Here is a 57,671-nt window from a genome sequence, read left to right as displayed (position 1 = left end):
CTTGCTTGGCGAACAAATCTGAGAAAACACCGCCCAGCGTGCGGGCAAATATATTCATCAGGCCAAACAGACCGGCGATTAGCCCAGCGGTTGCCAAGCTTAAGTTGAACTGGTCAAAAAAGTAGATAGCCGCAATATTGTTGATCGTAAGTTCAACGCCAAAGCACAGCCCATAAACGACAAACAGCGCCCACACGCGGATATCTTTTGCCGCGGTGAGAAAGCTTTGCAGCGCGCCATATTCCTTGGTGGCTTCCGGCAGCTCACCCCGCGCGCGCAGGTCGCTAAAGTTACCGTCCGGTGCATCCTGGGTGAGAAACCAGTAGCCAATGCCGGTGATAAACAGCACCACACCCGGCACTACCATGGCAAGGCGCCAGCCGAGCGCCTCATTAACGCCGAGCATTAACATCCCGGAGAATATAAGCGGCATCAGGATTTGCGTGGTGCCGCCACCTAAATTGCCCCAGCCCGCACTGGTCGCATTGGCCGTGCCCACCACATTAGGCGCAAACATCATGGTGGTGTGGTACTGGGTGATGACAAATGAGGCGCCAATTGCGCCAATTGCCAGGCGCGCCAGGAAAAAGCTTTCAAAACTGTCGGCAAAGCCGATACTCATAACGGGAATGGAGCCTAACACCAGTAGGCCAGTGTAGGTTTTACGCGGCCCTAGCCGGTCACACAGTAGCCCTATTAATAGCCGCACGATAACGGTAATCGCGACGGAGGCGATAATTGTATTACCGATTTGAGTCTGGGTCAGAGAAAGGTCTTCACGCACGATCGCCATCAGCGGCGCGATGCCGAACCAGCCAAAAAAACAGATATGAAAAGCAAACCACGACAGATGAAAGGCACGCATCTGAGGGGTTGAGAAATTGAGTAGGCGAATACGATTGGCTTTATTGCGTATGTCCATGGGATGGCCTCACGGGATCTTGAACCAGTTGAGCATCACGCAACGCCGAGTCGCTCTATCGCGTCGCGTATTTACGAGAACATGCCTTCGCCATTGAAGGTCAGGCTCGACGCACTCGTACCCCGCTGGGCCTGGTCTACGCCTACCACCACAAAGCCTTGTTAAGCAATTAGTTTGCCATATAGGGTTTTAATTAAACCTATCAGTTAGTTGATGTGTTGAATAAAAGGGTGGGCAGGGAGGGATAAGAGATTGGGCGGGGAAGGAAAATAGGCGGTGCGCCATTGGCGAGCATGCCAGGAGCGGCATGCGTCACCATAGTGCCGTTTATTCGTGCAGGTAAACCGAATCGATATCCAGTGTTGAGTGATTGCCTATCGCTTCAAAATGCTCATCGAGCCAGCGCTGTGCAGCTGCCCGCCCTTGCTCAAAAAGATAGGAAAGAAACGCCCATTCAGAGTTCAGCTTGCTGGAGACGGAAAGCTCTTCCAGCGCCTGCTCACCGCTAATACGATGGAAAAGCGCCTGCTGATAGCAATTTGTAATGCCCTGTTCTTCAAGTGCGTGCTGTAACAGCGCAATCATGCGTATTTCTTTAATCAATGCCGCGTTAAAGGTAATTTCGTTTAAGCGGTTCAGAATCGACGAGGCAGAGGTAGGCACCGTATCCCGGCTGATAGGATTGATTTGTACCAGCAGGATATCCCGCGAGCTGCATTCTTCCATGAGCGGGAAAAGCGCCGGGTTGCCCATATAGCCCCCGTCCCAGTAAGCCTCACCGTCAATTTCTACGGCTTGGAACATTAGGGGTAAACAGGCAGAAGCCATTACCGCATCCAGGCTCATTTCCTCACGGCGAAAAACGCGCTGTTTGCCGGTGCGTACATTGGTGGCCGCTACAAACAGCTTGAGCTGATCGCACTGACGCACGCGCTCAAAATCGATGTGTTCAGCGACGATCTCACGCAGTGGGTTAACGTTAAGCGGATTGAATTGATAAGGCGATACCAGGCGCGTCATGATATCCATCGCGATATAGCCCGGCGAGTGATCAAGGCTCCAGTTGCCGGTCCAGATATCCATGGGAGATCTGCGTACCGGACTTGCCATGCCGGCGCGACTGACGGCCTGCCAAAAATCTGTAAGTGCTTGCCTGGCCAACAGCTTGTCACCCCGGGTGAGGGCATCCGCCATGACTACACCATTCATCGCGCCAGCACTGGTGCCGCTAATGCCTTCTATTTCGATCCGATCATCTTCAAGCAGCCGGTCGATCACGCCCCATGAATAAGCACCGTGAGCGCCACCGCCCTGTAGAGCTAGGTCTAGCTTCTTTACTTGAGTCATAAGGCCTCATGCGTTAGTAAGCTTATGCCATGCTGCATTGCCACTTGGTTAGCATGGCATAACAACGCCTGCTTGGCCTAAGAACCTGTCAACGTTGCGCCAAGTGGGTGGAATTTAACGTGTTGCAGCGCAGGAAGTTGGAGGTGGCGAGCCACTCCTTATCCGGGTAATAGGCAAACACATACTGATCTTCGCGCAAGCTATCGATGAGTGGATAAGTAATATCCTGACGCACCGCCGGGCAGCCATGGCTGCGGCCCAGGCGACCGGTTTGAGCAATAAAGTCATCACTGACGTAATCCGCCCCATGAATCACAATCGCGCGCTCATAGGCCAGATCATTCACATCGGGCTCAAGCCCATTGAGCCTCAGCGAATAGCCGTTGCGCCCATAGTAGCTATTCATGGTGCGAAACAGGCCTAGGCTGGACTGATGGCTCTCGGGGGTATTGGAGAACGCTTCGGCGTAAGCATCACCCGACCCTTGGCCGTGGGAGACCAGCTCTTCGAACAGCAGTTTATGCTGGCGCAGATCAAACACCCACATCCGCGGCTCGGTTGATGGAAGAGAGTAGTCAATAACCGCGAACCGCTCGGCATTGGGATTCGCACAGTTAAGCGCCTGGGCGGCAAGACGCAGAGCTTCCGGTGTGGCGGAAGGGGCGAGCTGCAGAAGTTGGTGCTGAAGCGATGACACGCCGGGAGGAGGTGTAGACGCTACGCTTGCAAAGAAACTGTTGGCTTGAAGAGGTAGGCTAATTAACGCGAAAGGTAAGCAACATAATAAAGAAAGAGAGCGTAAACGGGTTACCATATGGAGCAGTCCTGCAGACGATATCGATGACGAAAATAAGTAAACGGCTATGATAAAAGTAAGCATGCCGCGAATGGGAACTTATAGTAACGCAAGGAGAGGGTGATGAACGAGATGCAGTCACTAAGACAATGGGCGATAGGGGCCGCTCTAGGTCTGGCGCTGTCCCAAATCCCCTTCGGAATAATGCCAGCGCACGCGGCTAATGAGCTGCTTCAACAAGCACTTACTCAGCAGGGCCAGATCGGCAGCCAAGGGCAGTTGCCGGTTGAAGAATTTTATCAATTGCGCAACGAAACGTTGGCTTGGCAGAGTGAATCAGCAGTAGAAGCATTGGTTGCTGCACTTAATACTCTTGAAAGCGATGGTTTGAATCCTGCGGACTACCGTGCTGACAGATTGATGAGCGCTTTTCAAAATAGCCAGAATGCTGGGGAGTCTGCTCAGGCAGCTTTCGACATTCAGGCAACCCAGGCGCTGCTGCTGGCGCTTGATCATCTGGAACGTGGCAAGGTTAACCCCCGAGACGTTGAACCCAGCTGGGACGTTGCGCGCCCTGAGCGGCACTACTCGCTCTTGAGAGTCACTCACGCGGTTGATGATCAGGATTTAGAGCGTGCGTTTAGCTTGGCGCGGCCAGCCTCCAGCGAGTATCAGCAGCTGCGTGAGGCGTTAAGCCAGTATCGGCACATCGCTACCTTGGGCAGTGCGCCCTACCTTGGTGCGCGGGAGGAGTCGCTGCGTCCGGGAGATGTCGACGATGACGTGACCACACTGCGCCAGCGCCTGACACTTTGGGGGGAAACCGGCCTGCTCACAGCGGATAGCAGTGCCTACCCGATGATCGGTGTGCAGGTGGCTGGGGGCGATAAGCGCACTTTTGATGCCGAGCTTGAAGCGGCGGTAAAACGTTTTCAGCGCCGCCACCAGCTTAAAGAGGACGGCGTCGTGGGTGAGCAAACGCGCCTGGCGCTTAATGCGACCGCTACCTCTCGGGTGGATCAGTTGCGGGTCAATCTGGAGCGTGCCCGCTGGATAGGCCCCATGCAGTCTAGTGAGCCGCGTGTCTGGGTAGATATTGCAGGCTACCAGCTGCACTATATCCGGCCAAACGGCCAGCAGTGGAATGCTCGGGTGGTCGTCGGGTCTTCGCGTCGTGAAACGCCCATTATCCATTCATCTATCAGCCATCTGACGATCAATCCCAGCTGGACGATTCCGCCCACCATCATGCGAGAAGATGTCCTGCCCCGGGTACGTCAGAACGCCGACTATTTGGCCCAGCATAATATGCAGGTGATTAATATGTCCGGCGCACAGCTAGACCCCGCCGAAGTGGATTGGCAGCGCCCTGGTGGCATTATGCTGCGTCAGGTCGCAGGTAACAGCAATCCTTTAGGGCGGGTGGTAGTGCGCTTTCCCAATAATGACATGATCTATCTGCACGACACGCCGGCACAGGGGCTCTTTCGACGTAATCAGCGCGCGTTAAGCTCAGGCTGCGTACGCGTGGAAGGAGTACGTGAATTCGCCCAGATGTTGCTACAGGATAGTGGCAGCCGCTATCAGCTCAGTACGCTTTTAAATAGCGGCGGTAGCGACCGTAACGTGAATCTGCCTCAACGCATTCCTGTGGCGCTGCATTACTTAACCGCCTGGCCTAATGCTCAGGGGGAAGTAGAGTTCCGCTCGGATATCTACCGCCGCGATGCCTCGCTATTGGCTGCACTGCAACGCGCTGTGTAAATTGATCCGCACGCGCCAGCGTATATAGGAGATGCTCAGGTTTGCGCTTCTCCATGTGGTAGAAGTATTACGTAAGGTAGAAACATTAACGCCGCCCAAAATTGGGCGGCGTTAATGGGTATGGCTTAAGTAGACATCTGGTTACTCAGCATCTTGCTCTGGCTGATAATTTGCAACGCTGATGGTACCCGTTTGGCCGCTTTCAAGCGCCGCAAGCATCGGCTCGGCCTGACGCTGGAAGGCAACCAGCGTATCGCCGTTTAATCCCATGTCTTCAGGCAAATCTATCGACATGGCGTTTACCGGTGAGTTGTTGACGATGACTTCATAATGCAGGTGAGGGCCGGTGCTGCGGCCGGTATTGCCAGAAAGCGCGATACGTTCGCCCATGGTTACCCGATCGCCTTGACTCACCAGCGGCTGGGAAAGGTGTAGGTAGCGCGTGCGGTAGCCGTTATCATGGCGTACAACGATGTAGCGCCCTGCTGCCGGATGATTGGCCACCCGCTCGACGCGGCCGTTAGCCGGGGCAATAACGGAGGTGCCAATCGGCATGGCAAAATCGGTACCATTATGTGGGCTTATGCGGCCAGTGACCGGATGCTTACGCTGAGGGTTAAAGTTCGAGCTCAAGCGGTAGCTGCCCTCAAACGGGTAGCGCGCAAACGAGGGGTCGAGGCTATTGCCATCAGGTGTATAGAAGTGGTCGTCGGTAGCATTGCGAACTACGGTCAGGTCCATGCGCTCGCCGTTGTATTTCACCGCCAGAACGCGTGAGTCGAGCGCTTCGCCTTCAATCATGTCGGATTCGACCAGAACCTGAAATTGATCGCCACGGCGGCTGTCACGACGGAAATCCAGCTTTTTCTCCAGCAGTTTGGTCAGCTCGGTGACTGAGCCGCTACTTAGGCCGGTGGCTTGAGCGGAGCGGGCAAAACTACCGCTAACGCTACCTGCATATAAGCGCTGAACCGGTTCTCCCTGACGCTCAATGGCAGTTACGGCAAACTGGTTATCCTCACTTTCGACCAACACCCCGTCGCGGGTGTTTTTCATCATACGAAGTGATAACAGGCGACCGCTCTCGTCGAGCATATAGTCGAAACTATGGCCTGCGCGCCAATTAGTCAGCATTCTCGGTTCGGGCAAATCATCAAGCAGGGTTAATACTTCGCTATAACCTAAACCCAGCTCATTTTGTGCCAGCACTGCGAAGGTTTCACCGGATTCAACAATATGTGTTTTCCATTCCGGTACAAACGGCTCTTCCGCAGCAAGTTCAAGCTCCAGAAACGAGACATCGCCAAACAGATCGATTCCGTAATCTTCATAAGAAGTGGCATCGGCGATTTCGACAGAAGAGCTAGGGTCGATATCGAGCATGCCGCTCGTCAGCGTACCGACAACGATGGCCATGTGCAGTGCGCCGTTATCGATGGGGCTGTTGTGTAATGTTGGAGTGCTAGGCGAACGATGATCTGCTAGAGAGGCTTCTGCGCTTGAGATAACGTCCAGATCAACAATTTCTTTAACCGTTAAATCGCTTAGTGGAATGTGTTCGCGGGTGGCATCAATCGCGCGGGTGGCTCGATTGATGGCATCAGCGACAGGCGTTCGCTCTTGATTAAGAGAAGGAATGCCCGGCGCTGAATCGCTGGGAAGCGGTACTAAAACGCTTTCCAGCGGAGTGTGGGGCTGATTTAAATCTTGATATGTAGTGATTAACTTTTGTGCGCCCAGCACTGTGACCATAGTCGCCACAGGTAACAGTAACAATTTATGCGTGCGGGGCAGCGAATGGAGGATTCGCAACATGGGTAAATAGACCGCCAAGTTCGTGATCAAAAAGTAACATGAAAGTAGACGGAACCATACCCCATGAGGAAGGGGGTTCATAGACTGTATATCCATACATAAAGGATACTTCTGCTAAAAAGCAGAAAAAGCTAACTAACATTACTATTTTTGAACACTGTTTGCTAATAAAGGTAAACGATTCGACCCAAAAACCATTTTCTGAGGGTTTACTCTCTTGCCCATGCCAAGCTTAAACTGGCGCTAATTAATGACCTAATCATAGACAAGCACAGCGCGATGTAAAGGTTGTATGACGATTAGTTGGTTTTAAAAAATTTAGAATAAATTTAATGTATATTTTTATACTATAAATCAATGGTTTATTTTTTATTTAAAATAAATTAAGCAATTTCTTGACCTTCGGAAAACTTAATCTGAAGCTTATCAACGGTCTGGTAGAAATCGAATGCACAAGTGGAAATCATTTTTTTTGTAACAAAAAGTTAACTAGGGGCTTTTCGGGGCAATTTGTTCCCCCCACGTTACTCAGCGTGGACATTATTAATAGGGGCACTGAGAAGGCTAATCAAGCCCCCCTTGATACTGCTTCACGCATCAAGGCGCGAAACGGCTTTGATTAATGTGCATAAGGCTTTTTAAGCATTATTTTTGCTGGATTAATTCTAAATTAGCAGTACTTATTAATGATTATTGGCATTATAGACATGGTTTTTCGAATATTAAGCGGATGGTTTCGCGATTTAGCATCGAGGGAGTCGAAATGTCCCGGGTGACACTTGCACAATGGCAAATGCTGGCAGCCGTCGTTGACCATGGGGGGTTTGCGCGTGCGGCAGAAGTAGTACATAAAAGCCCCTCCACTCTGAATCATGCGGTTCATAAGCTTGAGGAGCAATTAGGTGTTCAGGTGCTTGAACCCATTGGGCGGCAGGTTCGCTTAACCGAAGCGGGGGAGTTATTGCTTCGCCGTGCGCGTCAGCTCATTGAAAGTGCGGCTTCACTTGAAGATGTTGCCTCACGGCTGGCGGAGGGCTTGGAGGCTGAAATCGTGTTGGCGATTGACCAGGTGTTTCCCGCCGCAGCACAGGCCAAGGCCATGGAACGCTTTTCCGAAATGTACCCCCAGGTACGCGTTCAGTTGCATGAAAGCGTACTCAATGGTGGCACGGAAATGCTTTACGATGGGCGCGCCGATTTAGTGATATCGGGGATGGAGGCACAAGGCTTTTTAGGCGAACCGTTGGTTAGCGTGCGTTTTATTGCGGTGGCCCATCCTGATCATGCGCTACATCAGTTGGGCCGAGCACTTGATTTACGTGACCTGGCGCAGTATCGCCAGCTTGTCGTGCGCGATTCAGCGTTGCGTCAGTCGACCGACGCTGGATGGTTAAAAGCCGAGCAGCGCTGGACAGTGGGACACTTAAACACGTCGCTCGATATGTTGAAGCGTGGCCTGGGGTTTGCCTGGATGCCGGAAACGCGTATTGCTGATGAAATTTTTCATGGCAAGTTAAAGCCGCTGCCATTAACCGCAGGCAGTATCCGTGAAGTGCCTATTCAGATAATTTTTCGTGACCGGGACCGTGCGGGGCCCGCGGCGCATGCGATGGCCGCCGCGTTAAAGCAAGCTGTCGAGGAGCTATGTCCTGAACGGTTCGATTCTCTCGAATGAAACGCGTTAAAACATCCGCTTGAGCATCTGCTCGACAGGATTATGCTTAATGCATACTGGCCTATAGCTGGCTTTTAATCACCCTGTCAGGAGATGCTTTATGGGTCTGCTTGTTAATGGCGAATGGCATGATCAGTGGTACGACACCAAAAAGAGCGGTGGCGAATTTGTGCGTGAATCGGCTCAGCTGCGTGACTGGGTTGGCAATCAGCCAGAAACTGGCGGTGCTTGCTTTCCCGCTGAAAAAGATCGCTACCATTTATACGTTTCTTTGGCCTGCCCCTGGGCTCACCGCACATTGATATTACGTAAGCTGAAAGAGCTTGAATCCCTAATAGGCGTATCGCATGTAAGCCCTCTGATGCTTGATAAAGGCTGGACCTACAAGCAGGATGAAGGCTCAAGTGGCGATGTGGTTAACGGCGTTGATTACCACTATCAGCTCTATACCATGACTAATCCTACCTATACTGGACGCGTCACGGTGCCGGCACTGTGGGATAAGCAGCGCAATGCCATTATCAATAATGAGTCTGCGGACTTGTTACGTATTTTTAATCGCGCCTTTAATGAGCTCACTGATAATCATTTGGATTTTTACCCAGACGATCTGCGCGAAGAAATTGATTCGGTAAACGCGGATGTCTACGACCATATCAACAATGGCGTATATAAAACGGGTTTTGCCACTGAGCAGGAGGTTTACGAAAAGCACGTAAAAGCGTTGTTCGAAGCGTTGGAGCGCATGGAAAAGCGTCTGGATACACAGCGCTATTTGGTGGGTGAATGGCTAACGGAAGCCGATATTCGTCTGTTTACCACGCTTATCCGTTTTGACGCAGTGTACTACAGCCATTTCAAATGCAATTTCAAGCGCATAGAAGACTTCCCCAATTTGGCTAACTACGTGCGTGAGATCTATCAGTGGCCGGGCGTTGCCGAAACGGTGGATATGAATCATATAAAGCGTCACTACTATTATAGCCACGACACGATTAATCCAACCCGCATCGTACCCGCCGGGCCGCAGCTTGATTTTGAACGTCCTCATGATCGTAACCGGCTGCCGGGGCAGGGCGTACGGTCCAGTCAGTAGACAAAAAAGAGCAGCGAGTATGGTGATAATGCTGCATGAAAAAGGGCTGCCCAGTGGGCAGCCCTTTTAATCATAAGCTTCGCTTCATTAACAGTCATCGCGACTGCTCGTTACGAAAGACGGTACTACTCGTTAGTGGATACGGCTTCACGGGTTGATTGCCAAGCGCTTTGCGCGCCATCCCGGGTGGTTTCCCAGGCGTCACGTGCATTAGCCTTAGTTTGTTCCCACCAGTCACGATCATAGGCTGGGAAGCCTTCCACTTCTTCAGCAGTGGCATTAAGCATAATGCGATGTTCAGTGTCACCATCACTTTCAGTATGCGTTTCAAGTGAGAAGTAGTCGGTGCCTACCACGATTTCGCGGCCACCCAGACCTAATACCGCTCCACTTTCAATAACTAGCGCATTAATACGCATTTCTTCATCGAACAGGATGTTTTCAACTTCCCCAATCTCATCATCCGAACCATTGGCGAAATAAACTTCGGCATCAAGGATGTCTTCTGCAGAGTACATACCCTGAGGCTCTTGGGACGCCTGCACACCGAATGCCAAGCTGCCTAAAAGTGCAGTTCCGATAGCGGTCGTTAGCATTGATTTACGCATAGCATCTCTCCATGTAGCTAATAGCATCAGCAGGTGCCAAGTAAGGGAAGGATCCGTTTGCTCAGCACCTAAAAATCGATTTACCCAAAAATAGCTATGTAGTAACTATGTAGTAACTACGTAATAACTACAGACCGTTGGCCCAATCATCAGCACGTTTCTCAGCCTCTTCACGCTCAAGACCATACTTTTGCTGAAGCTTACCAACTAGTTGATCTTTTTTACCGCCGATTTGATCAAGGTCGTCGTCGGTAAATTCACCCCAGCTGGAACGGGCCTTGCCTTTCATTTCCGTCCATTTGCCTTCGATTTGATCCCAGTTCATATATCGCTCCTTGAATAATTGCTGAACATGTTTAGGCACTTATTAAGTTAGACGATATTTAAACAAGTGCAAGTGAAGTTGTTTGATTTGGGTGAAGTAAAAAAACTAGCCATTCGTCTATTGCGGTGTTAGGATGCGCGCTCCTCGCATGTGTTGACCCCTCCATCACGACGATAAGCGTTTGACTACGTGATTTTATATTTGGATACGTAGCAAGGCTTGCGGGAACATCTCGATAATGCAGATGTTCATTGCTGTGAAGATGGCGCGCCTCCAGCATTTCACCAAACGGGTGAAATCGGCGCAGAAGGTCGCCACAGCGGTTGGCCCGTAATGACGGTATTGCCAACCGGATGCTAGGTGCGACCGGCGTCTCCGACTCCACTGATGACATTAATCCGTTTAACGGAACCTGTTTTTCGATGCTGCCTTGTTTAGCGCGTCGATGTCAGAGTCAGAGACGCTTATGATGTTTTTTGCCGGTACGACCGGCCTACCAAGGTGTGATTAATGACCTCGACTTCTGTCGCCTCGCCGAGCTTCGGCGATCTGGCTCTATTGCCTGCCGTTCTGTCTGCTGTTGAAGCACAGGGCTATGTAACCCCTTCGCCAATCCAGGCGCAAACTATTCCTGCGCTGCTGGAAGGCCGCGATATGTTGGGCCAGGCACAAACGGGTACCGGTAAAACCGCTGCGTTTGCACTGCCATTATTGTCGCGTTTAGAACTGACACGTCGTGAACCACAAGTGTTAGTTATGGCACCAACCCGCGAGCTTGCTCAGCAGGTTGCAGCCTCCTTTAGTAAGTACGGTCAAAACCTGCAGGGTCTTGAAGTTGCGACCCTGTGCGGTGGTCAAGAGTATCGTGAGCAGTTAGGCGCGCTGAAGCGCGGTGCCCAGGTCATCGTTGGCACCCCTGGCCGTATTATCGATCACCTGGACCGTGGCAGCTTGAAGCTGGATGGTTTGTCAGCCCTCGTGTTAGACGAAGCTGACGAAATGCTGCGCATGGGCTTTATCGACGACGTTAAACGTGTGGTCGCCGATACCCCGAAAGATGCTCAGCGTGTGTTCTTCTCGGCAACCCTGCCGACTGAAATTGAACGCATTGTTAATCGTTATCTGGTTGATCCGGTAAAAGTGGCGATTGAGTCGCGCACGACGACTGGCGAAAACATTGAGCAGCGCATTGTACGTGTTGATGGTGGTGCCAAGCTTGAAGCGCTGTCGCGCATTCTTGAAGTCGAAGCGGTTGATGCGGCGATCGTATTCGTTCGCACCCGTGCGGCGTGTACTACGCTGGTTGAGCAGTTAACCGCACGTGGCGTTAACGCTGCAGGCCTTTCTGGTGATCTTGACCAGAGCCTGCGTGAGCGCACCATTACGCGCTTGAAGCGTGGCAAGGTTGACGTGCTGATTGCAACCGACGTTGCCGCTCGTGGTCTTGACGTGCCGCGCATTACGCACGTTATCAACTATGACCTGCCGCAAGACGCAGAAGCCTACACGCACCGTATTGGCCGTACCGGCCGTGCTGGCCGTAGCGGTATCGCGATTACGTTTGCCGGTTTCCGTGAAGGTCGTAAAGTAGGCTGGATGGAACAGGCAACCGGTCAGAAAATGACCGAAATGCCGCTCCCTGACGAAGCCGCTATTCGCGCTCACCGTGATGAAGTCTTCCACCATCGTGTGGTTGCCGCGTTGACCAAAGGTGCCGAAGAGCAGCTGGCACTGGTTGAGCGTCTAGTGGCCGAGGGTCATGACCCGATCGTGCTGGCCTGTGCATTTGGCGCAATGGCGCGTGCTGATGAAGCACCGATCGGTCGCCTGCAGGCGCCGCGTAAAGAGCGTGCACCGCGTGAAGGCGGCAGCAGTGCCAAGCCAGGTGCTCGTCGTGAGCGTGGCGCAGAACGTGGTGGTGAGCGTTCTCGCACACCCAGCGAAGGCATGACCCGCTACCGTGTATCCGTTGGCCATAAAGATGGTGTCAAGCCAGGCCAGCTGGTAGGCGCGCTGGCCAATGAAGGCGGTATTGAAGGTGCACGTATCGGTCGTATCGATATTCGTAACGCTTTCTCTGTCGTTGAGTTACCTAGCGGTCTGCCCGCTACTATCCTGACCAAGATGGCCCGTGCGCGTGTCGCCGGTCGCCCGCTTGAAATCAGTGAAGACAGCGCGCCGGATCGCGCTCCGCGCCGTCGTCGTGATGATGGTGACGCGCCGGTCCGTCGTCGCGAAGCGTAATCGCTTAAGCGGTTACTAGCGGTCAACGCCGCGTCTAAAATGCCCTCGCCCGGAAACGGTGCGGGGGCATTTTTTTGCTACCCTTAAAGAGGTTGAAGGTAGAAATGCATCAAGGATACACGCGACAGGGAGTCGATAATGAACGCGCCGCTTCACGAGTGGAATTTGTTACCCAAGGACGCCATCGCGCTGCAAAAGCAGCTTGCTAAACAGTTGGAGCTTGCAGATCGTATTGACCCGGTCGCACATATTGCTGGAATGGATATTGGCTTTGAAGACGATGGAGCGACCACGCGGGCGGCCGTGGTGTTATTGAAATGGGATCCGGCACCAGCACCTGACCTAACCGTCGTTGAGCAGATCGTTCATCGCGAGCCAACGCGGATGCCCTATGTGCCGGGGTTGCTTTCCTTTCGGGAAATTCCGGCAGCGCTTGGGGCGTTTGAAAAACTCAGCATCATGCCTGAATTGATTATGGTGGACGGGCAGGGTATCGCCCATCCGCGTCGATTGGGTATTGCTGCGCATTTAGGCCTGTGGCTGGATTTACCCACCATCGGAATCGCTAAATCACGCCTGTATGGAAAATACGCTGAGGTCGGGGAGGCGCGAGGAGACTGGGTGCCGCTGCGGGCAGGTAACGACACGATCGGCGCCGTGCTGCGCTCGCGGGCCAAGGTAAAGCCCGTGTTTGTGTCACCTGGGCATCGTATCAGCCTTGAAACATCACTTGACTGGGTAATGCGTTGCCTGGGGCGCACCAAGCTGCCAGAGCCTACTCGCCTGGCAGATAGGCTCGCCTCGCGACGTGGTCAGCGTACAAAGCAGCTTCAGGATTCCTTGTTTTAAAGTATCTAAATTAAGCTGTCTAAATTTAAACTATCTGAATGTAAACCAGCTAAAACGGTAAGACGTTATGGCGCTAGAAGCGCTACAAAACGTTTTAACAGGCTCGTCGCGTCCGGCGTTTCGGCCACCTGAGCGGCAATTGCCTCAGGGTCTTTTTCTTGATCAATTAAAATCCCACGCTGGGCATCTATATAAGCGCGCATCACAGGCATCGTGAATTCTGGGTGGAACTGCACGCTCCACTGGCGTGGGCCGTAGCGCAACGCCTGATGCGCGTCATGTGAATTGCAGGCTAACACTTCAGTGCCTTCGGGCAGCGATAACACGGACTGAGCATGGGTCAGATGGGCCTTGAAGCGCTCGGGTAGCTGACCAAACAGCGGGTCGTTAAGACCGGCATTCGTCAGAGCCACGCTATGGGTGCCCAACTCGCGCCCATTGGGGTGATAGTCGCTAGTACCTCCTAAGGCCGCCGCCATCAGCTGATGGCCATAACATACTCCTAGCATGGGTATATCTGCTTCAAGGGCATCCTGCAGCCAGGGTTTTAGCCGTTCACTCCAAGGCTCTTTATCGCTAACCATGCTGTGTGAACCGGTAATCATGATGCCTGCCAGCTGTTTCAGCGGCACGGGCGTGGGGTCTCGTTTGGCATCCCACACGTGAAGTGTCAAAGATTCGGGCAGCGACTCGCGCAGTTGTTTTTCAAAAAGCGTTTCAAAATCACCGTGCTGTTCGACGACATTAGGAAACGCATCACCGGTTTTAACGATTACGACACAAGCCATGTTGATTCTCGGTTAGCCAGATAAATAGACGAAACAAACCCTTCCGCGCATTATAAGGTCACATCATAAAGTGCCCATTAGCCTACCACGAGCATGACACGTAACGGGTATTAATGGGGTCAAACATGGGATGATGCGAGTGCCAACATGAGCAGGGAATCCCTTCTCAAATCAGTCTGATAGAGGAAGTGCAATGCAACAGATTATGCGTGCCGGTGAACCGATGGATGTGGCTGGGGTTATTCCTGCTGCCGAGCAAACCGCACCAACCATGGTGCTCACCAACAGCGACCTTCAAGACGTAACGCTGGATACCTATGCGGGTAAGCGCAAGGTCCTCAATATTATTCCCAGCGTCGATACGCCGACGTGTGCCATGTCCACACGGCGCTTTAATGAGCTGGCCTCTAATCTTACCGACACTGTTGTGCTGGTCGTGTCGGCAGACTTGCCGTTTGCCGCCAAGCGGTTTTGCGGCGCGGAAGGGCTGGATAATGTCAAAACGCTGTCTACTTTCCGTCACCCGGAATTTTTAGAAGCCTGGGGCGTTGCTCTGCGCAATAGTCCCATGGAGGGCTTGTGCGCGCGAGCCGTCGTGGTGTTGGATATGGATAACCGCGTGCTGCATAGCGAGCTGGTCAGTGAAATTAAAAACGAGCCTGACTATGAGGCGGCATTAGCAGTACTTAAGGCGTAGCGCTTTTCTGACACTTTCTGGCAGCCTCCAGCAGCGCGCGAATCAGACGCTGCTGGGGGCGATTAAAAATCAGCCACTCCGGGTGCCACTGAACACCAATCAAAAAGTCATGCTCACGCGATTCGATGCCTTGCACAAGCCCGTCGCGGTCACGAGCGACAATCGCAATCCCTTGGCCTGCCTCGTTAACTGCCTGATGGTGGAGGCTATTTACACGGCACCAAGTAACGCCCAGTAGTTGGTAGAGCTGGCTTGCGCCTACAATGTCGACCGTTTTACGGGGCAGTACCGTGCGCCTGCGCTTTAAGCCTTCGTGGGTTGTGTAGATGTCAGGATCCAGCGTGCCGCCTAAATGTACGTTGATTAACTGCGCGCCCCGGCAGATCCCCAGGACAGGCGTGTTCAACGGAATAAAGCGCTCAAGCAGGGCAAGCTCTAATTCATCACGGGCAGGGTCCAGGCGTACATCAAGCTGTAACTCGCCACCATAAAGTGATGCCTGGATATCGTCGCCACCCCCAATAATCAAACCATCCAGATACGCCGGTAGTGGGCGTGAAGGGGAAAGGCGTAAGGGTCTTCCGCCATGGCGCCATACGGCAAACCAGTCAAAACACCAGGCAAGCTGGCTTTTATAATCTGAGGTGGTAATTCCAATAAGCGGCCGGGACATTCAGATTGATTCTCTTGAGTCGTCAATAAGTAGCGTGCTGCCCAAAAACTGCTCTAGCGGCGGCGAACCAGTTTCATCAGTTTATCTTTTAAGCGCGTTAGAAACGGTCGGCTGTGCTCGGCGATATATTCATCACAGCGCGCACGAAGTGCCACGCTATCGGCGGCAAGCTTTTCTACTTCAGCCCAGCGGTTCCATTCAGCCACGGCGCCCCAGCCCGGTTGAGAAAGCTGAGCATTGGGCAGCCGGTAGTGAAAGGTAGGCCGGGGTTTTATAAGCTTGGTATGCAGCAACTCATGGGGGTGGTCGGGGCGCAGGTGAGCAAATAATGGAAGTAGATCAAGCTCGCGATTACGCGTGGCGTTATGCACCAGATAGTCGTCGATAAAGGTATCAAGATCTGGGGCATAGCGGCTATCGAGTAGTTTTAAAGCGTACTCTTTGGGAAGCGGGTTCGCGTGAGGCAGCATTTCCCGCGTGATATCCACTTTAATTTCATCACGCAGCCAGTGGGCCAGTAACAAATAGGCGCGCATCATCGCCAGCAGGTAGCTAGCGCTTGTACACTCCACCTCAATATTAAGGTGCAAGCCGAAGCCATACAGCAGGCTGGCATCGGTGCCTTTGGCACCCTGGTCTCGCAATGCCTGAAAAATAGCATCCAGGTCTTCAAGCTCATTCCAGGGAACCGGCGGGCAGACGAGCTCGGTGGGTACAAAGCCTGCTACCATATCACCGATCAGCTCGCGGGTTTTTTGATGAAACTCGACACGGCGTTGCTGCTGGTGACGCTGCCATTCGCTATCGGAGTCGCGATGCTCATCCAGTAATGCCTGGTCGGGATGGGCATACTGAGTATCCAGTTCAATCCCAAATACGCCCCAGCGAGTATTTTCAACCAGTAGCCGATGAGGGCTGACCACGTTAAGCTCACCCCCAAACAGATCGCGAACGACGAGGGCCGTGTCGCGCGGCGGCAGGCCGGCAAATTCAATCTCAACGCCTATGTGGCGTATTTTGCCGTCACTATTTAGCCGGTTCGGTGGAGCTTGTAGCGTCATCTCGGCATCCTGTGAGGTGAACGTTTAAACTACCAGCCTATCATAGTCATTCATGAACACGGTCACTCATGAGTATTGTCTCTCATGATTACAAGCACGCAGTAAGGCTGAGCGTATGCCGTGAAGTGAGTATTAGCAAACACGGTGTCATCTACTAATCCATTTTGGGAGCAAGACGTGCGACAGCACTGGATAATCAACACTGTCATCAGCGTCGTTTTGACGGTACTGGTTAGCGTAATGGCGACCCAGGCTCAGGCGCAGAGCGTCTCACTACCCAGCTTAGCGGGAGAACCCAGTGATGAAGTGAATGTTAGCAGCGAGGAGTTTCAAAGCTCCCTCAATGACGTCATTTCCATGCTTGAAAACGAAGAGCGGCGTACCGAGCTCTTGGGTTCTCTGCGTGAGCTACAGGTAACGGCCGATGCCGCTGAAGAAGACACCGGGACGCGTCAGGGGCTTTTAGGAGCGCTTGCCGACACGCTGACCGATATCGGTGAGCAGGCCCAGGCTGGCGACTCGCCTATCGACGAGTGGTCGCGGCAGCTAGTGCAGGGGGCGGCCGATCTACGCGCCCTTAACGATGGCGCAGGCCAAGGGGCGGCGCTGCGTGCGGTGATCGATAGCACTATTTTGGCCATTATTTGGATCACACTGTTGGTCGTGATGATTGCTTTCGGGCGGCTGGTGGCGAACCGCCGAAACTGGCCGCTGGATTTGCCCCGTGACCCCAAGGCATGGCTACTTGCGGCGCACTTTTTACGCCGTATGCTGCCTTGGGCGCTAGCCTTTGCGATTACGCTTGGCATCGGTCAGCTACTGCCTTACAGCCCCGGCAGGACGCTGGTGCTGGTGGTTGCCTATATTTGTCTGTGCGGGCGTGCACTCTCGGTGGTATTTGAAACAGTCATCGCCTTCTTTAGCCGTGGCCATCGCTTTACCGCGGTTCAGGTGCTACAGCAGCGCGCCTTGCGCGGGCTGTTTGTGATAGGTGCTTTGATTGCGCTGGGTGATGCGGTTAACTCCACCCGTTTGGTGGAGCTATTGGGCGGTGAACTTGCAGGCTTGGTGTCGGTGCTCGCCAACATGCTGGCCGCGCTGCTGTCGGCGCGCTTTATTATTAAGTTTAAGCGTCCTGTGCGTCATCTCATTTGTAACCGCCCCTATAAACAGCGTCGCGATGCCAACGGGGCGGTAGAAATGATTCGCGCCCTGGGTGGGCTTTGGCATATACCGGCGTTGCTGTTAGTCGGTGGCTCGTTGCTGGCTATCTTTATTACCGTGGGCGATGTGGGCACCGCGCTTGCTCGTTCGATTATTTCCGCCAGCCTGCTGGTATTAACGCTGGTAATAACGGGGCTACTAAGACGTCAGGCGGCTCGTATGTACAAGCGGCGCCATCGCCACCGCTATAGCCAATACCGTAAACGTCTGGAGCGGTTTGGTTTTGTGTTGGCGCATATCTGCTCATGGATGGTGTTTGCCGAGCTTTCCATGCAGGTCTGGGGAGGTTCGCTGTTTGGTATTGGCCAGCAGGCTGTTGCCAGCTCGCGTATTGGTCAGGCACTGGTTAGTTTGGGCGCGACCGTCCTGCTTGCCTGGCTGGTGTGGATATTTGCCGATACGGCGATTCAGCGTGCGCTGACCTCTTCCGTTCGCGCACGTGGACGGCGGGTGAATCAGGCGCGTGCGCAGACCATCACGCCGATGATTCGCAACGTGATTTTTGTGACCATATTGATCATCGCATTCATTGCCGGGCTTGCCAATTTAGGGGTTAACGTTACGCCGCTGTTGGCGGGTGCCGGTGTGATCGGTCTGGCAATTGGTTTCGGCGCCCAGACCCTGGTTCAGGATTTGATTACCGGTATTTTTATTCTGATTGAAGATTCGCTGGCGGTAGATGATTTCGTACGTATCAACAACCACATGGGCACGGTAGAAGGCCTTACGCTGCGCACCGTGCGGCTACGCGACTTAGACGGCGTCGTGCATATCATTACCTTCAGCCGTATTGAGTCGATCCATAACATGTCGCGCCAGTTCGGTATCGCTCTGATGCGGATCCGTATTCCGTATGATATGAAAATTGATGATGCGATTACGCTGATGCAGGAAACCGCGCAGGAATTGCGCAAAGATCCGATGATGCGCCATTACATCTGGTCGCCGCTGGAAATGCAGGGCGTGCAGGGATTTGAAGAAGGCTGCCCGGTATTGCGGATGCGTTTTCGCACCGCGCCAGAGATGCAGTGGGATGTTTCACGGGCGTTTAATCTGCTGCTAAAACAGCGGATGGAAGAGCAGTCAATCGATCTGGGCGTGCCGCGTCTCAGTGTCAGTATGGAAGCACGCTCAGAAGACCGCATGGAGCCTACTGAAGGCACTGATCTCTCGTTTGGCGATGCGCAAACGTCAGATGCTGAGGATCAATCCAAGAAAAAGCCCGAGCCGCCTAAACCGGCTCCACGGCCTACCCAGGCAGAAGTAAAGCGCGATGAGCGTGAGCGTAACGTGCCTGCCTCACGTACCTAGCGTTTGGCTCAGGGCGATCCCCACGGCAATGCCGACGCCTGTGCCAATGATGAAAGTGGCGATGAGTAATCCCGCGCCACGCAGGCCACGCCAGCGGTTGTGGAGCCCTACGGCGTGGCTGACACGGTCGACCAGCTCATCATGACGGGAGGCTGTTTGATCCGGTAAACGCGAAAAATCATTGGCGACATCGCCTTGCCAGTGTGCGCCGTGGGTTAGCCCCAGCCGGGCGCGCAGCTGGCCGATATCGTTAAGCGTCGCGTGGGCCTGATCGTAATCTTTGCGCCTTTTCTCCACCGCAAAAACGGCCTCTGCATCCTGGCGTAGGGCGCTGTTGGGGCAGCGGGCCACGGCTTGCTGTAGCTCTTCATCACTTGCCTGCGGCGAGACGCTAAGGCGTTGGTACAAATCACGCATAGAGAGATCGGTTCTTGTAGATAGTTTTTATGGATAGTGTTTAAAGATAGTGTTTACAGATAGTTGTTACAGATAGTTTTTAAGGAAAGTATTTATAGACCATTTTTATAGGTCATTTTTATAGATAATTTTGCATTAAGTAATCATAGGCGCTTTTGATCCGTTGAAAACGCGCCGAAGCGAGCGCAATTTGTTGCTCACTCCCAGTATAGAAACGGTCAGGGTGATTGAGCTGTGCCATACGCCGGTAGGCGCGGCGTATTTCAGTTTGGCTAACCCCGGGAGTTAATCCCAAGACAGCAAGCGCACGAGTGGTGCGATCAGGTGGGGGCGCTGTCCGCTGCTGACCATACTGCGAGCTGCGCTGTTGCCTTGCCCGCTCATACTGTCTTTGACGCTGAGCAGACTCTTGGTGTTGACGGGCTTTTTCGCGTTCGGCTTTTTCCTGGGCTTGCGCATGCGCCCGCTGAGCCTCTTCCTGCTGGCGCTTTTTTTCTTTTTCCTGCTGCGCGGCATGAGCCTCGGCTTCGCGGGCCTGCTGGGCATAGTACTCGGCGTCGTGTACTCGCCAGTAGGCATCGCGACTGGGGTCCTCTGGCCTGGCCAACGGCTGCCCTGTCAGCTCCTGAAACAGCGTACTTAGCGTGGTGGGGGCAACGTTGAGTAAGTCCGCCAGAAAACGCAAGATGTAATGATTGGCCAGCGAAAGTTCGCCACTGTCTGTTGCGAGCGTAATAGCCTGATGCATCACACTCACGCTATGCTCTTGAGAGCACTCTTTGCGAATGACTTCAGCGGCCAGTTGAATTGCTAGCAAATCCTGCTGCTGAGCGATATGCATAACAGGTCCCAGCTCATGCCCATGGCGAAACTGTGCGGATATCTGGGCTAAACGGCGCCGCCGCTGGCCCTCCGACACGTGTTGACGGTGTGCCAATACCCAAGCTAATACCAGTAGCTTTGCCGTATCCACTTGGCTGCGGCTTTTTAAAAGCAGCAGCTCAAAGGGAGAAAAACGGGCAATGGACATTCCCTGGCTCCAAAGGCGAAGAGGTGAATCATAACCGCAAAGAGCGGATCATCATGATGATGGGTGTCATGGTATATCATCGCGATAGGCAATGACGTAGGAGATTGTTCAGGTGATCAGCGTTGAGCGTAAAAACAGCTACCAGCTGCGCCTCACCCGGCGGCTCAAGGAAGAGACATCGCATAGGCTTGACGTCTATCTTTTTGTACCCGGCGAGTTGGGCCTAAACACGCATGTTATCTCTGAAGAGGCATTTTATCACGCTTCGATTAGCGTCTCTCGGACTTACTATAGTGACGCCCACCACTTGCCGCTTGTGCAGAGTCGGCTTGCCAGCCGTAATCAGTTGGGCAGCGAGCCTTATCGATTAAGCTTGAGCCTGTATGCCTACCAGTATGTGGTGGCGATGGAGCGCACCACTCAGAAAATGCTGGTAAGTGAACGCAAGCTGCGTGAAGAAAGGCAAAAAGAGTCCAAGGATGTTCAAGAGCTTAGCGACGAGCTGTGCGCGCAGCTATACGAAACACAGGATTTGAGTGAAGGGATCCTAAAAAGGATGCGGCGTAACCAACCCACCGATGAGAGCCTTTATAAGTATTTTGCCAATATCGACAATTACCTATCGTGGTTTACCGAGCAGCAGCTGCTCGCGTTGGTTGCTCATATGCCGCGCGGTGGGGAGTTCAGTGAGATAAAGCGGCGCTATATCAGCGTATGCGAAGGCGAAAGCGAGTACCGGCGTGAACAGCAGTACAACGCCGAGCGCGTTATGGCGGACCCCACCCGCATGTCAAACAAGATGCGCCTGCTGCGGCGGTTGATCGAATACCCGATTACGCTGAAACAGACATCCCTTGAGCTGGGCAGCGGTGAGCAAAAGGCGGTCAAAGCCATTGCTACCGCCGTCGTGATGGCCTGCGTAACGCTTGGGGTCTTGCGGGTGCGTGAAGTGGTGGGCGATATCACCGCACTGTTCGTACTGGCCATGGCGTTACTCTATGCCATGCGCGAGGTGTTTAAAGACGACTTGCGCAATACGCTCTGGCGCTTGTTACGGCGCGGTCGGCCAAAGTGGCGTCGCCAATACGAAGATCCTACGCGTAATTCGGTCGTCGGTCGTCAGCTTGAGTGGTTTGACTACAAGCGCTATGCCGCGTTGGATGCAGATGTTCAGCAGATGCGCAGGCGCACGGTCGCTCAGCGTGAGGAAATTGTGCTGCACTATCGCTCCAGCTCGCGGATGTCGCCCACCCGGTTTTTAAGTGGCTACGAGCACACCCGAGAAACGCTGCATATTGATCTTTTGATGTTGACGCGTTTGATGAGCAAAGAGAAGCACCATATCTATCGCTTAAAAGATGGGCAATCAGTGCGCGAAAGCGTCGAACGGCGTCACTTATTTAATCTGATTGTGCGCGAGACGGGAAGCGAAGACACGCCGTATTTAGCGCGCTGGAAAGTCGTCGTCGGCCGCTCGGGCATTGTTGACGTTGAAAAGGTAGCGGAGAGCAGTACTGCTATAGACCCAGCGCATTGAGTCGAGCGGGATACCCTAAAACCGCCTGCAAGCGGCGGTTTTAGGGTGGCCTATAGGGCCGATCAAGCGTATGACTAGCTTAGTGAATTGATCGCCTGTTCCAGGTTATCCACACTGCGTTGCGTGTGGTGAAGCTTATCCAAGCCGAAAAGGCCGATGCGGAAGGTCTGGAAGTTATCGCCTTCATCCACCATAAGCGGTACGCCGCCCGCTACCTGAATACCCGCCTGGGCAAACTTGCCCACAAGCCCGGCATCACTGGTGTAACTTACTACGACCCCCGGGGCTTCATAACCTTCGGCGGCAACGCTGATAAACCCGTGGCGTGCAAGCATGTCCCGAACGCCCTGACCAATGGCCTGCTGTTCTTGCTTCACTTTGGCAAAGCCGTATTCACGAGTCTCCTGCATGATATCGCGTAGCTGGCGCAAGGCATCCGTTGGCATGGTGGCGTGGTAGGCGTGGCCACCGTTTTCGTAGGCCTGCATGATGGCGTGCCATTTGGCCAAGTCACACGCGAAACTATTGCTTTGCGTTTCGCTCAAGCGCTGTGTGGCGCGCTCGGAAAGCATGACCATGGCGCAGCATGGTGAGCCGCTCCAACCTTTTTGCGGAGCGCTGACCACCACGTCGATGCCCAAATCCTGCATATCCACCCACAGCGTGCCTGCGGCAATGGCGTCCAGTACAAAAAGACCGCCCGCTTCGCGCGTCGCTTGCGCCACGGTGCGAATGTAGTCATCGGGCAGCAGTAAACCCGCAGACGTTTCGACCTGCGGGGCAAACACCACGGCGGGTTTTTCCTGGCGGATACGCTCGGCGGCTTCTTCAGCGGGTACGGGCATAAACGGCGACTGCGGATCATCGTCAGTCACGCGGCGCGCTTTGAGCACCGTGTGCTGGTCGGTTAAACGGCCCATTTCGATAATCTGCGTCCAGCGATAGCTAAACCAGCCGTTACGAATCACCAGAGTGTTCTGGTCCAGGGCGAACTGACGTGCGACCGCTTCCATGCCAAACGTCCCACTGCCCGGAACAATGGCCGTCGAGTGCGCGTTATAGACTTCTTTCAGCGTGGCCGAAATATCGCGCATCACGCCTTGGAACTGTTGCGACATATGGTTGAGCGAACGGTCGGTATAAACCACTGAGTATTCGAGTAGTCCAGTGGGGTCGACGTTGGGTAGTAGAGCCGCCATTACGTTCTCCTTGATGAGTAGGCATACAGTTCACGCGAAATGAAGTGGCTTACAGGGTACGAGGAATTGTTAGGCGAGGCCAGCGCCGCAGATATGGTTCTCAAGGCAATAAAAAAACCGCTGTCATGAAGACGGCGGTTTAGGTGATAGCCAGCCTGGTGCAACCGAAGGCTGTTTAGCGCTGAGGCAGTTGCTCGGGGCCAAAGGCGTCTGGAAGCAGAGTTTCCATGGTGTAGGTCTTGAGCACCTCGCCCTGGCGGGAGATGACCATGATTTGCGTATCGGGAGTGGCGAACTCACGAATACGCTGACGGCAGTCGCCACAGGGCGTGCACAGGTGCTCGCCCGGGCCCATCACATACACCTTGGCAAGCTCGCGCTGGCCAGCGGTGACCATCGCGCTAATGGCCGATGCTTCCGCACACAGCCCTTTGTAATGGGCGACTTCGACGTTAGCGCCTACGAACTGCTGGCCGTCCGGGCACTCCATGATGGATGCCACCGGGTGGTCGGAGTACGGAACGTAGGCATTATTCAATGCATCAAGCAGCGTGTTGACCAGAGCAGAGTCTGCTTGGCTCATAGATGATTCCTCGGTTTAACCCACTTAAGCATTGTTGACCCACTTAGGCGTTGGCGGCGTCATCACGCAGGACCGTATCCAGCGCGATGATCATCATATCGTTGAAGGTGGTTTGACGATCGGCGCTGGAGAGCGCTTCACCTTTCAAAATATGATCCGATACGGTGCAGATGGTCAGCGCGCGGGCACCGAACTCGGCGGCAACGCCGTAAAGGCCGGCAGCTTCCATCTCGACACCTACAATGCCGTAGCGCTTCATCAGCTCGGCCATGTCGGTCTGCGGGTTGTAGAACAGGTCAGCGGAGAAGATGTTACCTACTTTCACCGGCACGTTTTGCGCCTTGGCGGCGGCCACGGCGTGGCTTGTCAGCTCAAAATCCGCAATCGCGGCAAAGTCGTGGTCGTTAAAGCGCATGCGATTCACCTTGGAATCGGTGCACGCGCCCATGCCGATCACCACATCGCGAACGTTAACGTCGTCGCGTACCGCGCCGCAGGAGCCTACGCGAATAATCGACTTCACGCCGTAATCGGTAATCAGCTCTTTGGCATAGATGGACACTGACGGAATGCCCATGCCGTGGCCCATCACGGAAATTTTGCGACCTTTATAGGTGCCGGTATAGCCCAGCATGCCGCGCACGTCATTCACCTGACGCACGTCGTCAAGGTAGGTCTCGGCAATGTACTTGGCGCGCAGCGGGTCGCCGGGCATCAATACCGTATCCGCGAAATCACCCTGTTCAGCATTAATGTGCGGAGTAGCCATGTGGTTTCCTTATGTCTTTTTAAATGGCGCCATCAGGCAGCATAAGATAGAAAGCTTTTACCATCGTCCATCGCCGGGAGGGCGAAGTAATCCGCCAGCGTCTGGCCAATATCGGCAAACGTATCGCGTGCGCCCATCGGCCCTGGCGCGAACCCGGCACCGCTGACCATCACCGGGATGTATTCACGCGTGTGTTCGGTGCCTTCCCAGCTTGGGTCGCAGCCGTGATCAGCGGTAAGAATCAGCAGATCGTCGTTATTCAACGCGGCGAGAAGCTCCGGCAGGCGGGCGTCAAAATGCTCGAGGGCGGCCGCGTAGCCCGGCACGTCACGACGATGGCCGTAGACCGAGTCGAAATCGACAAAGTTGGTCATGATCATGGTCGGGCGGTCGCTGGTTTCAGCGGCGGTACGCGCCACTTCGCCCAGCGTCGCGTCCATCAGCGCGTCGTGGCCGCTGGCTTTAACCTTGTGAGTAATGCCGCAGTGGGCGTATATATCGGCAATCTTGCCAATCGATACCATTTCACCACCGGCATCGGCGAGCTTTTGCAATACGGTGGGCGAGGGCGGCTCAACGCTGTAATCGCGACGGTTGCCGGTACGCGCAAAGCTTGCGCTGTCTTCACCCATGAACGGACGGGCAATCACCCGGCCGATGTTGTAAGGCTCTAAAAGCTCGCGCACGGTTTCGCACAGCGCATAAAGGCGATCCAGGCCAAAGTGTTCTTCATGAGCGGCAATCTGGAAGACCGAATCCGCCGAGGTATACACAATCGGTTTGCCGGTCTGCACATGCTCGTCACCCAGGCGGGCGATAATCTCGGTGCCCGAGGCGTGACAGTTGCCGATCACGCCGGGCAGATCGGCTGCCTGAACAATCTTGTCCAGTAGCTCTTGTGGAAAGCTTTCGGTCTTGTCGCTGAAGTAGCCCCAGTCAAAACGTACCGGCACGCCAGCGATTTCCCAGTGGCCGGATGGGGTGTCCTTGCCGCTGGAAATTTCCTGGGCGTGGGCGTAGGCGCCTTCTAGCACCTCGGGCAGGGCAACGCCTTCGGCAACCGCGCCGGTGCTATCCCGGTGGGCGTGAAACAGACCCAATTTGGCCATGTTGGGCAGCTTCAAGGGGCCTGAGCGTTCAGCCGTATCGGCTTCGCCACGCGCACAGGCGGTGGCGATATGGCCCAGGGTGTCCGAGCCTTCATCGCCAAAGGCGGCGGCATCGGCGGCGCTGCCAATGCCGAAGGAGTCTAGTACCAGCACAATTGCACGTTTCATGGCGTTTTCCTCGTCAGACGGTGCTAATTAAAGCGCTTCACCGCGATAGGTTTCTTGAAGCAGTGAATCAATCGTCGCTTCACCCGCGCCAATAGTGATGGCAGCACGCAGCTGGGCAGCGGCGCGGTCAGCTTCTTCATCGCTACGCGCGTGAACGAAGGCCAGCGGCTGCTGGTTATCCACCTGGGTGCCCAGCTCGGCAATCGCACTGAAACCCACGCTATGATCGATACTGGCATCGTTACGCAGGCGACCACCGCCCAGTTCCACCACGCTCATGCCCACTGCGCGGGTATCGATGCGCAGCACATTGCCCGACTGTTCGGCATACACGGGCTTGACCACGTTGGCCTTGGCAAGGTAGCTGTCAGAGCGCTCCATAAAATCACCCGGGCCGCCCAGTTCACGCACCATGCGCGCGAATACTTCGGCTGCGGCACCCGAGGTCAGGGCTTTTTCAAGCTGGCTCAGGGCGTCTTCACGGCTCTTGGCCAGTTTGCCCGCCATGAGCATTTCTACCGCCAGCTCACGGGTAACCTGCATCACGCGGCTGTTGGGGCGCTCGCCACGCAGCAGCTCCAGCGTCTCGATGATTTCAACTGCGTTGCCCGCGCACGGTGCCAGCGGCTGGCTCATGTCGGTGAGAAGTGCGGTTGTCGGTGTACCGGCATGGGTGGCCACCGAGGCGATGCTTTTGGCAAGCTCGTGGGATTTTTCGGTGGTGGGCATAAATGCGCCACTGCCGACTTTGACATCCATGACCAGCGCATCAAGGCCGGAGGCAAGCTTTTTACCCAGAATGGACGCGGTAATCAGCGGAATGGATTCAACCGTCGCGGTGACGTCGCGCACGCCGTAAATACGCTTATCCGCCGGTGCCAGGTTGCCGGTCTGGCCGATGATCGCCACGCCGGTGGATTTCACTACATCACCAAAGCGCTCAGGAGCAGGGTAGGGGTCGTAGCCGGGGATCGACTCAAGCTTATCCAGCGTACCGCCGGTATGGCCAAGGCCACGGCCTGAAATCATGGGTACAAAGGCGCCACATGCGGCGACCCACGGGCCGAGTACCAGCGACACCAGATCACCCACGCCGCCGGTGGAGTGCTTGTCGACCACCGGTCCAGGCAGGTTGAGCGAATCCCACTGCATGACGTGACCGGAATCACGCGTAGCAGTGGTCAGCGCGACCACTTCTTCACGGCTCATGCCGTTAAGAAATACCGCCATGGTGAAGGCGCCAATCTGAGCGTCGCTGATGCGGTCATCGGCAATGCCTTGGATAAAGGTTTTGATATCCGCTGCTGCCAGTGGGTTGCCATCACGCTTTAAACGAATCAGTTCCTGCGGGAGCATATTAATAGCCTCCTTGTAGTGCCGCGCTTTCCACGCCGCCCAGTGTGTTCAGTAAATTGGCTAAAAGGCTCGAGGCGCCAAAGCGAAAGTGCGCAGGCGTTACCCAGGCGCTGCCCATGATCTTACTTGCAAGCGCTAAGTACTCAGCGGCTTCTTGTGTGGTGCGCACGCCGCCTGCGGCTTTAAAGCCCACGTCTTTGCCGCTTGCCTTAATCGCGTTCAGCATAATCTCTGCGGCTTCAAGCGTAGCGTTGGTAGCCACTTTGCCGGTAGAGGTTTTAATAAAGTCGGCGCCGCCTTCAATGGCAAGCTCGCTGGCGCGTTTGATAAGCGCTGGCTCCTTGAGCTCGCCTGTCTCAATAATGACTTTCAGCAGGGCCTGACCCGCACAAGCCGCTTTGCACATTTCAACCAGCTCAAGGCCTGTCTCTTCGTCGCCCGCGATGAGTGCGCGGTAAGGGAAAACCACATCAACTTCATGAGCGCCCGAGGCAACCGCATCGCGGGTTTCACGGGCGGCAGCCATGATGTCCTCGCCGCCATTCGGGAAGTTGGTAACCGTCGCGATTTTCACCAGCTCGTTTAATTTGTGCGCAGTAAGCGCACGCTGGGCGGTAACGATGAATTGCGGATAGACGCATACGGCTGCCGGGTTGCCGTAAGGCGTTTTAAGCTGCTGACAAAGAGCTTCAATGGTCGCGTCGGTGTCGCTGTCGTTTAAGCTGGTTAAATCCATCAGGGCTAACGCGTGGCGGGCAGCCTGTTGGTCAGCATGGTTAGGGCCAGTCGAAGTGGAAGCGGTCATGACGTTCTCTCAAATCAGGAAAAGATAAACGGGCACTGCAAGTATAAATCGCAGTGCCCGGTACGCTGGAGCTTAAGCGCTCAACTTCGCGCTTAAGCTCTTAGGGGTTAGCTGGTTAGATTACTTAACGAGATAAAGAAACCAGCAATGGTGGCAGACATTAAATTGGATAAAGTACCGGCCAGCACGGCTTTTACTCCAAAGCGGGCAATCTCAGCACGACGCGTCGGTGCAATACTGCCCAGGCCGCCCAACAAAATAGCGATAGATGACAAGTTGGCAAAGCCGCATAGAGCAAACGACAGGATGGCCATGGTGTGAGGCGTCATCAACTGACCTGTCGCGGCCACTACTTGTTCCCCATCGATGTAGGGCGCAAGGTTAATAAAGGCAACGAACTCGTTGACGACCAGCTTCTGGCCGATAAACGAACCAGCAAGCGTTGCTTCAGACCACGGTACGCCAAGTAGGAACGCCAGCGGCGCAAACAGCCAGCCCAGAATCATCTCAAGGCTCAGCGACTCAAACCCAAACCAGCCGCCAACGCCGCCTAAAATACCGTTGACCAATGCGATCAAGGCAATAAAGGCCAGCAGCATGGCGCCAACGTTGGCAGCCAGCATCAGGCCGGAGGTGGCGCCCGATGCGGCAGCGTCCAGTACGTTAGCGGGTTTGTTGTCAAGCTCTTGAAGCTCTTCTTCAACCTTGGTGATGCTGTCGCTGTCGGTCGCATCCTGGGTTTCCGGCATGATCAGCTTGGCAAACAGCAAGCCGCCAGGGGCTGCCATAAAGGAAGCGGCTACCAGGTATTCCATGGGAATGCCCAGCGCGGCATAGCCTGCCAGTACGGAGCCTGCTACGGATGCCAGACCACCACACATCACCGCAAATAGCTGTGAGGGCGTCATGCGGGCAATAAAGGGACGAACCACCAGCGGGGCTTCGGTCTGGCCTACAAAGATGTTGGCCGTAGCAGAAAGCGACTCGGTGCGCGAAGTACCCAGTGCTTTTTGCAGCGCGCCACCCAGAATGCGGATGACCCACTGCATGATGCCCAGGTAATACAGCACGGCGATCAGTGAGGAGAAGAAGATGATGACCGGCAGCACTTTGATGGCAAACACAAAGCCGACGTTATCGACGTCAGCCAGGCCACCAAATAGAAAGCCGATCCCATCATTGGCATAAACCAGTATCTGGCTTACCCCCGCAGAAATGGTTTCTAAGACGGCCTGACCAAACGGCACATACAGTACAAAGGCACCGATACCTGCCTGAATGGCAAAGGCGCCCAGCACCGTACGTAGACGTATTGACTTGCGATCATAAGAGAAGATCAGGGCGATGATCACCAGCGTGACCATGCCAACCAAGCTCATAAGGAGTGTCATATGAGGATCCTTTGAGTCCGCGAGGGGGCTCGTTTAAAGTAAGTTGAGCTTGACGGAGTAAATCATCGCGTTTTGATAATCGTTCGGCGTACCCAGCTTGTTATCCGAGTAGCGGTACTGAATGCCTGTGGTGATCAGGTCAGTCGGGTGCCACCAAAGGCTCAGTGCACCGTTGGTGCCCACACTTCCGGCCTTGTCGCCCACGTAATTCTGTTCCAGGTAATCATCGTCGCGGCCAAACGTTTGCTCGTGCCAGTTCGTGACACTGAAGTTCTGATCAAGCGCGGCGAAGTCATAGCCCGCCACCCAGCCAGCCATATAGCCATTCATACCCGTGTAGCCATCACTTTGCACCCGTGCTGCGCCGATGAATGGTTTGAACCATAGACCGTTTGCGAAGGTAGTGCGATAGCCAAGACCTAGAATTTGATCCTGCTCGCGTCCGTTATAGCCGTAGTCGCGGAAGTCGTATACGTGGGCATACAGCGAAAGCGGGCTGTCACCGAGATAAATATGCGAAGTAATCTTACCTGCCGTGCGGAAGTTATCTTTACCACCGCTCGATTCATCGAACTGGTCGTTGGTCGGGTTCTCGAAATCGAAGAAGCCGTAGAACTCACCCCAGCTAAAGCCCGCGCCGCCTTCAATTTCTACATAGGTGAAATCACTTTTAGCTGCGTTGGAGGCGGTACGGCGCTCGGTGCCGTTGGACCAATCAAGGTAGTTAACCGAGACGTTGGCAAATGACCACAGTCTATCGAGTGGCTGAGCTTGGGAGTCGTTTGCCAACACCGGGGTGATACCCGCCATTAGTACGCCAGCGCTAAGAGTGGCGAGATAAGAAGTGCGCATAAGAGTCGGAGCGGTCATGTAAGCCTCAAAAAGTTGCCACGGTTTTAATCGGGTTTGGAATTATGTGGTCTGGCGTGGATGTTAGAATTATAACATTGCATGTTATTTTTTTAACGCCGAATTGCAATAAAGCCTAACCAACGCTATTTAAATGTCATGGCCGTGATGCAACATCTAAAGTGCCCAAACACACTGAGGCGTAGCACAGGAGAGGCGTGACAGGGTAGTGGGCATGGTTTTGAGGCTAAAGGGGAGTAGCCAGAGGATGGCCGCTCGCGCAGCATAAACATAACTGGCAACAAGAAATGACAAAGGAGATGCCTTGTATGAACGGTCGCAGTGCACAGCGATTGACCGTGCTTCAAGAAGCGTTGGCCAGTGGTGGCACATTGCATTTACGCGATGCCGCTATTTTATGCGGTGTTTCGGAAATGACCATACGCCGCGACCTTACAACGCAGCCTAGTGCTATGGTGCTACTTGGTGGCCGGTTGGTGATGACCAGCTACCCTGGCGCAACCCAGGTATATGATTTAACCGAGCAGCAGGCCAATTACTACCCGGTAAAGCACGCATTATGCCAACAGGCCGCTGGTTTCATCGAAGAGGGCGATACGCTATTTATTGACTGCGGCTCGACCTTGATGCCGCTTTTAGGCCAGCTCAAGAGTTTTAACCAATTAACCGTGGTTACCTATGCGCTTAACGTAGCCACGGTGGTGTCAGCTCTGCCTAATGTACGTTTAGTATTATTAGGCGGGCTGTTTTATGCCGCGTCACAATCGTTTGGTAGTGATGAGATGCGTGCGACGATTGAGCGTATCGGGATCAATAAAGCATTTATTTCAGCGGCGGGCGTTGATTGTGGTCGAGGCGTTAGTTGCTTCCACTTTCATGAGGTTGCTCCCAAACAGGCGGCGATTGCCTCTGCATTGCAGTGTTTCTTAGTGGTGGACGCAAGTAAATTTGGGATTATTCGTCCCGCTTACTTCGCCTCATTGAACGATTTCGACATTATCGTTACTAACGATAAGTGCACGTCTGAGTTACTTACCGACTTCCGAGGGCGCACAATTTTTAGCCACTCTCCAGCATTACCTACCTGTGAACATGCGCACTAATCTGTCGCGGTTGGGTGCGTCAAATCGTCGCTTTGCTTCGTTGTTTAGATCCAAGGAAAATACCCTTCGTTAGTGCTGATCCTGATTTAGTATGAGGGTTAGCTCAATCCGCTACCTGCTTCCTACCCTGGTAGCGCATATTTTTCCCGGAGCAAGGGCAGACCCTGCTGGCAGAGTGTTTTGGGAAAGGTATGGGGTGTTAGTTAGCTGGCATATGGCATATCGTTTGGCTTGCTGTGTGGCGGCTAGTTTTGTAACGCAACTCTGACGAGATCGCACCATGCAACAACCTTTCTACTGGCGCAGGGCCGGCACCTTGGTGCTCCTAGCGCTATGCTTGCTGCTTGCAGGCTGTAGCTCGGCCTTAATGGACCCGAAAGGCGTGATTGGTGAAACCCAGCGTTCACTAATTCTGAGTTCTTTTGGCCTGATGCTGATCGTGGTCATCCCCGTTATTGTCATGACGATAGTGTTTGGTTGGTACTATCGCCGTAGCAATACAATGGCCGAATACCTGCCCGACTGGGCACACTCCAACTGGATCGAAGCTATCGTTTGGCTGGTTCCGGTGGTTATCGTCGCTATTTTGGGCGTAATTACCTGGAAAAGTTCGCACGACCTTGATCCTCACCGCGCACTTGAAAGCGACGTGGCCGAGCTTGAAATTCAAGCTGTGGCGCTCGACTGGAAATGGCTGTTCATCTATCCCGAGCAAGGCATTGCAACGGTCAATGAAGTTGCCTTCCCGGTAGATACGCCTGTTCGTTTTCGCGTGAGCTCCGGTTCAGTGATGAACTCTTTCTTCATTCCTCAGTTGGGTAGCCAGATCTACGCAATGGCAGGAATGGATAACGACGTTTATCTGCAGGCCAACGAAATCGGTACCTACGGTGGTCGTTCGACCAACTATAGCGGTGCTGGCTTCTCTGGCATGATCTTCGATGCTCATGTGACATCAGATGAAGATTTTGATACCTGGGTTGCTGAAGTCGCGCAGTCGCCACAAACCCTGAGCTATCCGGAAGGATACTCTGGGCTTGCTGAGCGTTCTTCGTTCCATCCTGTTGAGTACTTCTCAAACGTTACGCCTGAGTTCTATGAGCGCTTGGTGTCCAGCTTCCATACTGGCAGCGACCCCGACACTGACACTCAAGATGCGCCCCGCGCACCAGCAATCGATAGCAATGAAGCCTATCAAACGACCGACAACCAAGCGAATGGCGAGGCTGAGGATGGCCAGGCCATGAGCAATGAGGCGGGAGAGTAACCGTGTTCGGTAAATTAACCCTAGAAGCAATTCCTTATCACGAGCCCATTCTGGTGATAGCGGGTCTCGTGGGGATTCTAGGCGGCGCGGCGTTGTTGGGCGCGTTGACCTATTTCCGTAAGTGGGGCTGGCTATGGAACGAGTGGTTCACCTCAGTCGACCATAAAAAGCTTGGTATCATGTATTTCATCGTGGCGCTGATCATGCTGCTGCGTGGCTTTGCTGATGCCCTGATGATGCGTGTACAGCAGGCGGTAGCAGCGGGTGGCTCGGCAGGCATTCTGCCGCCTGATCACTACGACCAGATCTTTACCGCCCACGGCGTTATCATGATCTTCTTCGTGGCGATGCCCATGGTTATCGGCCTGATGAACTTGGTTGTTCCGTTACAGATCGGTGCGCGCGATGTTGCGTTCCCGTTCCTTAACAACCTGAGTTTCTGGCTGTTCGCTGTGTCGGCTCTGCTGATCAACGTTTCTCTGTTCGTGGGTGAGTTTGCGACCACAGGGTGGTTGGCTTACGCGCCGTTATCGGGGATAGAGTACAGTCCCGGGGTCGGGGTCGATTACTGGATATGGGCGTTGCAGATATCCGGGATAGGTACCACGTTAACCGGTATCAACTTCTTCGTTACTATTCTGAAAATGCGTACCAAGGGCATGACCCTGTTCCGCATGCCGATCTTTACCTGGACGTCGCTGTGCGCCAACGTACTGATCATTGCCTCTTTCCCGATTTTGACCGCTACTATTGCGATGCTGACGCTGGATCGTTACCTGGGGATGAACTTCTTCACGAACGATATGGGCGGCAACGTAATGATGTACGTCAACCTTATCTGGGCGTGGGGTCACCCTGAGGTTTATATTCTGATTCTGCCAGCGTTCGGCGTGTTCTCAGAAGTTATTGCCACCTTTGCTCGCAAGCGTCTGTTCGGTTACCACACCATGGTGTGGGCAACAATTGCCATTACCGTGCTGTCGTTCATCGTTTGGTTGCACCACTTCTTCACCATGGGTGCAGGCGCCAACGTCAATGCCTTCTTCGGCATCATGACGATGATCATCGCGATCCCGACCGGTGTGAAAGTGTTTAACTGGCTGTTCACTATCTTCCGTGGTCGTCTGGAACTGACGTCACCGGTACTTTGGACCCTGGGCTTCATCATCACCTTTACGATTGGTGGTATGACCGGCGTAATGCTGGCACTGCCGGCAGCGAACTTTGTACTGCACAACAGTCTGTTCGTTATTGCTCACTTCCATAACGTTATCGTTGGTGGCGTGGTCTTCGGCATGATGGCGGGTCTGACCTACTGGTTCCCGAAAGCCTTCGGCTTCACGCTGGACGAGAAGTGGGGCAAGCGTTCCTTCTGGTGCTGGATAATCGGTTTCTACGTCGCGTTCATGCCGCTGTATGTTCTGAGCTTCTACGGTGCAGCGCGCCGCATGAACTCATACCCGAACGCTGAATGGCAGCCCTGGTTTATCGTTGCCTTGATCGGTGCATTGCTGATCGCTGCGGGTATCGCTTGTACGCTTATTCAGTTCTACGTAAGCGTGCGTAACCGCGATAAGTATGCTGATGTGACCGGCGACCCATGGGATGGTCGTACGTTGGAGTGGGCTGCTTCTTCCCCGCCCGCGTTCTACAACTTTGCCCGCCTGCCCGTCGTTGGTGATATCGACAGCTTCTGGTCGCAAAAGCAGCGTGGCAACGAGCAGTTGGATGATGCGCCTTATACCGATATCCATATGCCGAGAAACACGGTGGCCGGCCCTATCATCAGTGTGTTTGCGATGATTTTTGGTTTCGCCATGGTATGGCATATCTGGTGGCTGGCTGGGTTCGGTGCGATCGGCATGCTGGTGAGCTTCCTGATGCGGGTATCTAACGACGATATCGATTACTACGTACCTGCTGCAGAGGTCGAGCGAATCGAACGTGCTCATCAACAACGTGTGGAGGCCCAGGCGTAATGGCTACTGAATCCCTACATCACGATGCCCATGCTGAAGAGCATGAGCACCACGATGCCGGTCCTACCAAGGTATTTGGTTTCTGGGTCTACCTAATGAGCGACTTAGTGATCTTCGGAACACTATTCGCCACCTACGCCGTGCTCATGAAGGGCACGGCAGGCGGGCCGACCGGCGCGGATATTTTTGAACTACCTTTGATTCTGTTCGGCACCTTTGCTCTGCTGATCAGTAGTTTCACCTTCGGCATGGGCGTTCTGGCGATGAACGCCAATCGTGTCGGTCAGGTGAAAATGTGGCTGGGCATTACGTTCGTGCTGGGCCTGATGTTCCTAGGCATGGAAATCTATGAATTCCATCACCTGATCCATGAAGGTTTCGGCCCAGATCGTAGCGCCTTCCTGTCAGCGTTCTTTACACTGGTAGGCACACACGGTCTGCACGTGACCTTCGGTATGATCTGGATTCTGGTCATGCTGGTTCAGCTGTCGACCAAGGGTCTGAATGATAAAACGCGTCCGCGTATCCTGTGCTTGAGCCTGTTCTGGCACTTCCTGGATATCGTCTGGATCTGTGTATTCTCCTTCGTCTACTTGATGGGAGTGCTGGTATGAGTTCTTCTAGCCAACCGTCCGGTCACGGCACCGTAAAGTCCTATGTAACGGGTCTTGTGCTGTCGTTGGTCCTGACTGTCATTCCATTTGGCGCCGTTATGCTGGGTTCGTTCAGCTTGCCTGTGAACGTGGGAATCATCGTTGTAACTGCCGTCTTGCAGGTTCTGGTTCAGCTTGTGATGTTCATGCATTTGGACTTCAAGACTGAAGAGGGCTGGAACATGCTTTCCTTCGTCTTCACGGTGCTGATTCTCGGCCTAGTGGTAGGAGGTTCGCTGTGGATCATGCAGCATCTACATCTCAACATGATGATCGGCTAACCAGCATGCCCAATCGGTGGCACGATCTGCTTGAGCTAACCAAGCCAGGAATCATCGGCGGCAATCTGATTGCCGCCCTTGGCGGCTACTTTCTAGCCGCGCACGGTGAATTCGATCTGGTGACGTTTGCTTCGGTCATGTTGGGGATCGCATTAGTGATCGCCTCAGGATGTGCGTGTAACAACGTGATTGATCGGGATATTGATGCACTGATGGCGCGCACGCGCCATCGTCCTCTGGTTAGGGGAAGCGTCTCTATCACTCAAGCATTGGGTTTGTCGGCGCTGCTGGGTATCAGTGGTGTGGTCTGCCTGGCATTAGGCACCAATGGATTGACGGTGGCCTTGGCCGTGATTGGATGGGGCGTGTATGTAGGGGTGTATAGCCTCTATATGAAGCGTAACTCTGAATACGGCACCGTGGTAGGCAGCCTTTCAGGCGCTATGCCGCCAGTGGTGGGATACTGCGCGGTGACGGGTACTTTTGACAGTGGGGCGATTGTTCTGCTGCTGATCTTCTGCCTCTGGCAGATGCCGCACTCCTACGCTATTGCGATTTTCCGCTATGCCGATTACCAGCGCGCTTCGATTCCCGTTCTGCCTGTTGTTCACGGTATCAAGCGCGCAAAGCATCATATCCTTGGCTACATCTTGGCGTTTATTCCCGCCTCGTTAGCCTTGGTACTGGCGAGCCAGGCAGGTACTGGCTACCTGTGTGTCGCACTGACCATGGGGGGCTACTGGCTCTACTTGGCCATCTGCGGCTACCGTCTGGATGATGACGTACGCTGGGCCAAACGCGTATTTGGCGTATCGATTTTGACCATCACCGCGATGAGCCTGGTGATTGTGCTGGAATCCATGGTACCCATGTGGACGTGATTGATCCATGTCGCTAAGTGGTTGCTAAGTGGTTGAAGGAAAAAAGCCCCGGTCAGCTCAGCTGGCCGGGGCTTTTTCTTGCCTTGAACCTAGCTTCCCAGTGATCGCACCCACGTTAGCGTATAAGGTGCGATGACGAGGTTACGCTTCCCGCTGACTTGCCTGAATGGCGGTCAGCGCGATGGTGTAGACAATGTCATCTACCAGAGCGCCGCGTGAAAGATCATTCACCGGCTTGTTCAACCCCTGAAGCATGGGCCCCACGCTGACGACGCGAGCGCTACGCTGCACCGCTTTGTAGGTTGTATTGCCGGTATTCAGATCGGGGAATACAAACACGGTGGCACGGCCTGCTACGGGCGAGTCGGGCGCTTTTTGCTTACCCACGCTTTCAATGGCGGCAGCATCGTACTGAAGTGGGCCATCGATCAATAAGTGCGGGGCACGCTCTTTGGCAATGCGAGTGGCTTCACGCACTTTATCCACATCCGCACCTGTGCCCGAGTCGCCGGTTGAGTAGCTGATCATGGCTACGCGCGGCTCGATACCAAACGCTTCTGCTGAGCGAGCACTTTGCAGGGCGATTTCGGCAAGCGTTTCAGCATCCGGGTCCGGGTTCACCGCACAATCGCCATATACCACTACCTGTTCGGGCAGCAGCATAAAGAAGATCGACGATACCTGGTTATATTCAGGCGCGGTCTTAATCAGCTGAAACGCCGGGCGCACCGTATTGGCCGTGGTATGAATGGCGCCGGATACCAATCCATTCACCTCATCGAGCTGTAGCATCATGGTACCCAGCACCACGTTATCCTGAAGCTGGGCTTCAGCGGTAAGCTCGTTGAGCTTGCCACGTCGGCGCTCTACCATCGGCCCGATATAGTTTGCCCGCGTGCTTTCCGGATCGATGATCATGAGAGTGTCCGGCAGCGTTAGACCACGGTTGCGAGCGACATTTTCAATTTTTTCGCGGCTGCCTAGCAGTACGCAGTTGGCAATGCCGCGCCGCTGGCAAATAATCGCGGCTTCCACCGTGCGTGGCTCATCTCCTTCCGGCAGTACAATGCGCTTTTGAGCTTGCTGGGCCTGCTTAACCAACTGATGGCGGAATGCTGAAGGCGACAGACGCTGTATATAGCTGTTGCTTAAGGTGGTTTTAAGCCACTCCAGATCCATATGCGCGGCTACATAGCGTGCGACCTGTTCAGCCCGCCCGAAGTCATCAATGGGAATTTCGCTGCTTAGCTGGCTCAGATGTTGGGCGGTGGTCAGACTATCGGTTTCCACGGCCAACACCGGAAGTCCGGTTTTTAGAGCCGGCGTGCACATCTCAATCATGTTGTCATTGGGCAAAAAGCCGTTGGTCAGCAGTACGCCCGCCAGCTGGGTGCCGTTCATGGTGGCAAGTGCCGAAGCCAATACAACGTCATCACGGTCGCCTGAAGCCATCACTAAACTTCCCGGGGTAAAGATATGCAGCGCATTGGCTGCGCTACGGGCGCACAGACTGGTCGACATTACCCGCCGACTGGCGGCTTCGCCTTCATTCAATAGTGTGGCATTAAGCGCACGGGCCACATCCAGTGTACGCGGCGCAGTCAACGTTTTGCTTTGCGGCACGATGCCAATTAAATGGAAGCTTTCGGTGGCAAGCGACGGCGAGTAGCGACGCAGCTCGGCAAGTACGGGTTCTTCAAGCTGAGGCTTGATGGTGCCGGGGGCTGCTGAAAGATCATCTTCCTGCCCATAGGGCAGATTTTTCATACGCATTAAAATGCAGCCCAGCGTGCGGCTGGAGCTAACTCCCCCGAAGCTGCGCGCATGCATATCAAGCTCGTCAGCAAGCGCTTGGGGGTCGTGTAAATCGCCCGTACCGACCAGAATAATGCGCGCATTGAGTGCATGTGCCAGCTGGGCGTTAGTCTGGGTGGCATAGGTGGTATGTTGGGTCGGCACCACGCCTTCTACCACAACCAAGTCCAGGGCGTTGTTATCGCGCTCGGCCTGCTGTACTACCTGATCATAAAGCTCCACCACGTTTTCCATCAGCTCATCAATCTGGTCATCGCGCAGCAAGCGTTCCAGTCTGGATTGAGAGATAGGCGAGGGTGGGCGCTGGTTTAAGGTACGCGATACCAGTGCGGTTGAACGATCAAGGCCGGGCCCATTCAGCTCGTTTTGCATAAATGGTTTTAAAAAGCCGGCTTTTAGGCCGATGGTGTCGAGTGCCTGAATTAATCCTAAACAGGCCGAGGTTAAGCCGGCGCCTACGCTGGTGGGCACTAACAGGATGGCTTGAGGTTGGGCAGGGGTAGTCATGCTTGAGCCTCCACACACTGGCGTGTTTCCATCGCGATACGGCCTTCCTCATCGGTAGGAATGACCCATACTTCAGGTCCTGCATGATTCTCGCTGTCCAGTTTGCCTTCTTTTCCGCGTATCATCGCTGCGTTGCTCTCCTCATTTAGGGCAAAGCCAAAGTGGGGCAAGAGGCCGATTACCTGGCGGCGCACAGTGGGGGAGTTCTCACCGATACCACCGGTAAAAATGACCCCGTCCAGCCTAGGTAGCGCACAGGAAAGCGCGGCCAGTGATTTGGCAATGCGATAGCAGAAAACGTTCAGTGCCAGCAGGGCGCCTTCATGGCCGTTTTCTGCGGCTTCCTCAACTTCGCGCATATCATTGGTCAGTCCAGAGAGGCCCAGCAGCCCGCTTTGCTTGTTCAACACGTCATCAATTTGCTCCAGCGACCAGCCCAGTTGGCGGTGCAAATGCGCGTGCAGCCCCGGGTCGACATCGCCACTGCGGGTGCCCATCACCAAGCCCTCCAGCGGTGTGAGCCCCATGCTGGTGTCTTTACTCTGATTGTTCCATATCGCGCAGGTCGAGCAGCCGTTGCCCAGATGAGCGGTTAGCCAGCCGCCAGCGCCGCGTTCACTAAGCGTGGCCGCACGCTGGCTGACAAACGCGTGGCTGGTACCATGAAAACCGTAGCGGCGAATACCGTGCTGGGCGTACAGACTTTCCGGCAGGGCGTAGCGGTAAGCCGTGGGCGGCAGACTTTGATGAAACGCGGTGTCGAATACCGCCACCTGAGGCAGCTCGGGAAACACCTTTTGGGTAGCGGCGATCCCGGCCAGATTGGCAGGATTATGCAAAGGGGCCAGAGCCGCAGTGCTTTGAATGGCGCTGACTACGCTCTCATCAATCAACGCGGCCTGAGTGAACTGTTCGCCACCATGAACAATGCGGTGGCCGATGGCCGCAGGGATACGTCCTTCCAGGCGCTCTAAAATAGCGTTTAACACTTGCGTATGGTGGGCATTGGGCAGTGGCTGGTCAAAGCGCTCACCGGCACTATTCTTACCTTTTAAGCAGGCATCGGCACTGCCCAGACGCTCGGCCAGCCCGGCCAGACGCGGCGCATTCGGGTCTGAGTCGATCAGCGCGTATTTAATCGAGGAAGAACCACAGTTAATGACCAGCACCGGTGCATTCATAAAAATATCCACCAAGAAGAAAGCTGAAGTTTGGACCTAAGTTTAATACGCGGCAAGCGGCATCACTAACAGAGGGTATTTGTTTAGCCTTCTATGTAAAATACAGGCATGTTTGGCTATTTAGCCCCACTTATTCTGAGCTTTGGTACCTATGTCCGCATCGTCGCTACCCACCCCGTTGCCTCGCCATCTGGCCATCCTGTTAATGATTACGGTTGGCACCATGTTTGCTGCTAACCATGTGTCGGCACGGTTAGCTTTTGATAACGGGACGGGTTTGCTGCTGGCCGTGTTAACCCGTTCGGGGTTGGCCTGTGTGATTCTGTTTACTCTGGTACTGGTGCAGAAAAAACGCCTCTGGTTGCCATCCGGAACATGGCGCTGGCAGTTGGCCGTGGGCGTGCTTATTACCATTCAAAGCCTAAGCCTCTATTCTGCCGTGGCACGGTTGCCGGTGGTGATTGCTTTACTGCTGGTGAATACCTTTCCTATTCAGTTAGCGCTGTTGAGCTGGGCATTGGGGGGGGCGCGGCCTACGCTGCGTAGCTGTATCATCATGGGAACGATATTAATCGGGCTTGTCGTGGTGCTGGATATTCCTACCTGGCTTTCCAATGCCGATGCAATGGGGCCTGAATGGGTGGCCGGGATTGGCTTTGGCTTGGTCGCCGCCTTCGTGTTCGCCTGTGCGTTATGGATTACCGAGCATCGCTTAAGTCAGGTGGGCAGCACCCTGCGAAGCCTGTTAACCATGCAAACGGTATTTTTCGCCATGATCATTGGCGGAATTTTAGGCGCGGTGCCGGGCGGGATGAGCCTACCTGAAAATAGCCAGGGCTGGCTGGGTCTGGTGTTTCTGGCGCTGCTCTATGCAGGCGGGTTTTCAACGCTGTTTATTTTCGTGCCGCGCCTGGATATGGCACGCAATGCCCCGGTGATGAATATCGAACCCGTTGCATCGTTAGTGATCGGCTATTTTGTCCTCGGGCAGATGCTTAGCCCAAGCCAGCTGGTGGGTGGAGCGGTGGTGGTGAGTGGTATTGTCGCGCTTAGTCTTTCCAAACAGCGCTAAACGTTGCGTTCTCTTTGCACATCGGCCACAATACGCAGGTGTAAGGAAACACTGTTTTTTAACTGAGGTTCAATGACTATGAAGATGACCGTATTATCACTCACCTCTGCAGCACTCCTGGTTGGCACGAGTGCATTCGCGGCATCGGCACAGGCACAGCAAGCGTTTGGTTACCCGGAAGGTTATATTGGCGGCGACGCCATGGCTTGGAGTCTGGATCCTGACCGCGGCTCCTCGCGCGATAGCGTAGGTCTACGCTTACGCGGTGGCGCTCAGTTTAACGATTATTTTGCTCTTGAAGGTCACTTGGGTACGGGCGGCTCCGATGGCGGCGCCGAACTCGATTACCTGGTAGGTGCCTACGCAAAAGGTATCGCCCCTATTGCGCCCACCGCACGTCTGTATGGCTTGGTAGGTATGACCGAGGTGGATTTTAACCTCGATCGTGAAAGCGGCTTCTCTTATGGTGCGGGCGGCGAGATTGATGTAGCCAATAACTTATCGATCAACGCTGATTACATGCGCTATCTGGATAAGTCCAACTACGATTTTGATGCTGCCAGCATTGGTTTACGCTACCGGTTCTAATAGCGCTTAACAGCGTTAATGTACTCAAGCCCCAAGGCCATTTGGTCTTGGGGCTTTTTATATCTGTAGCGTTAAGCGGCTAGCCTCTTAACAGGAAGATAGTCGCTTTATTGTTAGCTTGCTAATTGTTTGTTAGACTAAGGTATTCAACGATACCTGCGCGAGTAGACGCGCAAGCGGCCTGTCAACGGCGGCGAGAAATAGCGAGTTAATACCCCATGTCCCCTGATCAACGCTTTGCCCTCTGGGTAAAAGTGGCGCTGGCTGCTTTTGCCCTTTTATTCGCCTACTTTCTGGTGGCCGACAGCTTTATGCCCATGACACCTGAAGCGCGGGTCATGCGCCCGGTCACGCGCATTGCCCCGGAGCTTAGCGCGCCGGTCAGTGAAGTAGTGGTTCGCGATCATCAACAGGTCGCCAAGGGCGATGTGCTGTTTCGCCTCAACCCCGAACCCTTTGAGATCGCGTTAGAGCAGGCAAGGCTTGAGCGAGAGCAGGCCCAGCGCGAAAACACTCAGCTTGAAGCGGAACTTGCCGCCGCACGCGCCATGTTAGCGTCTGCCCAGGCAACCGCTGAAGAGCGTGCAGGTGAGCGCCGCCGTGGGGAAGCGCTGATCGGGCGGCAGAGTATTTCTCGGCAGCAGTACGATCAGCAGATAGCCGCCGAACATACCGCCCAGGCGGAAGTGGCATCCGCGCAGGCCAAAATCGAAAGCCTGGAAGTCCAGCTGGGCGAAGAGGGCGACACCAACCTGCGGCTGCGCCAGGCGGATATCGCGCTGGACAGAGCCCAGCTTGACGTTGCCCGCACCGAGGTACGCGCGGTAGAGACAGGCCAGGTTACCAATCTGCAGCTACGTGCGGGTGACTACGTGCAGGCGGGCCAGCCGGTCATTGCCCTGGTCAGCCAGCGTGTGGATATCATCGCCGACTTCCGCGAGAAGAGCCTGCGCCATGTGCAGCCTGGCGACGAGGCTGCCGTAGTGTTTGACGCCTGGCCTGGGCATATCTTTGAAGGCCGGGTAAGCGCCTTTGATGCTGGGGTACGCGAAGGCCAACTGGCCGCCGACGGGCAGCTGGCGGATATTCCGACGTCTGATCGCTGGGTGCGCGACGCTCAGCGCCTGCGTGTTCATATTGCCCTGAACGAGCCGTTATTGGCGCCGCCCCCCAGCGGTGCACGCGCCACAGTTCAACTGCTGCCCGGCGAGCATCTGTTGGCCCACCCGTTTGCCTGGCTACAGACGCATCTGATCAGCTGGCTACACTATGTCTATTAAGACGCGGTTTGCTAAGATCAGATTTACTAAAACCAAGCCTGCGCCGAAGGCTCACGCTCATCCTGGGCTAAACGAAAACGGCCTGCGCCAATGCCTGCGCGTAGCGGGCGGCGGCGCGCTAGGTTTCGTCGTAAGCCAGGTCATGGGCTGGAACTATGGGGTCTTCTTTACCGTATTTCCGATGTTTCTACTGGGCATGGTGCCCATTCTGAACGCCAGCATCATTCGCCAGTTTCTGGCCAACGTCTCGCTTAATGCGTTGGAAGTCAGCGTAGTGATGGGCCTGCTCAAGCACATGCCGGTGGTCATGACACTGGTAGTGCTGTGCATGTTCCTGTTTCGCTTCAACCTGATGGCCAAGGGTCCGCTGTTTTTGTTTGGCGCCAACGGCGTGCTTACCCTGAGTATCCTGCTGCATTTCGCAAGCTACCCAAGCGTCGATTTAAGCGATCTGCTTGCCTCCAACGTTGTGGCAAGCGTACTGGCCGTGTTCATCGCCATGCTGATGCATACACTGTTTCCCGACGTGGAACCCCGCGAGCCGCCGCCAAGGGCCAGCAAGCCCCAGGCGCAGATACGCCACGAGACGCTGATCGGCGGGATTACCGCCACGCTCTCGTTCATCGTGTTTCAGGTGTTTGACCTGCAAGGATCACTTTCGGCACAGATGGCGACCATTCTAGTGCTGTTTGCCATGGGCTATGCGGGGGCCCGGGTATCTGCGCGCAAGCGTGCCATCGGTACGTTGCTGGGCTGTAATCTGGCGCTGGTCATGCAGCTTTTACTGTATACCCAGAGCAATCACTTCCTGCTGGCTATCCTGCTTTACTGGCTGGGGCTCTTGCTGTTCGGCCGCGAGCATATCAAGGAAGGCGGCGGCTCGGGCATCGGGTTTGGCGGGCTTACTACGCTTGGCATTTTGTTTGGGCAGTCGCTCGGGCCTAACCAGGACCTGGTATATAGCGCGCTATACCGCTTTTCTTCGATGAGCGTGGCGCTGGTGGCAACGCTTTTGGTTATGGCATGTTTACATGCTTTGCTTAATAGCTGGGCACCCACAAAAATATCTATAACAAATTGAGGCAACTTTTTTTAAAAAGACTACTCTGATAATGCAACTGCGATGTTAAAGACAAATGAATGTCTCCTCGCACGCAGCGTATTTCCCTACTAACGGATTAGAGGTTTATGTCATGAGTGGAAAAGACGATAAAGCAAAAGGCGCAGCTAACAAGGCCGCTGGTAAAGTTAAAGAAGCCGCTGGTAAAGTGACCGGCAGCGAAAAAACCGAGGCCAAGGGCAAAACGCAGCAGGCTAAAGGCGAAGCTCAAAAAGGTAAAGGTGAGGTTAAGGAGAACCTCAAGAAAAAGTAATTTTACCGTGTTAGCATAATACGTCGACAACAGGGGCCATTGGCCCCTGTTTGTTTTTTGAACTATCTACGCGTTTAAGCTTTACGGAGAAACGAGTTCTACAGAGAAGCTCATTTCAACGCCCGCATCACCCACTTCCATCCAGTACTCCATATTCTCGAAAGTATTGCCATACTGCCTAAACAGCTCGATATCAGACTGTGATACTTCCGGTGATGGCGACTTTTCCATTATATCGGCCAGTGAACGGTAAAACTCACCCGTCAGATACCCATAGGCCAATAAGTCACGTTCGGAAACAGGAGCATCAAGCCCTTCCTGGAGAAGCGCTTGGTCGCTGATACCAGCACCCAGTACGATGGCGGTATCAGACATAGCGGCATAAATCGCCGGTGCTTCTGGCGGCAACATCATGCTTTCTATTTTCTGGGGTTCTCCGCCAGGTGCTAGCTCAAGAGCCTGTAGTTCTGGCATGAAGGTACTGATGGTGGATAACAAACCCATCGGATTTTGAGAAGCAAGAGTCAGCATGCCGGCAATGACAGGCTCGCCATTCACCATTTTTAGATTATCAAGACGCGCATGGAAACCCGAAAGCGACGGACCAATCATCATGGTAATTGGGTTGTTGATCGCCATGCTGATATCTCTCCAGGAGTTGTTCAAGTCCTGTAGCTCATCACAGCTGAAGGGGGTTTCACGCAATTCCCGTGCATATTTTTGGATGGTCTCGATAAGCACAGGAAGGTCCAAATTCAACCCAAAGTTGGCCATGCCTGCAGAACTGCCAAGCCCCGGCACCTGGGTGGTCAGGCCACGCAGGTCGCTGACAATTCCCTCATCGGTTCTCAGGATGAAATTCGTCTCCACGCGATCAGTATTATACTCGCTTATGCCCATTGCTAACCCAGGGAAACGGCCGGTGAGACGGTCAATATCGGCTTGGCAGCCAGACAGATTCAGCGGCTCTTCATCAACCGCTTCCATCAGCGCCAGCGTACCAGGATGTGTAGGTGTGCTCAGTTCATCCAGCAGGCGTGAAGAGGAGAGTAGTCCAGCACCGTAAGGTGTGAAATCATAGCGCTGTTCCAGCTCTGCCAATGCGTTGGTATCGTCAATATTGCTGTCAGGTAGTGTTTTTCCGAGCACTTGGTCTAGTAGCTCATCACTGGCATTTTCCGGTACTACCGATACGATCAGCTGCTGGTCCTTAATGACCAGAATTATCTTGAGTTGGCCTTCAGGCGTCAGAACCCAGTATTCGGTATCATTGGTAGTTGCCTTGCTCAGGGTAATATCGGCTTTCGTCAGGACGCGCTGCAGCGTGGTGCGGAAAGCTCCTTCATCCTGCAGCTCCATGCGCAAGACAGGCAAGATGCCCAACCCATAAAGCGCAGCCTGGGGACTCATTTTCATGCCGAGCGCATGGACATCTTCAATTGACTCTACACCGATCAGCTCTTCACCCAAGGCGATGGCTAGCGTCATGAATGTATATAGAACGTCATCGTCTTGAACATGAGGCAATGCAGCGCGCATTTCATCAAGGTCAGACTCAAAGGAAGTCATGGGCTGAGTGCTCTGATAGATAGCAAAGGCTTCCTGTTCCGATAGCGTTTCACGCGATGCCATGAAGTAGGGCGAATCAGCCGGAATATATTTCAGCATGGGAGCCGCATTGTTTTTCGGTGCTTCCTGATGTGAATCTGTAGCTGCTGGCTCGTTATCATCGCTGCAGCCGCTGATCAGGCCTGCACTGATCAAAGCAAGAGTAATCGCTATCGAAAGTTTGGTCTTCATCTGAAATCCGTCTTGTGTATGACAGGTTTTAATTTTAGGTTCGCCATTACGAACAGAACCCATGAAAATGAGAACCATACACGAGTGTTACTAAATTATCTTTAGGTTGAGTGTGTAAAAATATTTCTTAGCCGTAATTTTAATACTTACTTAACTAATTCATTAACCGCTGACTCAGATCATGTTGGTCGGCGTTAAGAATTAAAAAGCGTGCCGTTATTACGCTTGTTATAAGTAAACATAAAAATGGCCCTTGAGATTTTTGAATCCCAAGAGCCATATTCAAACGCTATGATGCCAATAACACCGCTATCTTATACTTCCTGGTACAGCTTGCTGCCTTCCTGGCGAAACTTCTCCGCCTGTTCCTCCATGCCGCGCTTAACTGACTCCGCGTCGCTTGCGCTGTCCGGCGTGCGGTCGCGGTAGGTATCACGGACTTCCTGGCTAATTTTCATCGAGCAGAACTTGGGCCCGCACATGGAGCAGAAGTGCGCGACCTTCGCCGAATCCTTGGGCAGGGTTTCATCGTGAAATTCACGCGCGGTGTCCGGGTCCAGCCCCAGGTTGAACTGATCTTCCCAGCGAAACTCAAAGCGCGCCTTGGAGAGCGCGTTATCGCGCCGCTGGGACGCCGGGTGGCCCTTGGCCAAGTCCGCCGCGTGGGCGGCAATCTTGTAGGTGATAATGCCGGTTTTTACATCATCCTTGTTGGGTAGGCCGAGGTGCTCTTTTGGGGTGACGTAGCAGAGCATTGCGCAGCCAAACCAGCCGATCATCGCAGCCCCAATGCCCGAGGTAATATGGTCGTAGCCCGGTGCGATATCAGTGACCAGCGGCCCAAGCGTGTAGAAGGGTGCTTCATCGCAGTACTCAAGCTGCTTATCCATGTTCTCTTTTACCAAGTGCATGGGCACATGGCCAGGGCCTTCAATCATTACCTGCACATCGTGCTTCCAGGCAATATGGGTCAGCTCGCCCAAGGTTTTCAGCTCTGCCATTTGCGCTTCGTCGTTGGCATCGGCAATCGAGCCGGGGCGCAGGCCGTCACCCAGTGAGAACGCCACATCGTACTGCTTGCAGATCTCGCAGATCTCCTCGAAGTGGGTGTAAAGAAAGCTCTCTTGATGGTGGAACAAGCACCACTTGGCCATAATCGAGCCGCCTCGGCTGACAATACCGGTTACCCGGTTAGCGGTCAGCGGCACATAGCGCAATAACACGCCCGCATGAATGGTGAAGTAATCCACGCCTTGTTCAGCCTGCTCGATCAGCGTATCGCGAAACACCTCCCAGGTCAGGTTCTCAGCCACGCCGTTAACCTTCTCCAGCGCCTGATAGATCGGCACCGTACCAATCGGCACCGGCGAATTGCGAATAATCCACTCGCGGGTTTCGTGAATGTTTTGTCCGGTGGAGAGATCCATGATGGTATCTGCGCCCCAACGGATGCCCCAGGTCATCTTGTCGACTTCCTCTTCAATCGACGAGGTGACCGCCGAGTTGCCCAGGTTACCGTTGATCTTGACCAGGAAGTTACGCCCAATAATCATCGGCTCACTTTCCGGATGGTTGATGTTGTTGGGGATAATCGCCCGGCCGCGAGCGACTTCATCGCGCACAAACTCTGGCGTAATCTCCTCCGGAATACTGGCGCCGAAGCTCTGGCCGCGATGCTGGTGGCCCAAGATTCGCTCCACCTCGGCATCGCCCAGCGCTTGGCGGCGCTGGTTCTCGCGCAGGGCGATAAATTCCATTTCCGGGGTGACGATGCCCTGGCGGGCGTAGTGCAACTGGGTGACATTCCCAGGCCGCCCGTCCTTTGTAGAGAGTGCCCGGCGCGGCGTGCGTTTTAAATCGAAGCGCAGTTGGGCAAGGGTCGGGTCGTTGGCGCGGCGCTTGCCGTACTCCGATGACAGCCCCTCCAGAAATTCGGTATCCCCGCGTTCCTCAATCCACGCCCGGCGAAGTTCTGGCAGGCCCTGGCGCAGGTCGATCTGTGCTGCGGGGTCGGTGTAGGGGCCGGAAGTGTCATACACCAGCAGCGGCGGGTTTTCCTCATCAATGCCGGTGGTCTTGGTGGGCGATAACGTGATTTCACGAAACGGCACGCGGATATCCGGGCGTGAGCCTTCAAGATACATCTTGCGCGAGCCGGGCAGCGGAGTAATAGCCGCAGCATCTACCTCGGCGGTTTCGGCAAGAAAGTGAGTCGTTTTAGCCATGAGTGTTCTCCCTATAGAGCGAGTAGGGAGGACAAGCGGGGAGAGACAGGGGCAGAACGATATTTGCCTGTAATATCTGCATGTCGCTTGATCCCTACGCTGGTCCTAACCAGATCAGGTTCAACGGGATCAGTGCTATTGAATCGGCACCATCTCAGCCGGCGTTACCGGCACCCCGTCAAGCGTTACGCACAGCCACAGGCTGCGCTAAAAGCAGTTTGGTTCAGCACTGAGATGGAATCAAGTCATTTAGTGCGGGCTAATTTTATGAGTAGCTTTGTCGCTTTTAGACGAAAGTACGGTTTAAAGTAGGTCAGCGAACTGAGTAGACGGAAACCGATGACTAGCGATTTTGCCATTGTGGGATGGGGTAGTTACCGACCCAAATATCAACTTACCTCCCTTACCCTTGATCATGAGCAGGGCTTTGCTCCCGGCTGGACCGAGCGCCAGTTTGGCATTGCTGTTCGCCACGTCGCTGGCAGTGATGAAACTACCTCTATGATGGCAGCCAGCGCAGCCCGAGAGGCACTGGCTAAGGCAGGGTGGGGTGAAAAGCTGCCTGATGTGATCATCGGCGGGTGTGGTGTGATGGAGCAGCCCATTCCCTCTACGGCCGCTCTGGTGCAGTATCATCTTGGTCTTGGGTACTCTGGCGTACCCAGTTTCGATGTCAATCAGACCTGCCTCTCCTTTATAGCCGCGCTGGACGTGGCTGCTATGGGCATTGCCTGTGGGCGCTGGAAGCGGATACTCCTGTTCGCCAGCGATATCGCCTCGGCGGGGTTAAACCCCAATGATCCCAAAACGCGCGCTATTTTTGGCGATGGCGCAGCGGCGTTGGCGATCGAAGCAAGCGACGATCAGCAGCAGGGGCTATATGGAAGTGCATCGGTCACCTATGGGGCACACCATGGCCTTGCCCAGCTACGCGCGGGCGGCACCAGGCTGCGCATCGAAGAGGGCTTCGAGGCGTTGAAGGAAGGTGCTTACTTCAAAATGGATGCCTTCGGAATTTTCAAGGCATCTGCCAAGACGCTACCTGGCGTCATCGATAAAGCCCTGGCGCAGGCTAATATCACCCGCGACGAGCTGAGCTGTGTGGTCTGCCATCAAGCTAGCGCGCCGGGCGTCGAGCATGTGCGGCGGCTATTTGCACCGCGCAGTGAGCGTGTGATCAATATCTTTGCCACCACCGGCAACCAGATTGCTGCCTCTATTCCCACTGTGCTTGCGCATGCGCTGACCACTGGTGCGGTCAAGCGGGGTGATTATCTTTTACTGCTGGGCACGGCGGCAGGCATAAGCGCCAGCGCTATGGTGCTGCGCGTATGAGTCGGCGTCTCTTGATCACTGGAGCCACTGGTGGGCTTGGCATGGCATTGGCCCGTGAGGCGCTATTGCGCGGGCACGAAGTTCGCGCAACCGGGCGCTCACACGCCGCAGGCGAGGTATTGACGGCACTTGGGGCTGAGTTTATCGCGGCGGATTTGACACACCCGCAAACCGATCTGGCGCAGTTTGTGGCAGGCATGGATAGCATCGTTCATGCCGCTGCCTTGTCAGCCAGCTGGGGGCCGAAAAAAGCCTTTGAGCGCCACAACGTGACAATGACCGAACAGTTACTCAACGCTGCGGCGCAGAGCGGCGCGTTACGCTTTGTGCTGGTCTCTTCGCCGTCGATTTTTGCCGCCTACCGCGACCGCCTTCTGATTGACGAGCAGAGCCAGCCCGCGAAGCCGCCACTCAATCACTACGCGCGCACCAAACTTGCCGCCGAACGGCTCGTTCTGGCGCCGCGGCGCGACGCTCTGCATTGTTGTGCCATTCGCCCCCGCGCGTTGGTCGGCCCAGGGGATCGCGTGATTCTCCCCAAACTTGCCGAACTGGCCGGGCGCTCGCGAGTGCCGCTACCCAGAGGAGGGCGAGCGCTGATCGAGCTGACCGACCTGCGCGATGCGGCATGGGCAATTTGTGAAGCCGAAGCCCGCACGCCACAACTTGCCGGGCAGGCGATCAATATTTCCGGTGGCCAGCCCGTTACGGTGCATGACGTGGCTTATCGGCTGGCCAGGGCACTGGGCAAATCCCCACGGTTCATTTCATTACCGGTAGGGCTAGCCCGTACGATGGCCGTGCTTCAGGAGCAGTGGGGAATGCTGACCCGCGCCGAACACGAACCGATGTTGACTCGCTACAAGTTGGCCACCCTTGCCTATTCGCAAACCTTTGACCTGGCGCCCGCCCGACACCTGTTGGGCTATCAGCCACGCTTTGATGCCATGGCCACATTGCTGGCGCAAGCGCAGCAGCTAGCTTTGCAGGAGGCTTCATGATTCGCGTTGGTTTTCGGTGGCTGGCGCGTGGCCTTTGCCGCCACCCCGAAGCCGCAACGCTCTCCGGCGGGCGTTTCAACCCGGTGGATTTTCCCGCGCTAGTAGGCGTGATTGAACATCCCACCCGCGGGTTGTTGCTGTTCGATACCGGCTACGACCCTGCATTTCTGGAGGCGACGACCCCTTTCCCGGAACGCTTCTACCGCTGGGCGACGCCAGTTGAGGTGGGCGCGGAACACGCCTGGCATACCTGGCTTGCCGCCCATGGCATCAACGATAGCGATATTACTGCGACCATTATTTCGCACTTTCACGGCGACCACGTTGCCGGCATGCGCCACTTGGCCGAGCGGCCCATCTACTGCGCCCGCGCTGGATTGACCGAGCTGCGCGCGCCCGGGCGTTTCAAACGGGTGCGTCAGGGGTTGCTTCCCGCGCTGGTGCCTCAGGCCGCTGATGCCAACGCCCGTTTTTTTGAAGAAGCCCCCGCGGTCACGCTGCCCAGTGGCTTTGCACCCTTCAGTGAGGGGCGCGATATTCTTGGCGATGGAAGCCTGTTGGCCGTCGAGCTGCCTGGGCACTGTGTGGGGCATTGGGGGCTGGCGCTGCGCACCACGCAGGATCAGCTCATACTGCTAGCCGCCGATGCCGTGTGGCTCGGCAAGTCGATTCATGAGCGCCGCCCGCCGCCACGGCTGACCACCGCGCTGTTGGGGAACACTCGCTGCTATCGGGCTACCCTTGCCAAGCTATGCGCTGCCGCCGAGCACAACACTGAACTTACCATTCTGCCCTCGCATTGTGCCGAGAGTGCGCAACGCTTTCGAGAGTCCCATGCGCGTTGACCAACTGGCTGCCGCCTGGATGCGCACCCGCCGGGCACTGCGTTTTTCGTCTAGCCAGCTGGAGGCGCGGCGTGCTCGCCAATGGAGGCAACTACAGCCGGTGCTGGCGCGCACTCCTGCGCTGGCGGCGGTTGCCTGGGGGCCGTGGGAAGCGGTCCCGATTACCGAAATAGCCGCTCTGCGCGCTGACTACGGCGCCTGGAACAGTCTTGGCCTGAGCACGAAAACGCTGCATGCCATGGCGGATGCCGCCGAGCAGGGCCTGGCAACGGGGTCGCTTTCAGCCGGCTGGTCGACCGGTAGCAGCGGTGCTGCCCGCGGGCTCTTTTTGGCCACTTCCAAAGAGCGTGCCGACTATTTGGGCCAGAGCCTGGCGCGGCTGCTGCCCGCTCGCGCGCTGCTGGCCCGCCAGCGGTTGGCCCTGCATCTGCGCGCCAGCAACGCTCTCTACAGTGATGTTCAGCGCAAGCGCTTCGTCTTTGGTCATTTCCCATTGAACGACTCAAACGAGCAGACGCGCAGCGCGCTGGAGGCGTTTGCACCCACGATTTTGATTGCGCCGCCTCATCGCCTGGCCGCACTGGCAGAGGCGGGCATGAACCTGCCGACATTGCGCCATCTGTTTGTGGGCAGCGAGCCAATGGGAGAGGCCGAACGCGACGCCATCACCACGCGGCTGGGGTGTGCATCGCGATCGATCTATCAAGCCACCGAAGGTTTTTTGGGTGCCGAGTGTGCCCATGGTCATCTGCATCTCAATGATCATTCGCTGATCATCGAGCTTGAACCGGTGCCCGGCACGCCGGGCTATCGGCCGATCATTACCGATCTGCGCCGGGTCAGTCAGCCCATTGTGCGTGTACGCGGCGATGACTATATAGAGCTTGGCGCCTCCTCCTGCCCCTGCGGATTTGCCGGACGCATCATTTACCCGCCCCAAGGGCGAGTGAGCGACGTATGGCGCTTCGCCCAATGCACCGTAACGCCGCCTCAGGTAGTCGCCGCAATGGAGAGTGCACTGGGTGGTGATGCACTCTGGCAGGCGGAGGCCCGGTTTGAGCGCGTGGTGTTGCATCTCTCGCCCCACTGCCTGGCCCGCGACGCCGAGCGTGCCAGCGCCACGCTTATCAGTAAGTGCCAATTGCCGGTGCCGGTTGAAGTGGTGCGTGACCTGACGGGCTGGCAAGGCCCCAAACGTCGCCGCGTAGTCAGCCATCATGGCTAGGCAGGTGTTGATTACCGGCGCGCGCTCGGTGGCGGCGCTTGAGCTTGCTCGTGATTTTTCCGCTGCTGGCTGGGAGGTGCACCTGGCGGACAGCGCCGCCGCGCGAATGGCACGCTGTTCGACGCTGCCCGTCCGGCTACATCGTCATCCCGCGCCTCGGCAGCAGGGCGGTGCGTTTCGTCAGTGGGTGAGGGCGCTGGTCGAGGAGTACCGTATTGAGCTGGTGATACCCACTTGCGAAGAGGTGTTCCATTTAGCGGCGCCCAGTTTGCATGACTGGCTGGGCGACCGACTAATGGCGCCTTCGCTCGAGACATTACGCACGCTTCACGACAAGCTCTGCTTCGCACGCCACTGCCAGCAAGCGGGGTTGCCGGTACCCGAAAGCCAGCCCATAGAGAGCGCCGACCAGCTCGCGACGTATCGCACGACCTGCCACGAATGGGTGTTTAAACCACGCTTTAGCCGCTTTGGTGATCGAGCGTTGATTGCCCCGAAGGCGGCTCGCTTTGCCCAGTTGTGCCTGGACCCCGCACAGCCTTGGATGGCTCAGGCGTATATCCATGGCGAAGAGGCCTGCTTTTACGCCGTTGCCCATCATGGCCAACTCACAGCGTTCAGTGCTTACTGCTCGCGCTGGCGAATGGCGGGCGGCGCCAGCTATGCGTTTGAGCCGCTAGACGCATCGCGCCATGCCAAGCTTCACACGCTGGCCATCCAGTTGGCGGCCAGCGCCAGGCTGCACGGTCAGTTCGCCTGCGATGCCATCTTTGATGTCAACGAGAGGCCCTTTCTACTTGAATGCAACCCGCGGGCAACCAGCGGTGTACACCTGCTTGGCGGCGCAGGGCACCTTGCCCGGGCGATGGGCGATGGTATACCGGCCCCCGATACGCCGCCCACCATACGCTACCTGGGCCCGGCCATGTGGCTGTTGGGCTTGCCTACGGCGCTCCGCCATGCCCGTTTGGCCCGTTGGTGGCGCTGCCTGCGGGCAGGCCGGGATGCGGTCTCTTCCCCAGGTGACCGCTGGGTACTGGTCGGTGCCCTGGCCGACGCGGCAGGCTTCGCGCTTAACGGCCTTCTTCACCAACACTCTACCAACGCCGCCACCACTCATGATCTGGAATGGAACGGCGAGGAGCTGCCCTGATGAGCTTTCCCCAAGCGGTGCTGGATGCGTGGCATCTGGTAGCCTTGTCTCGTGATATGCCGCGCGGAAAAGCGCGCAAGGTAATGTGCTGCGATACGCCCATCGCTCTTTTTCGGACTGACGAGGGCGTTGGGGCGTTAGTGGACCGCTGCCCTCATCGCAACTACCCGCTATCCGAAGGGCGTGTGATGAATGGCACACTGGAATGCCCTTACCACGGCTGGCGTTTTGCTCGCGATGGACGTTGCGCCGAGGTGCCGGGATGTCAGGTCGAAACCGCCTGCGATGCGCGCCTGGCGGCAACGCCATTGCGGGTACTGGAGCGTCATGGAGGGATTTTTGTCGCGCTCTCGGATGCCGCGCCCGCTGAACCAGCATTCCCACCGGATCTAGGCAATCCGGCGCTGGATCACTTCTGGTGGCAGCAGGGCACTTGGCGGGGGCGCGCCTTCGATGCCATCGAAAACGTGATGGACCCCTTCCATACCAATCACCTGCATCACGGCTTTATCCGTCGCCGTGATAAGCGTTTGCCCGTGGAACTCATTGTTACCAGCCATGGCAACGGAATAGATATGAAAATTGAGCAGACCCAGCCTGATACGGGCCTGATGTCACGGTTTCTCGAGCGCGACCGCTCGCACAGCGTCTCGCGCTACTACCCGCCCACCACGGTGCAGGCGCGCTGGGAAGGTGATACGCAACTGACGCTCTGCGTCACGGCGATTTTTACGCCGGCAACCAAGGACACCTTTACGCCCTTTGCCTGTTTTTCAACGCCTAACGGAATGGCGCCTGGCTGGCTCAAACAGGCTGCCATTCGTCTGTTTCTGGCCCCAGTCGTTGCCCAGGACCGCAAAGCCCTGGAACGTCAGCACGAGGTGATGAGTCACTTTGGTCAGCCAAAATTCATCTCAGGCCCAGGCGATATCCTGAAAACTCGCTTGCACCACCTCTGGATGGGCGAGACGCTGCCCAAAGGGGAAGACCCGGCCGTGAAGGTAATGCTTTAAAGAGGGCACGCGTTGCGACTATTCGGCCAGCGTCAGCCCCATTTGCCAGAAGTCGATTTCCAGACGGGTTGCATCGCGGAAAATTTTGCTGAGCTCATTAAAGCGAGCAGGGGTGACGTCGGCCAAGCGTGCGTCCAGCCATTCAAGCTCGGCGCGCATTGCGTCTTGAAACTCCTCGCCTTCGTACATGGCAATCCAGGCGTCATACGCGTTATCCCCACCGCGCACCGTAGTGCCCTGGGCGTTGAGCCAGTTGGCAATTTCACCGTAACCCACCAGGCAAGGCGCAAGCGCCACGTGTAGGTCGAGCAGATCACCACGATTGCCGGTATCCAGCACGTAGCGGGTATAGGCCAGGGTCGCCCGCGCTTCGGGCAGCTCGGCAAGCTCCTCTTCCGAAATACCCCATTCGCGGCAAAAGCCGATATGCAGCCCAAGCTCCACATCCACGATGGCTTTCATACCTTCATGAGCCTGGCGCAAGTCGGCAAGGGTGGGGCTTTTATAAGCGGCCAAGGCATAGGCACGGGCGAAATGAATCAAAAACAGGTAATCCTGCTTCAGGTAGTGGCGAAATGACGCTTCAGGCAGCGTAGCGTTGCCAAGCTTTTGCACGAAGTCGTGCTCGATATAAGCGCGCCAGTCGTCCTGGCAAGCGGTGGTGAGATCGGTAAAGCAGTAACCCATACATCCTCCAGAGTAGTGATCCGAAGGGCAGGCGAAAAGATCGAGGAAATGGCGCGGAGGGTGGCTTGCGATCATGAGAGAGCTAGCCGGCGCCATCGCTTGATCCCTACGCCGGTACCCGCGCTGCAAACTTATGTAAGCAACAGCGCATTAGCCGGATCAGGTTCAGCGGGACCAGCGCTTGGCGCTCTAAAAGAGCATGCCCTACGCCATCTCAGCCGGATTCACCGGCACCCCGTCAAGCAGTATCCAGCGCAGTGTAGGAGGCGAGTGGGGGAGATGCAAGAGAGCGGAGGAGGGTGCTACGTGTTAATTTGAATTGATTATGTCTATCAACACTCATCATTAAAGCATAATGCAATCAGGAAGTACCGCCATTGACTACTGATAACAAGACGGGTTGGGAAGCCTTCTATTGCGCCAATCAGATGCGAGCCACCTCGCCGCTATTACGACGCGCTTTGGGGGAGGAATGCTTACCCAAAGGCAACGGCCATGCTATCGATTTAGGCTGCGGAGGCGGCATCGAAACCGCGCTACTGCTGAAGTCGGGTTGGAAGGTGTTGGCTATCGACAAAGAGCCCAACGCCATTGCGCGAGTTGAAACACTGAAAGCTGAATTACCCAGCCCTGATCCATGCGGGGCTAAGCCTACCGTTCTGCGAGCCTACGCATTTTCCCGCGTTATGGAACATGATCCTTTCAGCGCTTGAGCCGGGAGGCTTATTTATCGGGCACCTCTTCGGTAACCGGCACGAGTGGGCCAAGCATTCAACAATGAGCTTTCATTCGACACAAGAAGTAGAAGCCCTTTGCAACGGTTTGGAGGTCGAGCTTTTTCGCGAAAGCGAAGGTGAGGGCGGGCTGGTAACGCACCACTGGCATCGGTTTGATCTGATTTTGCGAAAGCCAATGGTTTAATTGAATCGCCTTATTGAATGTGGGGGTTGCCACGTGCCTTAATTGCTTAATATCCCAAGCATTACCTCACTTCAGCGCCCGTCATCGCGGCATGGAGCCCTATTCCCTGAAAGCGAATGAAGAAGCGAATCCAATAGCAATATGTCTTCTCAGTACGAAGGCTATAGCGTTTTACCCGCAAGGTTGCCTGAACCCTATCCATTGGCTTCATGGGGTATCCCTTTGTATTAATCTTTATATGTGTTTATGCACAGTATTATTGAGAATGACAAATCGTGCCAGCATGCGAATTTTGGATAGGAAGCCAAAATTTACTTTGCTAGCAATAGAATCAATGAGGTAGATTTGATCAGAGCGGCTAGATAACCTCAATGAACGCGCTGACGCGTTCATTGAGGTTATGCCGCTGGCTATATAATCACTGTTAGGCGCTAATCAAAAAAGGAGTTTCTATGTATTTTGACTATCTCGAAGAGCGAGAAAAGAATGGATCTTTCTATATCGTCGCCGTTGATACACAAAGCAAAAAAGCATACATAATCAATAACACCGCAATCATCCAAACCACCGAGAGTAGCGATGGTTTCAAGCTAGCAATATCTGTTAATCCTGACAGGTATGTATATAGAGAAAAGCTCCAATCAAAAAAAGAAATGGAAGATCGGACAAATGAAATGAGCAAGCTAATAATGAGCGCAGACTTTAAAACAAATAGCATTCACCGCGCCTAACAAATGGTTCAAATCGCCCGTTTCCCTCACTGGGACGGACTAAAGCCAGCCCCTTAATCAAACGTTAGAGCTTTTTATGATTATTGAGCTAAATTTAAACACTGAAAATCAGAATCATCAGGGTTTACTTTCTTCGTTGGTCGAAAACTCTGAGGAATCAGTCCTCTGCTCTGGCTGGTTGAAGATTGAGGGTGTGAGGCGTCTGGAGCCTTCTATCCGGAAGGCCGTCAGCAAAAAGTTTTCAGTATCTGAATCGCCCCGGATATTCTAGACACCCGTTAGGCTCTTAAAGTAACGCCTTTCATACTCAACCGGTGACAAGTTAT

Annotated in this window: 52 protein-coding genes, 1 pseudogene and 2 riboswitches (1 of these 55 running past the window's edge); of the genes and pseudogenes, 28 read left to right on the top strand and 25 right to left on the bottom strand. The window is 54.9% G+C overall.

Annotated features, from left to right (window positions below):
- From INT33_RS10890 to INT33_RS10880, 3 genes are all read right to left on the bottom strand, one after another.
- On the bottom strand, positions 1-922 hold the 5' portion of the coding sequence (locus tag INT33_RS10890; RefSeq protein ID WP_192538013.1) for a NarK family nitrate/nitrite MFS transporter. 431 nt of this gene lie to the left of the window's left edge; the window shows 922 of its 1,353 coding nt (coding positions 1-922); the start codon lies at positions 920-922; its stop codon lies beyond the left edge, outside the window.
- A 327-nt stretch (positions 923-1,249) separates the two neighbouring features.
- Positions 1,250-2,269, bottom strand: a complete 1,020-nt coding sequence (locus INT33_RS10885) for a patatin-like phospholipase family protein (protein WP_192538014.1) — start codon at positions 2,267-2,269, stop codon at positions 1,250-1,252.
- Positions 2,270-2,357: 88 nt separating this feature from the next.
- Positions 2,358-3,083, bottom strand: coding sequence for a murein L,D-transpeptidase catalytic domain family protein (locus INT33_RS10880; protein ID WP_192538015.1), 726 nt, complete (start codon positions 3,081-3,083; stop codon positions 2,358-2,360).
- A 105-nt stretch (positions 3,084-3,188) separates the two neighbouring features.
- Here INT33_RS10880 and INT33_RS10875 point away from each other — a divergent pair, with 105 nt between their 5' ends.
- The gene (locus INT33_RS10875) at positions 3,189-4,829 is read left to right on the top strand and encodes a L,D-transpeptidase family protein (RefSeq protein WP_192538016.1); all 1,641 of its coding nucleotides are present in this window, start codon (positions 3,189-3,191) and stop codon (positions 4,827-4,829) included.
- 141 nt (positions 4,830-4,970) lie between these two features.
- Here the strand turns inward: INT33_RS10875 and INT33_RS10870 are convergent, their stop codons facing one another.
- Positions 4,971-6,644: a peptidoglycan DD-metalloendopeptidase family protein gene (locus INT33_RS10870; protein ID WP_192538056.1), complete on the bottom strand. Its 1,674-nt coding sequence runs from the start codon at positions 6,642-6,644 to the stop codon at positions 4,971-4,973.
- 763 nt (positions 6,645-7,407) lie between these two features.
- Here INT33_RS10870 and INT33_RS10865 point away from each other — a divergent pair.
- Positions 7,408-8,319: a LysR family transcriptional regulator gene (locus INT33_RS10865; RefSeq protein WP_193091865.1), complete on the top strand. Its 912-nt coding sequence runs from the start codon at positions 7,408-7,410 to the stop codon at positions 8,317-8,319.
- Between the two features lie 100 nt (positions 8,320-8,419).
- Positions 8,420-9,415, top strand: a complete 996-nt coding sequence (locus tag INT33_RS10860; RefSeq protein WP_192538017.1) for a glutathione S-transferase family protein — start codon at positions 8,420-8,422, stop codon at positions 9,413-9,415.
- 125 nt (positions 9,416-9,540) lie between these two features.
- Here the strand turns inward: INT33_RS10860 and INT33_RS10855 are convergent, their stop codons facing one another.
- Together INT33_RS10855 and INT33_RS10850 are read right to left on the bottom strand one after the other, a co-directional pair.
- Positions 9,541-10,023 carry a PRC-barrel domain-containing protein gene (locus INT33_RS10855; RefSeq protein WP_192538018.1) on the bottom strand — a complete coding sequence of 161 codons (483 nt, stop codon included), beginning with the start codon at positions 10,021-10,023 and terminating at the stop codon, positions 9,541-9,543.
- A gap of 127 nt (positions 10,024-10,150) precedes the next feature.
- Entirely contained in the window at positions 10,151-10,348 is a 198-nt protein-coding gene (locus INT33_RS10850) for a CsbD family protein (protein WP_192538019.1), read from the bottom strand.
- Positions 10,349-10,858: 510 nt separating this feature from the next.
- Between INT33_RS10850 and INT33_RS10845 the strand changes: the two genes are divergently transcribed.
- Positions 10,859-12,592: a DEAD/DEAH box helicase gene (locus INT33_RS10845; RefSeq protein ID WP_192538020.1), complete on the top strand. Its 1,734-nt coding sequence runs from the start codon at positions 10,859-10,861 to the stop codon at positions 12,590-12,592.
- Positions 12,593-12,730: 138 nt separating this feature from the next.
- Complete coding sequence (gene nfi, locus INT33_RS10840) at positions 12,731-13,441, top strand: deoxyribonuclease V (RefSeq protein ID WP_192538021.1); 711 nt, start codon at positions 12,731-12,733, stop codon at positions 13,439-13,441.
- Positions 13,442-13,506: 65 nt separating this feature from the next.
- On the opposite strand, the gene INT33_RS10835 is transcribed toward nfi, so the two are convergent.
- Positions 13,507-14,229, bottom strand: coding sequence for a glutamine amidotransferase (locus INT33_RS10835; protein ID WP_192538022.1), 723 nt, complete (start codon positions 14,227-14,229; stop codon positions 13,507-13,509).
- A 193-nt stretch (positions 14,230-14,422) separates the two neighbouring features.
- On the opposite strand from INT33_RS10835, the gene tpx reads away from it, so the two are divergent.
- Positions 14,423-14,926, top strand: coding sequence for a thiol peroxidase (gene tpx, locus INT33_RS10830; RefSeq protein WP_192538023.1), 504 nt, complete (start codon positions 14,423-14,425; stop codon positions 14,924-14,926).
- Here the strand turns inward: tpx and INT33_RS10825 are convergent.
- Entirely contained in the window at positions 14,916-15,599 is a 684-nt protein-coding gene (locus INT33_RS10825) for a gamma-glutamyl-gamma-aminobutyrate hydrolase family protein (RefSeq protein WP_192538024.1), read from the bottom strand. The genes tpx and INT33_RS10825 overlap by 11 nt on opposite strands.
- Positions 15,600-15,652: 53 nt before the next feature.
- Positions 15,653-16,660 (bottom strand): amidoligase family protein, encoded by a 1,008-nt coding sequence (locus tag INT33_RS10820; RefSeq protein ID WP_192538025.1) that lies wholly within the window; start codon positions 16,658-16,660, stop codon positions 15,653-15,655.
- A gap of 177 nt (positions 16,661-16,837) precedes the next feature.
- Here INT33_RS10820 and INT33_RS10815 point away from each other — a divergent pair.
- Positions 16,838-19,264 (top strand): annotated as a pseudogene (locus INT33_RS10815) (mechanosensitive ion channel family protein).
- Here INT33_RS10815 and INT33_RS10810 read toward each other — a convergent pair.
- Entirely contained in the window at positions 19,184-19,612 is a 429-nt protein-coding gene (locus tag INT33_RS10810) for a hypothetical protein (protein ID WP_192538026.1), read from the bottom strand. The pseudogene INT33_RS10815 and the gene INT33_RS10810 overlap by 81 nt on opposite strands.
- Positions 19,613-19,730: 118 nt before the next feature.
- The gene (locus INT33_RS10805) at positions 19,731-20,642 is read right to left on the bottom strand and encodes a DnaJ domain-containing protein (RefSeq protein WP_192538027.1); all 912 of its coding nucleotides are present in this window, start codon (positions 20,640-20,642) and stop codon (positions 19,731-19,733) included.
- A 112-nt stretch (positions 20,643-20,754) separates the two neighbouring features.
- On the opposite strand from INT33_RS10805, the gene INT33_RS10800 reads away from it, so the two are divergent.
- Positions 20,755-22,179, top strand: coding sequence for a hypothetical protein (locus tag INT33_RS10800; RefSeq protein WP_192538028.1), 1,425 nt, complete (start codon positions 20,755-20,757; stop codon positions 22,177-22,179).
- A 74-nt stretch (positions 22,180-22,253) separates the two neighbouring features.
- Here INT33_RS10800 and INT33_RS10795 read toward each other — a convergent pair whose 3' ends face one another.
- The 8 genes from INT33_RS10795 to INT33_RS10760 form a co-directional block, all read right to left on the bottom strand.
- Positions 22,254-23,378, bottom strand: coding sequence for an aminotransferase class V-fold PLP-dependent enzyme (locus INT33_RS10795; protein ID WP_192538029.1), 1,125 nt, complete (start codon positions 23,376-23,378; stop codon positions 22,254-22,256).
- Between the two features lie 175 nt (positions 23,379-23,553).
- Positions 23,554-23,961, bottom strand: coding sequence for a cytidine deaminase (gene cdd / locus INT33_RS10790; protein WP_018919042.1), 408 nt, complete (start codon positions 23,959-23,961; stop codon positions 23,554-23,556).
- A 43-nt stretch (positions 23,962-24,004) separates the two neighbouring features.
- Positions 24,005-24,730, bottom strand: coding sequence for a purine-nucleoside phosphorylase (deoD, locus tag INT33_RS10785; protein WP_018919041.1), 726 nt, complete (start codon positions 24,728-24,730; stop codon positions 24,005-24,007).
- 32 nt (positions 24,731-24,762) lie between these two features.
- Positions 24,763-26,007, bottom strand: coding sequence for a phosphopentomutase (locus tag INT33_RS10780; protein WP_192538030.1), 1,245 nt, complete (start codon positions 26,005-26,007; stop codon positions 24,763-24,765).
- A 27-nt stretch (positions 26,008-26,034) separates the two neighbouring features.
- Complete coding sequence (gene deoA / locus INT33_RS10775; RefSeq protein ID WP_192538031.1) at positions 26,035-27,363, bottom strand: thymidine phosphorylase; 1,329 nt, start codon at positions 27,361-27,363, stop codon at positions 26,035-26,037.
- Between the two features lies 1 nt (position 27,364).
- Positions 27,365-28,168, bottom strand: coding sequence for a deoxyribose-phosphate aldolase (deoC, locus tag INT33_RS10770; protein ID WP_192538032.1), 804 nt, complete (start codon positions 28,166-28,168; stop codon positions 27,365-27,367).
- A 107-nt stretch (positions 28,169-28,275) separates the two neighbouring features.
- Complete coding sequence (locus INT33_RS10765) at positions 28,276-29,559, bottom strand: NupC/NupG family nucleoside CNT transporter (protein WP_192538033.1); 1,284 nt, start codon at positions 29,557-29,559, stop codon at positions 28,276-28,278.
- A 33-nt stretch (positions 29,560-29,592) separates the two neighbouring features.
- Positions 29,593-30,369 (bottom strand): outer membrane protein OmpK, encoded by a 777-nt coding sequence (locus INT33_RS10760; RefSeq protein WP_407648090.1) that lies wholly within the window; start codon positions 30,367-30,369, stop codon positions 29,593-29,595.
- Positions 30,370-30,737: 368 nt separating this feature from the next.
- Between INT33_RS10760 and INT33_RS10755 the strand changes: the two genes are divergently transcribed.
- From INT33_RS10755 to cyoE, 6 genes are all read left to right on the top strand, one after another.
- Positions 30,738-31,532 carry a DeoR/GlpR family DNA-binding transcription regulator gene (locus INT33_RS10755; protein ID WP_192538035.1) on the top strand — a complete coding sequence of 265 codons (795 nt, stop codon included), beginning with the start codon at positions 30,738-30,740 and terminating at the stop codon, positions 31,530-31,532.
- A gap of 280 nt (positions 31,533-31,812) precedes the next feature.
- Positions 31,813-32,799 carry a ubiquinol oxidase subunit II gene (gene cyoA, locus INT33_RS10750; protein WP_192538036.1) on the top strand — a complete coding sequence of 329 codons (987 nt, stop codon included), beginning with the start codon at positions 31,813-31,815 and terminating at the stop codon, positions 32,797-32,799.
- Positions 32,800-32,801: 2 nt separating this feature from the next.
- Positions 32,802-34,778, top strand: a complete 1,977-nt coding sequence (gene cyoB / locus INT33_RS10745) for a cytochrome o ubiquinol oxidase subunit I (RefSeq protein WP_192538037.1) — start codon at positions 32,802-32,804, stop codon at positions 34,776-34,778.
- Positions 34,778-35,392 carry a cytochrome o ubiquinol oxidase subunit III gene (cyoC, locus tag INT33_RS10740; protein ID WP_018919032.1) on the top strand — a complete coding sequence of 205 codons (615 nt, stop codon included), beginning with the start codon at positions 34,778-34,780 and terminating at the stop codon, positions 35,390-35,392. The genes cyoB and cyoC overlap by 1 nt, the downstream gene beginning before the upstream one ends.
- A complete protein-coding gene (gene cyoD / locus INT33_RS10735) occupies positions 35,389-35,712 on the top strand; it encodes a cytochrome o ubiquinol oxidase subunit IV (protein WP_192538038.1) in 324 nt (107 codons plus the stop codon). The genes cyoC and cyoD overlap by 4 nt, the downstream gene beginning before the upstream one ends.
- Complete coding sequence (gene cyoE, locus INT33_RS10730) at positions 35,670-36,593, top strand: heme o synthase (protein WP_026285844.1); 924 nt, start codon at positions 35,670-35,672, stop codon at positions 36,591-36,593. Before cyoD ends, cyoE begins: the two co-directional genes overlap by 43 nt.
- A gap of 141 nt (positions 36,594-36,734) precedes the next feature.
- On the opposite strand, the gene pta is transcribed toward cyoE, so the two are convergent.
- Together pta and INT33_RS10720 are read right to left on the bottom strand one after the other, a co-directional pair.
- Complete coding sequence (gene pta / locus INT33_RS10725) at positions 36,735-38,915, bottom strand: phosphate acetyltransferase (RefSeq protein WP_193091864.1); 2,181 nt, start codon at positions 38,913-38,915, stop codon at positions 36,735-36,737.
- Positions 38,912-40,096: an acetate/propionate family kinase gene (locus tag INT33_RS10720; protein ID WP_192538040.1), complete on the bottom strand. Its 1,185-nt coding sequence runs from the start codon at positions 40,094-40,096 to the stop codon at positions 38,912-38,914. Before INT33_RS10720 ends, pta begins: the two co-directional genes overlap by 4 nt.
- 151 nt (positions 40,097-40,247) lie before the next feature.
- Here INT33_RS10720 and INT33_RS10715 point away from each other — a divergent pair, with 151 nt between their 5' ends.
- The 5 genes from INT33_RS10715 to INT33_RS10695 all read left to right on the top strand — a co-directional run bounded on the left by INT33_RS10715 (position 40,248) and on the right by INT33_RS10695 (position 44,409).
- Entirely contained in the window at positions 40,248-41,168 is a 921-nt protein-coding gene (locus INT33_RS10715) for an EamA family transporter (RefSeq protein ID WP_192538041.1), read from the top strand.
- Between the two features lie 78 nt (positions 41,169-41,246).
- Complete coding sequence (locus INT33_RS10710) at positions 41,247-41,756, top strand: porin family protein (protein WP_018919026.1); 510 nt, start codon at positions 41,247-41,249, stop codon at positions 41,754-41,756.
- A gap of 218 nt (positions 41,757-41,974) precedes the next feature.
- Entirely contained in the window at positions 41,975-43,036 is a 1,062-nt protein-coding gene (locus tag INT33_RS10705) for an HlyD family secretion protein (protein WP_193091863.1), read from the top strand.
- Positions 43,026-44,117: a DUF2955 domain-containing protein gene (locus tag INT33_RS10700; RefSeq protein ID WP_192538042.1), complete on the top strand. Its 1,092-nt coding sequence runs from the start codon at positions 43,026-43,028 to the stop codon at positions 44,115-44,117. The genes INT33_RS10705 and INT33_RS10700 overlap by 11 nt, the downstream gene beginning before the upstream one ends.
- A 112-nt stretch (positions 44,118-44,229) precedes the next feature.
- Positions 44,230-44,409: a CsbD family protein gene (locus INT33_RS10695; protein ID WP_192538043.1), complete on the top strand. Its 180-nt coding sequence runs from the start codon at positions 44,230-44,232 to the stop codon at positions 44,407-44,409.
- 81 nt (positions 44,410-44,490) lie between these two features.
- Here INT33_RS10695 and INT33_RS10690 read toward each other — a convergent pair whose 3' ends face one another.
- A complete protein-coding gene (locus INT33_RS10690; RefSeq protein WP_192538044.1) occupies positions 44,491-46,209 on the bottom strand; it encodes a hypothetical protein in 1,719 nt (572 codons plus the stop codon).
- Positions 46,210-46,523: 314 nt separating this feature from the next.
- A complete protein-coding gene (thiC, locus tag INT33_RS10685; protein WP_192538045.1) occupies positions 46,524-48,434 on the bottom strand; it encodes a phosphomethylpyrimidine synthase ThiC in 1,911 nt (636 codons plus the stop codon).
- 74 nt (positions 48,435-48,508) lie between these two features.
- Positions 48,509-48,622: riboswitch (TPP riboswitch) on the bottom strand.
- Positions 48,623-48,773: 151 nt separating this feature from the next.
- On the opposite strand from thiC, the gene INT33_RS10680 reads away from it, so the two are divergent.
- The 6 genes from INT33_RS10680 to INT33_RS10655 are packed head-to-tail and all read left to right on the top strand — an operon-like array spanning position 48,774 to position 55,006.
- A complete protein-coding gene (locus tag INT33_RS10680; RefSeq protein WP_192538046.1) occupies positions 48,774-49,769 on the top strand; it encodes a 3-oxoacyl-[acyl-carrier-protein] synthase III C-terminal domain-containing protein in 996 nt (331 codons plus the stop codon).
- Positions 49,766-50,770: an NAD-dependent epimerase/dehydratase family protein gene (locus INT33_RS10675; RefSeq protein ID WP_192538047.1), complete on the top strand. Its 1,005-nt coding sequence runs from the start codon at positions 49,766-49,768 to the stop codon at positions 50,768-50,770. Before INT33_RS10680 ends, INT33_RS10675 begins: the two co-directional genes overlap by 4 nt.
- Positions 50,767-51,615 carry an MBL fold metallo-hydrolase gene (locus INT33_RS10670; protein WP_192538048.1) on the top strand — a complete coding sequence of 283 codons (849 nt, stop codon included), beginning with the start codon at positions 50,767-50,769 and terminating at the stop codon, positions 51,613-51,615. Before INT33_RS10675 ends, INT33_RS10670 begins: the two co-directional genes overlap by 4 nt.
- Complete coding sequence (locus INT33_RS10665) at positions 51,605-52,840, top strand: cell division protein FtsA (protein ID WP_192538049.1); 1,236 nt, start codon at positions 51,605-51,607, stop codon at positions 52,838-52,840. Before INT33_RS10670 ends, INT33_RS10665 begins: the two co-directional genes overlap by 11 nt.
- Entirely contained in the window at positions 52,833-53,993 is a 1,161-nt protein-coding gene (locus tag INT33_RS10660) for an ATP-grasp domain-containing protein (RefSeq protein ID WP_192538050.1), read from the top strand. The genes INT33_RS10665 and INT33_RS10660 overlap by 8 nt, the downstream gene beginning before the upstream one ends.
- The gene (locus INT33_RS10655) at positions 53,993-55,006 is read left to right on the top strand and encodes an aromatic ring-hydroxylating oxygenase subunit alpha (protein ID WP_192538051.1); all 1,014 of its coding nucleotides are present in this window, start codon (positions 53,993-53,995) and stop codon (positions 55,004-55,006) included. The genes INT33_RS10660 and INT33_RS10655 overlap by 1 nt, the downstream gene beginning before the upstream one ends.
- An 18-nt stretch (positions 55,007-55,024) precedes the next feature.
- Here INT33_RS10655 and tenA read toward each other — a convergent pair whose 3' ends face one another.
- Positions 55,025-55,693: a thiaminase II gene (gene tenA / locus INT33_RS10650; protein ID WP_193091862.1), complete on the bottom strand. Its 669-nt coding sequence runs from the start codon at positions 55,691-55,693 to the stop codon at positions 55,025-55,027.
- Positions 55,694-55,779: 86 nt separating this feature from the next.
- Positions 55,780-55,941: riboswitch (TPP riboswitch) on the bottom strand.
- Positions 55,942-56,070: 129 nt separating this feature from the next.
- Here tenA and INT33_RS21170 point away from each other — a divergent pair.
- Positions 56,071-56,406, top strand: a complete 336-nt coding sequence (locus INT33_RS21170; RefSeq protein ID WP_225736143.1) for a methyltransferase domain-containing protein — start codon at positions 56,071-56,073, stop codon at positions 56,404-56,406.
- 64 nt (positions 56,407-56,470) lie between these two features.
- Positions 56,471-56,614 (top strand): hypothetical protein, encoded by a 144-nt coding sequence (locus INT33_RS21165; RefSeq protein ID WP_225736144.1) that lies wholly within the window; start codon positions 56,471-56,473, stop codon positions 56,612-56,614.
- A gap of 61 nt (positions 56,615-56,675) precedes the next feature.
- Here INT33_RS21165 and INT33_RS10640 read toward each other — a convergent pair whose 3' ends face one another.
- Positions 56,676-56,816, bottom strand: coding sequence for a phage integrase N-terminal SAM-like domain-containing protein (locus INT33_RS10640; RefSeq protein ID WP_225736148.1), 141 nt, complete (start codon positions 56,814-56,816; stop codon positions 56,676-56,678).
- 250 nt (positions 56,817-57,066) lie between these two features.
- Between INT33_RS10640 and INT33_RS10635 the strand changes: the two genes are divergently transcribed.
- Positions 57,067-57,345 (top strand): hypothetical protein, encoded by a 279-nt coding sequence (locus tag INT33_RS10635; protein WP_192538053.1) that lies wholly within the window; start codon positions 57,067-57,069, stop codon positions 57,343-57,345.
- Positions 57,346-57,671 lie beyond the last annotated feature (326 nt).

The organism is Halomonas colorata (genome assembly GCF_014897985.1).
Taxonomy (GTDB): Bacteria; Pseudomonadota; Gammaproteobacteria; order Pseudomonadales; family Halomonadaceae; genus Vreelandella; species Vreelandella colorata.
This window is presented reverse-complemented; position numbering and strand designations above follow the sequence as displayed.

Coding starts and splice junctions, on each gene's coding strand:
- INT33_RS10780 (WP_192538030.1), bottom strand. CDS start 26,007: ATGAAACGTGCAATTGTGCTGGTACTAGACTCCTTCGGCATTGGCAGC.
- INT33_RS10850 (WP_192538019.1), bottom strand. CDS start 10,348: ATGAACTGGGATCAAATCGAAGGCAAATGGACGGAAATGAAAGGCAAG.
- INT33_RS10860 (WP_192538017.1), top strand. CDS start 8,420: ATGGGTCTGCTTGTTAATGGCGAATGGCATGATCAGTGGTACGACACC.
- INT33_RS10710 (WP_018919026.1), top strand. CDS start 41,247: ATGAAGATGACCGTATTATCACTCACCTCTGCAGCACTCCTGGTTGGC.
- INT33_RS10715 (WP_192538041.1), top strand. CDS start 40,248: ATGTCCGCATCGTCGCTACCCACCCCGTTGCCTCGCCATCTGGCCATC.
- INT33_RS10865 (WP_193091865.1), top strand. CDS start 7,408: ATGTCCCGGGTGACACTTGCACAATGGCAAATGCTGGCAGCCGTCGTT.
- tpx (WP_192538023.1), top strand. CDS start 14,423: ATGCAACAGATTATGCGTGCCGGTGAACCGATGGATGTGGCTGGGGTT.
- deoA (WP_192538031.1), bottom strand. CDS start 27,363: ATGCTCCCGCAGGAACTGATTCGTTTAAAGCGTGATGGCAACCCACTG.
- pta (WP_193091864.1), bottom strand. CDS start 38,915: ATGACTACCCCTGCCCAACCTCAAGCCATCCTGTTAGTGCCCACCAGC.
- INT33_RS10700 (WP_192538042.1), top strand. CDS start 43,026: ATGTCTATTAAGACGCGGTTTGCTAAGATCAGATTTACTAAAACCAAG.
- INT33_RS10845 (WP_192538020.1), top strand. CDS start 10,859: ATGACCTCGACTTCTGTCGCCTCGCCGAGCTTCGGCGATCTGGCTCTA.
- INT33_RS10655 (WP_192538051.1), top strand. CDS start 53,993: ATGAGCTTTCCCCAAGCGGTGCTGGATGCGTGGCATCTGGTAGCCTTG.
- INT33_RS21165 (WP_225736144.1), top strand. CDS start 56,471: ATGAGCTTTCATTCGACACAAGAAGTAGAAGCCCTTTGCAACGGTTTG.
- INT33_RS10760 (WP_407648090.1), bottom strand. CDS start 30,369: ATGGCGGGTATCACCCCGGTGTTGGCAAACGACTCCCAAGCTCAGCCA.
- thiC (WP_192538045.1), bottom strand. CDS start 48,434: ATGGCTAAAACGACTCACTTTCTTGCCGAAACCGCCGAGGTAGATGCT.
- deoD (WP_018919041.1), bottom strand. CDS start 24,730: ATGGCTACTCCGCACATTAATGCTGAACAGGGTGATTTCGCGGATACG.
- INT33_RS10690 (WP_192538044.1), bottom strand. CDS start 46,209: ATGAAGACCAAACTTTCGATAGCGATTACTCTTGCTTTGATCAGTGCA.
- INT33_RS10665 (WP_192538049.1), top strand. CDS start 51,605: ATGCGCGTTGACCAACTGGCTGCCGCCTGGATGCGCACCCGCCGGGCA.
- INT33_RS10795 (WP_192538029.1), bottom strand. CDS start 23,378: ATGGCGGCTCTACTACCCAACGTCGACCCCACTGGACTACTCGAATAC.
- INT33_RS10720 (WP_192538040.1), bottom strand. CDS start 40,096: ATGAATGCACCGGTGCTGGTCATTAACTGTGGTTCTTCCTCGATTAAA.
- INT33_RS10825 (WP_192538024.1), bottom strand. CDS start 15,599: ATGTCCCGGCCGCTTATTGGAATTACCACCTCAGATTATAAAAGCCAG.
- INT33_RS10635 (WP_192538053.1), top strand. CDS start 57,067: ATGTATTTTGACTATCTCGAAGAGCGAGAAAAGAATGGATCTTTCTAT.
- INT33_RS10765 (WP_192538033.1), bottom strand. CDS start 29,559: ATGACACTCCTTATGAGCTTGGTTGGCATGGTCACGCTGGTGATCATC.
- cdd (WP_018919042.1), bottom strand. CDS start 23,961: ATGAGCCAAGCAGACTCTGCTCTGGTCAACACGCTGCTTGATGCATTG.
- nfi (WP_192538021.1), top strand. CDS start 12,731: ATGAACGCGCCGCTTCACGAGTGGAATTTGTTACCCAAGGACGCCATC.
- INT33_RS10875 (WP_192538016.1), top strand. CDS start 3,189: ATGAACGAGATGCAGTCACTAAGACAATGGGCGATAGGGGCCGCTCTA.
- INT33_RS10660 (WP_192538050.1), top strand. CDS start 52,833: ATGGCTAGGCAGGTGTTGATTACCGGCGCGCGCTCGGTGGCGGCGCTT.
- INT33_RS10810 (WP_192538026.1), bottom strand. CDS start 19,612: ATGCGTGATTTGTACCAACGCCTTAGCGTCTCGCCGCAGGCAAGTGAT.
- INT33_RS10855 (WP_192538018.1), bottom strand. CDS start 10,023: ATGCGTAAATCAATGCTAACGACCGCTATCGGAACTGCACTTTTAGGC.
- INT33_RS10835 (WP_192538022.1), bottom strand. CDS start 14,229: ATGGCTTGTGTCGTAATCGTTAAAACCGGTGATGCGTTTCCTAATGTC.
- INT33_RS10705 (WP_193091863.1), top strand. CDS start 41,975: ATGTCCCCTGATCAACGCTTTGCCCTCTGGGTAAAAGTGGCGCTGGCT.
- INT33_RS10640 (WP_225736148.1), bottom strand. CDS start 56,816: ATGGATAGGGTTCAGGCAACCTTGCGGGTAAAACGCTATAGCCTTCGT.
- INT33_RS10885 (WP_192538014.1), bottom strand. CDS start 2,269: ATGACTCAAGTAAAGAAGCTAGACCTAGCTCTACAGGGCGGTGGCGCT.
- INT33_RS10755 (WP_192538035.1), top strand. CDS start 30,738: ATGAACGGTCGCAGTGCACAGCGATTGACCGTGCTTCAAGAAGCGTTG.
- INT33_RS10820 (WP_192538025.1), bottom strand. CDS start 16,660: ATGACGCTACAAGCTCCACCGAACCGGCTAAATAGTGACGGCAAAATA.
- INT33_RS10805 (WP_192538027.1), bottom strand. CDS start 20,642: ATGTCCATTGCCCGTTTTTCTCCCTTTGAGCTGCTGCTTTTAAAAAGC.
- INT33_RS10670 (WP_192538048.1), top strand. CDS start 50,767: ATGATTCGCGTTGGTTTTCGGTGGCTGGCGCGTGGCCTTTGCCGCCAC.
- cyoA (WP_192538036.1), top strand. CDS start 31,813: ATGCAACAACCTTTCTACTGGCGCAGGGCCGGCACCTTGGTGCTCCTA.
- INT33_RS10870 (WP_192538056.1), bottom strand. CDS start 6,644: ATGTTGCGAATCCTCCATTCGCTGCCCCGCACGCATAAATTGTTACTG.
- INT33_RS10680 (WP_192538046.1), top strand. CDS start 48,774: ATGACTAGCGATTTTGCCATTGTGGGATGGGGTAGTTACCGACCCAAA.
- INT33_RS10880 (WP_192538015.1), bottom strand. CDS start 3,083: ATGGTAACCCGTTTACGCTCTCTTTCTTTATTATGTTGCTTACCTTTC.
- INT33_RS10675 (WP_192538047.1), top strand. CDS start 49,766: ATGAGTCGGCGTCTCTTGATCACTGGAGCCACTGGTGGGCTTGGCATG.
- INT33_RS10695 (WP_192538043.1), top strand. CDS start 44,230: ATGAGTGGAAAAGACGATAAAGCAAAAGGCGCAGCTAACAAGGCCGCT.
- cyoC (WP_018919032.1), top strand. CDS start 34,778: ATGGCTACTGAATCCCTACATCACGATGCCCATGCTGAAGAGCATGAG.
- deoC (WP_192538032.1), bottom strand. CDS start 28,168: ATGACCGCTTCCACTTCGACTGGCCCTAACCATGCTGACCAACAGGCT.
- cyoD (WP_192538038.1), top strand. CDS start 35,389: ATGAGTTCTTCTAGCCAACCGTCCGGTCACGGCACCGTAAAGTCCTAT.
- tenA (WP_193091862.1), bottom strand. CDS start 55,693: ATGGGTTACTGCTTTACCGATCTCACCACCGCTTGCCAGGACGACTGG.